This is a genomic window from Bradyrhizobium sp. SZCCHNRI3052 (assembly GCF_032484895.1).
In the GTDB taxonomy this organism is placed as follows: Bacteria; Pseudomonadota; Alphaproteobacteria; order Rhizobiales; family Xanthobacteraceae; genus Bradyrhizobium.
The window spans coordinates 396,353-452,187 of the sequence record NZ_JAUETW010000004.1; the positions used below are offsets into that span (position 1 = coordinate 396,353).

Annotated in this window: 50 protein-coding genes, 2 tRNA genes, 2 pseudogenes and 1 riboswitch (1 of these 55 cut by a window edge); of the genes and pseudogenes, 18 read left to right on the plus strand and 36 right to left on the minus strand. The window is 66.1% G+C overall.

The features are described from left to right. Positions 1–386 precede the first annotated feature (386 nt). Positions 387–965 (plus strand): hypothetical protein, encoded by a 579-nt coding sequence (locus QW887_RS15455; protein ID WP_315716722.1) that lies wholly within the window; start codon positions 387–389, stop codon positions 963–965. 17 nt (positions 966–982) lie between these two features. Here the strand turns inward: QW887_RS15455 and QW887_RS15460 are convergent, their stop codons facing one another. The 6 genes and pseudogenes from QW887_RS15460 to QW887_RS15485 all read right to left on the minus strand — a co-directional run bounded on the left by QW887_RS15460 (position 983) and on the right by QW887_RS15485 (position 6,350). Beyond that, positions 983–2,386 (minus strand): GSCFA domain-containing protein, encoded by a 1,404-nt coding sequence (locus tag QW887_RS15460; protein ID WP_315716721.1) that lies wholly within the window; start codon positions 2,384–2,386, stop codon positions 983–985. Positions 2,387–2,970: 584 nt separating this feature from the next. Beyond that, positions 2,971–3,180 carry a hypothetical protein gene (locus QW887_RS15465; RefSeq protein ID WP_316172924.1) on the minus strand — a complete coding sequence of 70 codons (210 nt, stop codon included), beginning with the start codon at positions 3,178–3,180 and terminating at the stop codon, positions 2,971–2,973. Between the two features lie 94 nt (positions 3,181–3,274). Then, positions 3,275–3,529, minus strand: a pseudogene (locus QW887_RS15470) (IS110 family transposase); the annotation flags it as partial. 237 nt (positions 3,530–3,766) lie between these two features. Next, positions 3,767–4,159 (minus strand): SecDF P1 head subdomain-containing protein, encoded by a 393-nt coding sequence (locus QW887_RS15475; protein WP_172114802.1) that lies wholly within the window; start codon positions 4,157–4,159, stop codon positions 3,767–3,769. A gap of 178 nt (positions 4,160–4,337) precedes the next feature. Next, the gene (locus tag QW887_RS15480; protein ID WP_316159106.1) at positions 4,338–5,042 is read right to left on the minus strand and encodes a hypothetical protein; all 705 of its coding nucleotides are present in this window, start codon (positions 5,040–5,042) and stop codon (positions 4,338–4,340) included. Between the two features lie 414 nt (positions 5,043–5,456). Further along, on the minus strand, positions 5,457–6,350 hold the full coding sequence (locus QW887_RS15485) for a LysR substrate-binding domain-containing protein (RefSeq protein ID WP_316173105.1): 894 nt from the start codon (positions 6,348–6,350) through the stop codon (positions 5,457–5,459). 130 nt (positions 6,351–6,480) lie between these two features. Here QW887_RS15485 and QW887_RS15490 point away from each other — a divergent pair, with 130 nt between their 5' ends. After that, positions 6,481–7,887, plus strand: a complete 1,407-nt coding sequence (locus tag QW887_RS15490) for an MFS transporter (RefSeq protein ID WP_316173104.1) — start codon at positions 6,481–6,483, stop codon at positions 7,885–7,887. 68 nt (positions 7,888–7,955) lie between these two features. On the opposite strand, the gene QW887_RS15495 is transcribed toward QW887_RS15490, so the two are convergent. Continuing rightward, on the minus strand, positions 7,956–8,231 hold the full coding sequence (locus QW887_RS15495) for a conjugal transfer protein TraD (protein ID WP_316173103.1): 276 nt from the start codon (positions 8,229–8,231) through the stop codon (positions 7,956–7,958). A gap of 1 nt (position 8,232) precedes the next feature. Beyond that, positions 8,233–8,560, minus strand: a pseudogene (locus QW887_RS15500) (conjugal transfer protein TraD). Between the two features lie 171 nt (positions 8,561–8,731). Between QW887_RS15500 and traA the strand changes: the two are divergent. Together traA and QW887_RS15510 are read left to right on the plus strand one after the other, a co-directional pair. Then, on the plus strand, positions 8,732–11,743 hold the full coding sequence (gene traA, locus QW887_RS15505) for a Ti-type conjugative transfer relaxase TraA (RefSeq protein ID WP_316173102.1): 3,012 nt from the start codon (positions 8,732–8,734) through the stop codon (positions 11,741–11,743). Positions 11,744–11,872: 129 nt separating this feature from the next. Continuing rightward, the gene (locus QW887_RS15510) at positions 11,873–12,076 is read left to right on the plus strand and encodes a helix-turn-helix transcriptional regulator (RefSeq protein ID WP_316173101.1); all 204 of its coding nucleotides are present in this window, start codon (positions 11,873–11,875) and stop codon (positions 12,074–12,076) included. Positions 12,077–12,097: 21 nt separating this feature from the next. On the opposite strand, the gene QW887_RS15515 is transcribed toward QW887_RS15510, so the two are convergent. From QW887_RS15515 to QW887_RS15535, 5 genes are all read right to left on the minus strand, one after another. Then, positions 12,098–13,345, minus strand: a complete 1,248-nt coding sequence (locus QW887_RS15515; protein ID WP_316173100.1) for a tyrosine-type recombinase/integrase — start codon at positions 13,343–13,345, stop codon at positions 12,098–12,100. Positions 13,346–13,530: 185 nt separating this feature from the next. Then, positions 13,531–13,606, minus strand: a tRNA-Thr gene (locus QW887_RS15520). Positions 13,607–13,756: 150 nt separating this feature from the next. Continuing rightward, complete coding sequence (locus QW887_RS15525) at positions 13,757–15,634, minus strand: heme biosynthesis protein HemY (protein WP_316169977.1); 1,878 nt, start codon at positions 15,632–15,634, stop codon at positions 13,757–13,759. Between the two features lie 17 nt (positions 15,635–15,651). Next, positions 15,652–16,956 (minus strand): hypothetical protein, encoded by a 1,305-nt coding sequence (locus QW887_RS15530; RefSeq protein WP_316173422.1) that lies wholly within the window; start codon positions 16,954–16,956, stop codon positions 15,652–15,654. Between the two features lie 50 nt (positions 16,957–17,006). After that, positions 17,007–17,735 (minus strand): uroporphyrinogen-III synthase, encoded by a 729-nt coding sequence (locus QW887_RS15535; protein ID WP_315715841.1) that lies wholly within the window; start codon positions 17,733–17,735, stop codon positions 17,007–17,009. A 140-nt stretch (positions 17,736–17,875) separates the two neighbouring features. On the opposite strand from QW887_RS15535, the gene tsaD reads away from it, so the two are divergent. The 4 genes from tsaD (at position 17,876) to QW887_RS15555 (ending at position 21,111) form a co-directional block, all read left to right on the plus strand. Continuing rightward, positions 17,876–18,943: a tRNA (adenosine(37)-N6)-threonylcarbamoyltransferase complex transferase subunit TsaD gene (gene tsaD, locus QW887_RS15540; protein WP_316173421.1), complete on the plus strand. Its 1,068-nt coding sequence runs from the start codon at positions 17,876–17,878 to the stop codon at positions 18,941–18,943. A 214-nt stretch (positions 18,944–19,157) separates the two neighbouring features. Further along, positions 19,158–20,138 (plus strand): NAD(P)H-dependent glycerol-3-phosphate dehydrogenase, encoded by a 981-nt coding sequence (locus tag QW887_RS15545; protein WP_315750570.1) that lies wholly within the window; start codon positions 19,158–19,160, stop codon positions 20,136–20,138. Positions 20,139–20,313: 175 nt separating this feature from the next. Next, the gene (locus tag QW887_RS15550) at positions 20,314–20,727 is read left to right on the plus strand and encodes an EVE domain-containing protein (RefSeq protein ID WP_316173654.1); all 414 of its coding nucleotides are present in this window, start codon (positions 20,314–20,316) and stop codon (positions 20,725–20,727) included. Between the two features lie 168 nt (positions 20,728–20,895). Continuing rightward, the gene (locus QW887_RS15555) at positions 20,896–21,111 is read left to right on the plus strand and encodes a dodecin family protein (protein ID WP_042340486.1); all 216 of its coding nucleotides are present in this window, start codon (positions 20,896–20,898) and stop codon (positions 21,109–21,111) included. Between the two features lie 227 nt (positions 21,112–21,338). Here QW887_RS15555 and QW887_RS15560 read toward each other — a convergent pair whose 3' ends face one another. From QW887_RS15560 to QW887_RS15580, 5 genes are all read right to left on the minus strand, one after another. Beyond that, on the minus strand, positions 21,339–21,842 hold the full coding sequence (locus QW887_RS15560; RefSeq protein ID WP_315729398.1) for a DUF2059 domain-containing protein: 504 nt from the start codon (positions 21,840–21,842) through the stop codon (positions 21,339–21,341). 1,027 nt (positions 21,843–22,869) lie between these two features. After that, the gene (locus QW887_RS15565; protein WP_315715845.1) at positions 22,870–24,372 is read right to left on the minus strand and encodes an ammonium transporter; all 1,503 of its coding nucleotides are present in this window, start codon (positions 24,370–24,372) and stop codon (positions 22,870–22,872) included. Positions 24,373–24,411: 39 nt separating this feature from the next. After that, the gene (locus QW887_RS15570; RefSeq protein WP_006611147.1) at positions 24,412–24,750 is read right to left on the minus strand and encodes a P-II family nitrogen regulator; all 339 of its coding nucleotides are present in this window, start codon (positions 24,748–24,750) and stop codon (positions 24,412–24,414) included. Between the two features lie 332 nt (positions 24,751–25,082). Next, the gene (locus tag QW887_RS15575; protein WP_315715846.1) at positions 25,083–26,393 is read right to left on the minus strand and encodes an ammonium transporter; all 1,311 of its coding nucleotides are present in this window, start codon (positions 26,391–26,393) and stop codon (positions 25,083–25,085) included. Between the two features lie 90 nt (positions 26,394–26,483). Further along, a complete protein-coding gene (locus QW887_RS15580) occupies positions 26,484–26,822 on the minus strand; it encodes a P-II family nitrogen regulator (RefSeq protein WP_172112996.1) in 339 nt (112 codons plus the stop codon). A gap of 208 nt (positions 26,823–27,030) precedes the next feature. Here QW887_RS15580 and QW887_RS15585 point away from each other — a divergent pair, with 208 nt between their 5' ends. Beyond that, positions 27,031–27,906, plus strand: a complete 876-nt coding sequence (locus tag QW887_RS15585; protein WP_315715847.1) for a DUF4339 domain-containing protein — start codon at positions 27,031–27,033, stop codon at positions 27,904–27,906. Between the two features lie 5 nt (positions 27,907–27,911). Here the strand turns inward: QW887_RS15585 and tesB are convergent, their stop codons facing one another. Then, positions 27,912–28,787 (minus strand): acyl-CoA thioesterase II, encoded by an 876-nt coding sequence (tesB, locus tag QW887_RS15590; protein WP_315715848.1) that lies wholly within the window; start codon positions 28,785–28,787, stop codon positions 27,912–27,914. 155 nt (positions 28,788–28,942) lie between these two features. Between tesB and QW887_RS15595 the strand changes: the two genes are divergently transcribed. Next, entirely contained in the window at positions 28,943–30,163 is a 1,221-nt protein-coding gene (locus QW887_RS15595) for a ubiquinone biosynthesis hydroxylase (RefSeq protein WP_315715849.1), read from the plus strand. 58 nt (positions 30,164–30,221) lie between these two features. Here QW887_RS15595 and QW887_RS15600 read toward each other — a convergent pair whose 3' ends face one another. Genes QW887_RS15600 through QW887_RS15610 form a run of 3 tightly spaced genes read right to left on the minus strand, consistent with a single transcriptional unit; the run spans position 30,222 to position 31,951 of the window. Continuing rightward, positions 30,222–31,151: an alpha/beta hydrolase gene (locus tag QW887_RS15600; protein ID WP_315715850.1), complete on the minus strand. Its 930-nt coding sequence runs from the start codon at positions 31,149–31,151 to the stop codon at positions 30,222–30,224. A 3-nt stretch (positions 31,152–31,154) separates the two neighbouring features. Further along, positions 31,155–31,352: a Trm112 family protein gene (locus QW887_RS15605; RefSeq protein ID WP_006613415.1), complete on the minus strand. Its 198-nt coding sequence runs from the start codon at positions 31,350–31,352 to the stop codon at positions 31,155–31,157. A 56-nt stretch (positions 31,353–31,408) separates the two neighbouring features. Further along, positions 31,409–31,951 (minus strand): TetR/AcrR family transcriptional regulator, encoded by a 543-nt coding sequence (locus tag QW887_RS15610; protein ID WP_315715851.1) that lies wholly within the window; start codon positions 31,949–31,951, stop codon positions 31,409–31,411. Between the two features lie 89 nt (positions 31,952–32,040). Here QW887_RS15610 and QW887_RS15615 point away from each other — a divergent pair, with 89 nt between their 5' ends. From QW887_RS15615 to QW887_RS15625, 3 genes are all read left to right on the plus strand, one after another. After that, the gene (locus tag QW887_RS15615; RefSeq protein WP_315715852.1) at positions 32,041–32,391 is read left to right on the plus strand and encodes a hypothetical protein; all 351 of its coding nucleotides are present in this window, start codon (positions 32,041–32,043) and stop codon (positions 32,389–32,391) included. Positions 32,392–32,739: 348 nt separating this feature from the next. Then, complete coding sequence (locus QW887_RS15620; protein WP_315715853.1) at positions 32,740–33,036, plus strand: cupredoxin domain-containing protein; 297 nt, start codon at positions 32,740–32,742, stop codon at positions 33,034–33,036. A gap of 11 nt (positions 33,037–33,047) precedes the next feature. After that, positions 33,048–33,878, plus strand: a complete 831-nt coding sequence (locus tag QW887_RS15625) for an FTR1 family protein (RefSeq protein ID WP_315715854.1) — start codon at positions 33,048–33,050, stop codon at positions 33,876–33,878. On the opposite strand, the gene QW887_RS15630 is transcribed toward QW887_RS15625, so the two are convergent. After that, positions 33,879–34,553: an LON peptidase substrate-binding domain-containing protein gene (locus QW887_RS15630; RefSeq protein ID WP_315715855.1), complete on the minus strand. Its 675-nt coding sequence runs from the start codon at positions 34,551–34,553 to the stop codon at positions 33,879–33,881. Positions 34,554–34,601: 48 nt separating this feature from the next. Continuing rightward, a complete protein-coding gene (trxA, locus tag QW887_RS15635; protein ID WP_316169969.1) occupies positions 34,602–35,522 on the minus strand; it encodes a thioredoxin in 921 nt (306 codons plus the stop codon). 288 nt (positions 35,523–35,810) lie between these two features. Here trxA and QW887_RS15640 point away from each other — a divergent pair. After that, positions 35,811–35,885, plus strand: a tRNA-Gly gene (locus QW887_RS15640). A gap of 37 nt (positions 35,886–35,922) precedes the next feature. Here QW887_RS15640 and QW887_RS15645 read toward each other — a convergent pair. The 3 genes from QW887_RS15645 to QW887_RS15655 all read right to left on the minus strand — a co-directional run bounded on the left by QW887_RS15645 (position 35,923) and on the right by QW887_RS15655 (position 40,217). Further along, entirely contained in the window at positions 35,923–37,356 is a 1,434-nt protein-coding gene (locus tag QW887_RS15645) for a caspase domain-containing protein (RefSeq protein ID WP_316173415.1), read from the minus strand. Positions 37,357–37,469: 113 nt separating this feature from the next. Further along, positions 37,470–38,774, minus strand: a complete 1,305-nt coding sequence (gene pncB, locus QW887_RS15650) for a nicotinate phosphoribosyltransferase (protein WP_316173414.1) — start codon at positions 38,772–38,774, stop codon at positions 37,470–37,472. Between the two features lie 99 nt (positions 38,775–38,873). Next, complete coding sequence (locus QW887_RS15655; RefSeq protein ID WP_316194677.1) at positions 38,874–40,217, minus strand: amidase; 1,344 nt, start codon at positions 40,215–40,217, stop codon at positions 38,874–38,876. 384 nt (positions 40,218–40,601) lie between these two features. Between QW887_RS15655 and QW887_RS15660 the strand changes: the two genes are divergently transcribed. Next, positions 40,602–41,879: a PQQ-dependent sugar dehydrogenase gene (locus QW887_RS15660; RefSeq protein WP_315750582.1), complete on the plus strand. Its 1,278-nt coding sequence runs from the start codon at positions 40,602–40,604 to the stop codon at positions 41,877–41,879. 172 nt (positions 41,880–42,051) lie between these two features. Further along, positions 42,052–42,633, plus strand: coding sequence for a c-type cytochrome (locus tag QW887_RS15665; RefSeq protein ID WP_409998629.1), 582 nt, complete (start codon positions 42,052–42,054; stop codon positions 42,631–42,633). Positions 42,634–42,839: 206 nt separating this feature from the next. Here the strand turns inward: QW887_RS15665 and panE are convergent, their stop codons facing one another. From panE to QW887_RS15690, 5 genes are all read right to left on the minus strand, one after another. Then, positions 42,840–43,763 carry a 2-dehydropantoate 2-reductase gene (panE, locus tag QW887_RS15670; RefSeq protein WP_315715862.1) on the minus strand — a complete coding sequence of 308 codons (924 nt, stop codon included), beginning with the start codon at positions 43,761–43,763 and terminating at the stop codon, positions 42,840–42,842. Between the two features lie 105 nt (positions 43,764–43,868). Continuing rightward, the gene (locus QW887_RS15675) at positions 43,869–44,606 is read right to left on the minus strand and encodes an SDR family NAD(P)-dependent oxidoreductase (protein ID WP_315750583.1); all 738 of its coding nucleotides are present in this window, start codon (positions 44,604–44,606) and stop codon (positions 43,869–43,871) included. 103 nt (positions 44,607–44,709) lie between these two features. Further along, positions 44,710–45,318 (minus strand): 2-hydroxychromene-2-carboxylate isomerase, encoded by a 609-nt coding sequence (locus QW887_RS15680; RefSeq protein ID WP_315715864.1) that lies wholly within the window; start codon positions 45,316–45,318, stop codon positions 44,710–44,712. Positions 45,319–45,422: 104 nt separating this feature from the next. After that, positions 45,423–46,736 carry an MATE family efflux transporter gene (locus QW887_RS15685; protein WP_316170087.1) on the minus strand — a complete coding sequence of 438 codons (1,314 nt, stop codon included), beginning with the start codon at positions 46,734–46,736 and terminating at the stop codon, positions 45,423–45,425. Positions 46,737–46,887: 151 nt separating this feature from the next. Continuing rightward, a complete protein-coding gene (locus tag QW887_RS15690) occupies positions 46,888–47,460 on the minus strand; it encodes a DUF2239 family protein (RefSeq protein ID WP_316194678.1) in 573 nt (190 codons plus the stop codon). A 162-nt stretch (positions 47,461–47,622) separates the two neighbouring features. Between QW887_RS15690 and QW887_RS15695 the strand changes: the two genes are divergently transcribed. Beyond that, on the plus strand, positions 47,623–48,288 hold the full coding sequence (locus tag QW887_RS15695) for a glutathione S-transferase (RefSeq protein WP_316169963.1): 666 nt from the start codon (positions 47,623–47,625) through the stop codon (positions 48,286–48,288). 3 nt (positions 48,289–48,291) lie between these two features. On the opposite strand, the gene QW887_RS15700 is transcribed toward QW887_RS15695, so the two are convergent. Together QW887_RS15700 and ggt are read right to left on the minus strand one after the other, a co-directional pair. Next, positions 48,292–49,698: a serine hydrolase gene (locus QW887_RS15700; protein ID WP_316169962.1), complete on the minus strand. Its 1,407-nt coding sequence runs from the start codon at positions 49,696–49,698 to the stop codon at positions 48,292–48,294. 167 nt (positions 49,699–49,865) lie between these two features. Beyond that, complete coding sequence (gene ggt, locus QW887_RS15705; protein WP_410051834.1) at positions 49,866–51,617, minus strand: gamma-glutamyltransferase; 1,752 nt, start codon at positions 51,615–51,617, stop codon at positions 49,866–49,868. Between the two features lie 124 nt (positions 51,618–51,741). On the opposite strand from ggt, the gene QW887_RS15710 reads away from it, so the two are divergent. Continuing rightward, the gene (locus QW887_RS15710; protein WP_316194679.1) at positions 51,742–53,151 is read left to right on the plus strand and encodes an MFS transporter; all 1,410 of its coding nucleotides are present in this window, start codon (positions 51,742–51,744) and stop codon (positions 53,149–53,151) included. A 130-nt stretch (positions 53,152–53,281) separates the two neighbouring features. Here the strand turns inward: QW887_RS15710 and purH are convergent, their stop codons facing one another. Next, on the minus strand, positions 53,282–54,874 hold the full coding sequence (gene purH, locus QW887_RS15715) for a bifunctional phosphoribosylaminoimidazolecarboxamide formyltransferase/IMP cyclohydrolase (protein ID WP_316194680.1): 1,593 nt from the start codon (positions 54,872–54,874) through the stop codon (positions 53,282–53,284). A 23-nt stretch (positions 54,875–54,897) separates the two neighbouring features. Further along, a riboswitch (ZMP/ZTP riboswitch) is annotated at positions 54,898–54,978 on the minus strand. A 173-nt stretch (positions 54,979–55,151) separates the two neighbouring features. Next, positions 55,152–55,835 carry the end of a heparinase II/III family protein gene (locus tag QW887_RS15720; RefSeq protein ID WP_315825829.1) on the minus strand. It continues 1,032 nt past the right edge of the window, so the window shows 684 of its 1,716 coding nt (coding positions 1,033–1,716); its start codon lies beyond the right edge, outside the window — the gene reads right to left on this strand; it ends in the stop codon at positions 55,152–55,154.

Here is a 55,835-nt window from a genome sequence, read left to right on the forward strand (position 1 = left end):
CGCCGGCGCGACCGTCCGATGTGACCCCCGTCACGCTCCGCATGGCAAGCGCGAATGAAGCCGGATGCCGGCACACGGCACTGCGGATCGGTGCGCCATCTTTCTCGAAACCTTTCCGGCGCCGCGGGGACGTCCGCTCAGGACGAGGGGAGTTCTGGACGAGCCCATCCGGAAATCCACCGGCGGCAGCACGTGGGCGGTGGGCGACACGATCCGGCACACCCGACTGTTGCTACCAAATTACCGTCAAGGCGCGGTGTTCCATGCTGCCGGTGAGATCCGGGGTTGAGGTATGATCGTATGTACGTGTACTGTTCGTTGGTGCTGTTCAGAAGCTTCGCCGAATCCGATAGGGAGACCGATCGATTCGGGGGAAGGATGCGCGCATGCGCCGGGTGATCGTTGCAGTGTTCTTGGCGGCCGTGACGCTGCTGGCCGCCAGCGGGCCGGGCCGGGCGCAGTCCGGCGACGACAACGTCGAAGAGATCTACATTGCGCGGAGCGTGCGCCAGGGCCGCGTCGTGCCGTCGGATTTCTGCGCGCCGACCAAGACCGGCTTCGCGCCGGCGCTGGAGGATCAGCTCTCGATCCACTCCGTCGGGGTCCGGCCGGCTGACGGCCGCATGACCGAGACCGGCGACAAGAGCATCGGCGAGATGCGGGTCTGCGTCGGCCAGGCGATGGATCCGACCCTGCTCGGCACCTACACCGAGGGCCAGCTCAACGGCATCGCATTCACCGGCATCGGCGATTGCCGGCTGGTGCGTGGCAATCTGCCGGAGGACGGCCTGCTCACGCACCGCTGCTTCCTGGCGCTGTCGGGCCTGCCTGAGCCGTATGTCGGCGGCTTCCTGGTTTCGAGCTCGCTGTATTCGAAGACGCCGTTCGGCACTGAAAGTTCGCCGCCGGGCTACGCCCAGGCCGGCATCCTGGTCATCCGCCTCTGGAAGAAGCGGCTGCCCTGAGGCAGCCGTTCGCGCGCTCAGGCCGGCGAGAAGGTCTGCACGAAGGCGCGCACCGTCGCGGACACCTTGTCCTCCGAGACGTGCCAGGCGGCGCCGTCATCGGCGGCGAAGAAGCTGGAGGCGTTGGAGCCGGCCCAGCGGAACACCTCGAACGACGGCCAGTACCAGATGTCCTCGAGGTTCGAATTGTTGACGACCTCATGCGCGACCAGCCGCATCGTGCTCTTCGACAGGCAGTCGGCCTGCACCACCGATTCATATTCGAACGAGGTGAGCAGCGGCACCGGCGACACGGTGACGATCACCTTGATGCCAGGCCGGATGCTGCGGATGAACTCGATCAGATAGAGCACGTTGTCGACGTTCTCCTGCACGCTGGCGGTGCGGAACTTGTACTTCTCGGCCAGCGCCCGCGAGTTCAGCGCGGTCGGCCGCGGCAGCACGAAGGCGCCGGTCTCGCGGTCGAAGAACGCCGCGGCGACGCCGAGCGTCAGGATGAAGACGTCGGCCTGCTTGATGACGGCGAGCGTATTCTCCTTGCTCGATCCCGGCGGCAGCAACTCGACGATGCGCTCGCGGATCTCGGGATCGATCTGGGCGTCGCGCAGCCAGTCGACGAACACGCGGTTGGCGAAGGTCGTGTTGATGTACTCCGAGATCTCCATGTGGTGGCTGGCATAGCCGCTGTCGGTGAGGCTCTTGGAGAGGTTGCGCGCGAAGCACGAGCCCATGGTGAAGAAGCGGGTGCTCTTGTCGAGGAATTTCGGCGCGGCGGCGAGGTTCACCGCGATGTGGCTGGTGATCAGCGTCTGCAGGTCGCCGAGGAAGTCCTTGGTCTCCGGATAGCGTCCGACCTTGGCGCGGCCCTTGGCTTCCTTGGCCTTGCCCTTCTTGGCGTTCGACCGCGCGAGCTCCAGCGTCTCGCGGTTGATCGGGTTGTCATAGGCCGGGTTGAGCTTGATCGCCTTTTCCAGCGCCGCGACCGCTTCCTCGAATTCGTTGCCCTGGGTCAGGATCTCGCTGAGCGAGAAATAGTCGGCGGCCTGGTTGGAGGCTGCCGCGAGCTTGCGGAACAGCTCCATCGAGCGCGTGAACGGGCCGACATGGCTGCAGCGCACGGCGGCGCTGCGGATCAGGTGCAGATTGCCTTCGGTGGCCTGCTCAAAGATCTCAGGGTTCTCGTCGAGGATCGCCAGCATCATGTCGCGCGCTTCGGCGCGCTTCTTGTGTGAGCCGTCGTCGATCAGCTGCGCATAGATGAAGCGCGCGTTGATGTCCTTGGGGTCGAGCTCGAGCAGCTTCTGGAACGCGAGCTGGGCGCTGACGAAGTCCTTGTCCTCGATGTATTTGTAGGCGAGCGTCCGGATCTGGCCGACGATGGATTGAAACTGGGTGTGGCTGTCGAGGGCAGTCGTGCTCATGTCGCGGGTTCGCCTTTGTCTCGCGTTGCGTCTTCGGCCGTTGGTCCGGCGCCGCTGCCGGCAGCCGGTGCATCGCCAGTGCCGGTCGAATCGTCACGTGCACAGGCGCCATGCCCTTGCGAGAGACGTCCCACCATGACCTCTGGATACTGATCGCCACCGGCTTGGCCGCTGGCGTACGCCCGAGCGCAACCGGCACCTGCGGGATTCGAACGCGACGGACGCGCTCGTCCGGATCGCCGCCAGCCGCCAGTGCGGGCATTCATCCCGCCGCTCGCGCCGAACGATGGCGCGATTTGGGTTAAGCAATTCTTAACCGGCAAATGGAGCGCGGCGAGCGGGCGCGTCAGGAAAGGAGAGACGGGGACGGAAGGAGAGGCTGGTGCCGCAAGAGGGCGCCTCGCTATAGGCGCATCCTACTGACTTAGCTTATGTATTTTTGTGCGATTTCAACGAAAGCCAACGAAAAGGCCAACATTTTTCGCGGCCTTGGCCGAACGATCCCGACCGCCGCGCAGATTTGTCGCTGCGCGTGCGTGTGGCGGATTGAACACCGATGCCGGGTGCCGCTCCGAAGGCGAAGGTCAGACGTTCGAGAAGGCCAGACGTTCGAATCGTGTCGCGTGCGCCACTTCGGTACCAAACTGGGCCGTCTTTGCGCCCGAGGCACCGACCAGCGTGCGCAGGAGCGCGCTTTTCGATCCCATGATGCGAAGCTCTTTCACGTCCACTTCCACGCGTTGGGCGAGCGCGCGGAGGTAGTCGCGGCGGTAGCTGTTCGAGTCAGTCCTCATGCGTCTGCGGGCCTGGCTGGCGAAAGTTTTGATTGCCTGGGGTGTGATGCTCGGCCCAGCCCGATTCAGCGCACCCTCAGCCTGCTCCGCGCCAGCGCGGGCTCTTTTTGCGCTGCGCCTTCAGCGCCGCCCGCACATGCTGGGTCTCCAGGCAGATCGCCGGCAGGCCAAGCTTGAGCAACTCGGGATGCAGCCACGGCGACAGCGCGCCGGCCTCGTGACCGACCCGCCTCAGCCGGCCAAGATACGCTGACAGTGCTCCCTTGACCGCATTCGGGTCGGTCATCACCGCGACCTCCATCAGCACTTCGCCCTTGTCGTCGACCATGCAAATCGCGGTCCGATCCATGCCGACATCCAATCCAGCCCGCACAAGAACTCCCTTGCGGGCCTCCTGTGTGGTCGAGAGCGCTCATTCTGCATGGCCGCCGCAGTCGCGTCAGCTGACGGACGGTGAGGCCGATTACGGACGGCAGTCCTAATCGGTCGAGATCCACACCCAGCTCTCGGTCGGTAAGGTCGGCTATTGTCGATAGCGGACCAGAAGGCGGACATGGCAATGCCGACGCGAATGACCCGAAACAGACTACTTCGGCGGTTGCGCCGTTCGAAACTCGATCTCGCCTTTTGGAGCATTGTTAAGTTGCTCCGCCAGACCATTCACTTCTTGATCGGTCCAATCGCGGTCACTGATCTGCCAAGTCGCACCTCCTATTGGCTCTCGAAGTACCGGGGTCAGAAACGTACGTCCCGCAACACGAATCTCGAGCGGCCGACCAAGATTGCTGTTGCTAATAATGCGTAATGTTTCCTTGGATTTCTCCGCGAAGATCAAGTTCAGGATTGGCCTTCCTGTTCTCTCGTCGCGACCTACTGTCGCGCCGGTGAGCACAACCACGTGGTCACCCGCAATGCATCCTGACATAAACAAAAGGCTGGTGACCACAATCAGTAGCGAGCGGCATCTCAGCAACATCATGGACCGGCTCCAAGCTCAACCGGATTTAACGTCAGCGTCATTGTAGACGAGAGCACCCAAGTCGCCTACTGACCCCAGAGCGGATATTAGCGAACGAGCTACTGGGTTGCGCCTTCTACCAAAAGAGAAAAGAGAATCCATCCGCGTTGATATACGATCTCAAGTCCAGATGATGCTGCTATCTTTGTTTACGTTCGACACGTCGCTGAAGCTTTTTCGCTCCGAGCGGCACAGTTGCGGAGAAAGGGGGCGGTTGCGGGTCCGGAACGAGATTGTTGAAGTCGGCGAGGCAGATCGCTTCCCGTGTCTTTGTAGCCGCGCAGATGAGCTTGCCATCAGCCGCGTAGATTAATCTGCCGCGTTGATCTCGACCGGTCCACTCAGCTCCCTCAATTTCCTGGGTCGACTGATGTAAGGGAGCAAGATCGTATTTTCTCTCAAAACTCGTGTCGAAGGCAATGAAGCTGACATTGAGCCCAGCTCCCGGGTGATCTGGATGTGCTGCTACCGGATAAAATCTGAGGACGGCGCTTCGATCGTCTGTAAAGCGTCCGCCTCCGCCATACGTCGTACCCTGGGGCCACAGCCCAAGGGCATGAAGCCAGGGACTCCGGCTGATAGCGCTCCACGCCGACCTGTAGTCAGTTTTCAGTTTGCGTCCTTGATGGATGAACGACAGAAGCAATTTGCCGTCAGGCGACAAATCGCATTTCTCAGGATAGATGCGTCCTTTCAGCCAGGCGCCCGGATGGAACTTATCGTTCTTGGTGTCCCAGCGAACGATATGAAACCAGTCCGACGGACCCCGACGGAAGATGACGGCTTCATGTGCTTCACGCGCAAATATCACAAAAAGACGAGGGGCGACTTTCTTCTGAACCACATTTGCACCCGCAGGCAGAGAACGAAGTCAAATCCCTATGGAGTTGCTCAATGCCGCGAGGAGTATCAAAGTGGCACTATCTTGTGAATACGCCCAATCGGCGCTGGTCGTTACGGGCTTAAGAGACTGTGAATGTCTGCTGGTGGCCCATCACGTCGATCCTGCGATTGATCGAAAGGGCCGCTATCGAGGGGTAACCGGACCACCAGCGGAATCGGGAAGACAGCCGCCCATGAGGCGTAGCGTAAGATCGTAGTCCGTCGCTGGTTATCCGGCCGGATCGCTTTGGCGGCCGCTGCATCATAGGGGTATAGCGAAGCAGTAGTGCCCATCTTCATCGGCCGTGGTGCGCCATCTCGATTGGGTGCACCGTAGTTGCGGAGCAATTCAGAGGTCTGCGTTCTGCGCATCGTGTCAGAGCCGAGGGGCAGTTGCCGTAACCGATGTTTCTCGAGAAAGCCAATTGACCAAAGTCCGGATAGCTCGATCACCAGTGAGTTCTGGACGCCAACGTGCCACGTGGACTTTGCTCGAGGACACGTGAGGCGTCGCCAACAACGCCGGTACGAGACGGCCATCGGCGACGGCGTCGGCGATCAGAAGCGAGCGCCCAAGCGCGACCCCACCGCCTTCGACGGCAGAGGTGAGGCAAAGCCCGATATCACGCAGAACCGGCCCGCGCGAGACGGCCTGGTTCACGCCAAGTGTCTTGAACCAGAATTCCCAACTCCACTCACCGGCCGGATCGCTCCCCTTCCGGATCAGCGGAAGCTCAATCAGACCGGCCGGATTCGCCAGCGGCTTGCCTTCAGGCAGCACACGAGGTGCGCACACCGGAACCACGCGCTCCTGAAACAATGGCGCTTGGGTCGAACTGGGCCGTGCTTCGGCAAGCGACGTCCAGACGATACGAAGATCGACTGAACTCGCCGCCTCCTGCTCCGCTTGGATTGGCTCGAACTCGACATCGATGTCGGGATGCTCCGACTGAAACGATGGAAGTCGCCTGACGAGCCACCACGCGGCGAATGCCGGGCCCGAACCCAATCTGACGGTTTGGCGGCTGGCGCGGCGGCGCAGACGAGGCTCCAGTCCGGCCATGGTGTCGAGCAACATCGCAAGTTCGGCTCGCAGCAGACTTCCTTCGGCGCTCAGCTCGACCCCGGGATTGAGTCTGCGCAGCAGAGTCGTCCCGTAAAAGGTCTCGAGCTGCCGAATTCGATGACTGACCGCGCTCTGGGTCACGCCAAGTTCTTCGGCCGCGCGAGTGAATGAGCGGTGGCGCGCGACGGCGTCGAACGCGACCAATGGAGCAAACGGTGGAAGGCGACGGACCATCGGAGCAAAAAGTGATCAATGAGAACCCCATGATACAGTTTCATGAGATTTTGAGAATGCTTCATTCGCTGCCAAGCCGCTTTTCCGCCAGCCTAAGGCGATGGCAGAACATCTCGAAATTGCGCTCGTTGACGATCCGACGATCCCGGATAACGGTTCTTCTTCACGATTGCCGCGGTTTGCGCTTCTCGCGGCGAGTGTCAGCGGATTCCTGTTCCAGGTCGATCTCACGGGCCTGGCCGCCGCGCTACCCGACATCGCCAGCAGCGTAGGGATCCCGGTACAAGACCAAGCCTGGATCATCGACATCTACAGCCTCGCTCTCATCTTCGCGCTTCCGGTTGCCGGTCCGTTTGCAGACCGACAGGGCCGGCGAAGAGTATTCATGGGCGGCGGAGTCTTGTTTGCTCTCTCCTCGGCACTGTGTGCGGCGTCGACCACGTTCGAGAGCCTGCTGGCGTGGCGCGTGCTGCAAGGCGTCGCAGGAGCTGCGATCACGTCGGCGGCGGCGGCGCTACTCGCGGCAGCTTATCCGGGTAAGCGACGCGCCTGGGCCTTCGGCATCTGGGGTACGGTCATCGGTGGCTCAATGGTCGTCGGACCACCGCTCGGAGCAATCATTGCCTCCTATGCCGGCTGGCCGTGGATCTTTTGGATCAATCTTCCGCTCTGTATGGCACTCGTGGTCTTCGCCTCGCCGCTGGCGGAATCGGAACATGTCGGCTCTCTACCGCCAATGGATTGGCTCGGACCGAACCTGCTAGCGCTCATCGTCGGTTCCTCGGCGTACGCGCTCCTCTCATCAGGCGGATTTCGTGGGATAGCGTTGGCTACAACCGTGCTCGCTTCTTGTGCGTTCTGGGTCGCAGAGCGCAGGCACCCGCGGCCGGCCTTTGATTTCGGACTGTTTGCGTCGGCTCCGTTCCTTGCCCTTTGTATCACCGCTGTTGCAAGTTCGATCGGTTACTGGTCCTTGCTTGTCCATCTGCCGCAGATGATGCGCGGGCCGATGGGGCTCGATGCAAGTCGGTCCGGCCTGCTGTTAACCGCGCTCACAATACCAATGCTCCTGCTGCCTAGTCTGGGCGCGCGCTTGTCGCAGTCCATGCCGGCACGGTTCTACTTCGGCGGGGGACTGACTGTGGTTGGCGTCGCGGCATTGTTCCTGGGAGCCATCTCAATGGATCTATCCAGCCCGGCAGCGACGTGGGCCGTGGGCGCAATGCTGCTCCTGGGCGGAGCGGGGTGCGCACTGTTCAACGCTCAGATCACGGCCTTCTCGGTTTCCTCCGTTCCAGCCGATCGAGCGGCGACGGCTGCCGCCATGTGTGTCACAATGCGCCAGGTGGGCTTTGCTTTCGGCATCGCACTGATAGGAGCCGTCCTGAATCTGGGCGGAAGCGGCCTGTATCCACCCGCGTTTCTTCTCGTCGGTGTGATCACGCTTGTGCTTGGTGCAATTGTGTTTGCCTTGCTCTCAATCCCTGTCGCAATGGAGCTGCAGTGAAGCGGCAAACCAACTTTGCAGTTGATATTTGGATCGTGCAATTCATCAAGAGGGCTGCGGTGGAAGCGCTAATCGGCCAACGTGCGATTATCGCGCATTCTACGCATTGTGCGGGTTTCCATTGCAGGGTCCATTTCGAACGCTTGCTTTCCCTTCGCGGTCCAAAGCTCACGTGTCCGTTCGCCCTCACCGCCTTTAAGTTTGTCAGCCATCCAAAGTAGCGCGCCCAAGATCGTGGAGCGGTCGTCACCGGTCAGGTCTACGATGCCGGCTTTGACCACGAGGCCGCCGAGTTCGATGAGGTGCCGGGTGCGCTTGCGGCGTTCGACCTGCCACGCGCGCATGTCATGTCGCGCTTTTGCGGCTTGATGCCGGTTGCGCGCCGCCCGATTGCGCAGGAGCGCCGTTCGTGTTGCGGTCAGCTGGTGGTGCATTTCGCCGCGACCGACTTTGAAAGAACGCGGCCCCGCGCTTGGCCCATGCCTCCCTCTTTCCGGCCTCTTTCGTCTCGGCCAGCACGATCAGCGCGCCGGCCAGTTCTTCCGCGGTGAGCGTGTTAGCTCCGGTGGCGATGACCCAGTTCCCCGAGCTGGCGCATTTTGCGAGTTTTCAGTCCGCGAGCTTTGTCTTCGAGAGCCTTCAGGTCCGCATCAAAGTCCCTTGGTTTGCGCATCACCGTCTCCGTGAGGGTCGATGCAGAAATGGTAGCTGGGCAACGCGCGCAATGCTGTAGAATCATCAGGACAGCCTGGGACGCGGTAATCCCTCCCGAGAATTTTTCGAGGGAGGGCGCGCTTATACGTCGTTCCGACGTACGCTTCGCTGTGCCAGTGATCTGGTCGCGATGGCGATCTATCATCTTCACGTCAAGGTCATTGGCCGAAAGGCCGGGAGCAGCGCGGTGGCATCAGCGGCCTACCGCTCAGCATCGCGGCTGCGCGACGAGCGCCTCGGTCTAAATCAGGATTTCTCCGCCAAGCGCGGCGTCGTCCATTCCGAGGTGATGCTGCCAGAGAATGCACCGCAGGCATGGAGCGAGCGCGAGCGGCTTTGGAATGACGTCGAAGCGCACGAAATCCGGAAAGATGCCCAGCTGGCCCGCGAGCTGGAGTTTGCGCTTCCGCGCGAGATGAGTGAGGCGCAGGGCATCGAGCTAGCCCGCGATTTCGTTCGGAGCGAGTTCGTGGGGCTCGGCATGGTCGCCGACCTCAATGTGCATTGGGACAGGGCCGAGGACGGACTGCCGAAACCTCATGCTCATGTCATGCTGACCATGCGCGCGGTCGATCAGAACGGCTTTGGCAAAAAGGTACGAGACTGGAATCGCACCGAGATGGTCGAGCGCTGGCGCGAACGCTGGGCGGAGCTCGCCAATGAGCGGCTGGCTGAGCTCGACATCGACGCAGGGATCGACCATCGCAGTCTGGAAGCCCAGGGCATCGCGCTGGAGCCGCAAAGCCAGATCGGCGCGCCGGCGAAACGGATCGAGGTTCGAGGCGTCGCTGGAGAAGTCGGTGAGGCCGACCGGGCCGAGATGCACCGCGAGATCGCTCGCGGCAACGGCGCGCGGATCGTCGCCGATCCCTCGCTTGGACTGGACGCAATTACCCAGCAGCAATCGACTCTCACACGCCGCGACCTGGCAAAATTCGCGCACCGGCACAGTGACGGGCTCGACCAGTTCAATGCGGTCATGGGCGCGATGCAGGGAGCGCCGGATCTGGTCGAACTGGGCAAAGACTCTCGTGGCGAGGATCGATTCACAACGCGCGCGATGATCGAGGCGGAACAGCGCCTGCACCGTGCCGCCGAACTCATGGCGGACAGGGAGCGCCATGAGGTGCGCGACGCGGACCGCCAAGCCGCTTTGGCGCGTGCGGAAGCGTGCGGCTTGGTGCTCTCTGGCGAGCAGGCTGAGGCGTTGGCCCAAGTCACGGGCGGGCGCGGTCTAAGCGTCGTGGTCGGCCATGCCGGGACGGGAAAGAGTGCGATGCTGGGGGTGGCGCGGGAAGCGTGGGAAGCGGCGGGCTTCGAGGTCCGGGGCGTGGCGCTGTCAGGCATTGCGGCGGAAAACCTCGAAAGCGGATCGGGCATTGCGTCGCGCACGATCGCCAGCCTGGAGCATGGCTGGGAACAAGGCCGTGATCTGCTCAAATCGGGCGATGTGCTGGTGATCGATGAGGCCGGCATGGTCGGTACGCGGCAGCTTGAGCGCGTAATGTCACATGCTGCCGAGGCGGGAGCCAAGGTGGTGCTGGTCGGTGATCCGCAACAGTTGCAGGCGATCGAGGCGGGCGCTGCGTTCCGATCGATTCATGAGCGTCACGGCGGCGCTGAGATCGGCGAAGTGCGCCGTCAGCTGGAGGACTGGCAGCGCGACGCCACGCGCGATCTGGCGACCGGCAAAGTGGGCCACGCGCTCGGAGCTTACCGCGCCCACGGCCTGGTGCACGAGGCCCAGACCCGCGAGCAGGCGCGCGGCGATCTGATCGAGCGTTGGGACCGCGACCGGCAGGCATCGCCGGATCGGAGCCGGATCATCCTCACCCATACTAATGAGGAAGTCGGGACCCTGAACGAAGCAGCGCGGGGGCGGATGCGGGCCGCCGGCGATCTGGGCGACGAGGTGCGTGTGACGGTCGAGCGCGGGGCGAGAACCTTCGCCAGCGGGGATCGCATCATGTTCCTGCAGAACGAGCGCGGCCTCGGCGTGAAGAACGGCACGCTCGGGACCATCGAGCAGGTCAGCGCGCAATCCATGGCCGTGCAGACCGACGATGGCCGATCCGTGCAGTTCGACCTCAAGGACTACAACCGGATCGACCATGGCTATGCGGCGACGATTCACAAGGCGCAGGGAATGACGGTGGACCGCGTCCATGTCCTGGCAACGCCCGGCATGGACGCCCACAGCAGCTATGTCGCGCTGTCGCGGCACCGCGACTGCGTCGACCTGCAATATGGCCATGACGACTTTGCCAATGAGGATCGGCTGGTCCGCACCCTATCGCGCGATCGCGCCAAGGACATGGCTTCCGACTACGACCGTGCCAATCCGATCCAGAGCTACGCCGAGCGGCGTGGGATCACGTTCCGCGAACGCGTGGCCGAGATCGTGCGCAAGGTCGTACCGAACAAGCTGCGCGACATGTTCGACGGCCTTCGCGTTTCTGGCGAGGTGTCCGACCGGTATGGCGGACAAAGGCCCGAGCGCGGGTCGCCGGAAAGGGAAAGGAGCGGTACGGCAGCCGACCGGCGCGGAGCCGAAGTACCGGCAAGGAACGTGGCGCAAGATCCCGAGGTGGAAGCACGTCGCGTCCGGACCCGGGCGCTCGTGCGCCATGCCCGCGCCGTGGATGCGATCTTCGCGGAGCGGGAGATAGGCAGGCAGGCAAGTCCGGAGCAGGTGAAAGAACTACAGACGGCCCGCCAGGCCTTTGAGGCGGTGCGGCCTTATGGCTCGCGTGACGCCGAAGCCGCCTACCGAAATAGCCCGGAGCTCGCCCGCGAGGCGGCTGGCGGCCAAGTGGGCCGCGCCGTTCGCGCGCTCCAGCTCGAAACCGAACTTCGCACCGATCCAAGCCGACGCGCCGATCGCTTTGTGGAGCGCTGGCACAAGCTCGACCACACCAGCCAGCGCCTATACCAAGCTGGCGATATGTCCGGCCACAAGGCTGCGCGCTCGGCAATGGGCGACATGGTCAAAAGCCTCCAACGGGATCCGCAATTGGAATCCATCCTCGCCAGCCGCAAGAAAGACCTCGGCATCGCGTTTGAATCCGGCCGCCGGCTCGCGCACGACCTCGCCATCGCTCACGGGATCGACCTGGGCAGAGGCCGGAGCATCGGAGTTTGACTCCTCCCGTTTGCCGCCGGCTCTACGCCACAGTCGGCACTGCCCGAGATCCTATTGCTCGCTTCTAACTGCTTGGCCTGCTTGGTCACACAAACCTTCAGAAGCAGCCAGCAAGAGGCATCACGGCCCATGCGCGAACCAGACCGCATCATCAGGTTGAAAACCTTCCTCGCCAGGACTGGGCTGTCCCGGTCCACCATCTACCGCAATATCGCCGAGAGCACGTTCTCGACCCAGCTCAAGATCAGCGGCTGGCATGAATCCGAAATCAACCGGTGGATCGCAGATCCTGTCTCGTGGCGACCGAGGGGCGCGGCCGGTCAAGTCCGGTGACGAGAAGATGAACATCCATTGTCACGCTGACGCTTCCTTGAATTGCAATATGCGCGCGCCCTGGCGCAGCGTATCGAGATAGTCGGCCCACCACGTCATCAGTTTCACACGCTCATCCCAATAGTCGCCGCGGGCGTAGGCCCGGCGCACAGCGTTCGGCTCAACATGGGCCAGCGCAGCCTCGATGGCGTTGATGCTCCACTTTCCGCTTTCGTTGGCCAGGGTCGAAAAGGTCGAGCGGAAACCGTGAGCGACCATCTCATCGTTAGAATAGCCAAGACGGCGCAGCGCCGCGCATAGCGTGTTTTCGCTGATCGGCCGCGTCACCGAGCGCAGGCCCGGGAAGACAAGCCCCGCCACGCCTCGCCCTGTGATCGGATGCAGGTCCCGCAAGATGGCGGCGGCCTGCGCTGGAAGCGGGACGCGGTGAGGTCTGCGCATCTTCGTCCGCTCGGCGGGGATGTTCCACACGGCAGCGTCCAGATCAAATTCAGTCCATGTCGCGTGGCGCAGCTCGCCCGGCCGCGGCGCTAGCATGGCGATCAGCTGCAGCGCGGCCTTCGTCGTTGGCTGGCCCTGAAAGCCGTCAATCGCCCGCAGCAAGCCGCCGAACGCAACAGGCTCGATAATCGCCGCCCGGTGCTTCGGTTTCGGAGCTGCGATTGCGCCGCGCAGCGCTTGGGTCGGGTCCGCATTGGCACGGGCGGTGGTGACAGCGTATCGAAATACGGCACCAATGACCGCCCGCAGGCGCTTTGCCGTTTCGAGCTTGCCGGCCGCTTCCAGTGGTTGCAGCACCCGCAAGACTTCGCCAGCGGAGACGTCGCCGATCGGCAGCGGTCCCAGATCGGCCTTGGCCAGGCCGAGCAGCCATTCCAGCTTGCCAGCGGTTGTAGTCGCAACGCCCTCCCGCTTCTTCTTGGCAAGCAGCTCATCGGCCAGAACACTGAACGTGTTGGCCTGAGCCTCGGCGCGCGCCGCCTTCACCTGGCGCTTCCGGATGGCGGGATCGATGCCGTCCCGCAAGAGGCCCGCAGCTTCGTCCCTTAGCCTTCTGGCAGCTTCCAGTGGCACACCGGCCGGGGCCTTGCCGTATTCGCCAAGGGCAAGCTTCTTCTGCTTGCTGCCAAATCGATACGCGAAATTCCAGAGTTTGCCACCGCTTGGCGTAAGCCACAGTTGCAGGCCGCCCCCGTCCGAGAGCTTCACTAGCCGCCCACTAGCCTTGGCGTTCCTAACGGCAGCGTCCGTAAGTTTTCCACTCGCCATGCCCCGCACCAACTGTTGGCCTTTTCAAAGCTGCATCGCCCGAAAGGCCAACAAGGAGGCCAACAATTTCATCGGCTGTCAACGAACGAGAACAAACCGTGACGGCCACGAATGACCGAAAATGTTTTGTTTTCAGTACCTTGTCGGCGAGAAACGAACGAGGGAGGACGGCTGCGGAAGGGGGGTGGTGCCGCAAGAGGGACTCGAACCCCCGACCCCGTCATTACGAATGACGTGCTCTACCAGCTGAGCTATTGCGGCGAACCATAGCGGCGAGCGCCCGGCACGAGGCCGGACGACGCGGACGCGCTCCTGATATCGGGCGGACGGCCCGTTGGCAAGGACAACGCGCGCGGCCGCGGCTCCGAAACGAACCGTTGTGACCGGGACGGCGGGAGGGCCTGACGGTCCTCAGCCGCCGAACCGCGACCAGAACCCGCGCCAGCCGCCGGCCTGGGCCTTGGGCGCGATCTGCTCGGCGAACTCGTCGCGGGGCTGGTCATCGTCATCGACACCGGGATCGTCCGGCGGCCGCATGATCGGCACGATCGCCTGGATCGGCGTCTCCGCCGGCCGGGCGAGATCGTTGCGGGTGCGGAACAGCGGCGTCGGCGCGGCTGCCGCCGTCTCGGCCGGCTTGGCGGCGACCGCGTTCGGCTCGGCCTCCGTCTCCGGCTCCGATTCGGCCTCGACGGGACCCGCGGCCTGCAACGGCGGCGCCGGCTCGGCGGCGACGGCCTCGATCAACCGGCTATCCTCAGCCATGTCCACAGGGATATCCACCGGCTTGTCGACAGGCTTGTCCACGGCCTCGGCCGGTTGTTCGGCCTGCTCGGGATCGGCCGCGACCACCGGCCGCGGCGGCTCGTTGTCCTGCAGCGCCGGAGTGATCACCACGGCCTCGCGCGGCGGCTCGACCGCGGCTTCGGCCACGGTGGGCCGGGCCGGCGGCGCCAGCACGGCTTCGGCGAAGGCCGAGCTTTCGATCACGCTGCTGCGCTCCGAGGGCAGGCTCGCCACCGGCGTCTGCCATTGGAAGGCGTCGAGCCGGCCGGTGACCGGCGAGATCGGCTGCCAGCGATCGCTGACATAGCCGTCCGCGGTCCAGGCCGGGTCGTGGCGGGCGCGCACCGCGCGCAGCGCCCATTCGCGCGCCTTGCCGGCGTCGCCATGCTCGGTGCGCTCCAGCTCGGCCATCAGCATCGCCACGCGCTGGGTCGGATCCTCCGTGAACGGCGCCAGCGCCTCGCGGGCGCGGCCGAATTCGGCGGCGTCGATCGCCGCGCGCGCCACCGCCAGCGCGCCTTCGACATGGCCGGGCGTCCGCGCGGCCAGGTTCTCCACCCGCGCCAGCCGCTGCGTGGCCGAATCGCCGAGCCGCACATGGGCGTAGGCATCGGCGAGATCCGGATGCGGACACGCCGCCCAGGCCGCCTCGATGATCTTCATCGCGCGCCGCACCTGGTGCGCCTCGCTCTCGAACTTCGCCGCCAGCACCGCGGCCGGCACCAGTGTCGGCGCCAGCTTCACCGCCTCCATCGCGCTCGAGCGCGACAGGTCGCGATCCCCGGTCTCCAGCGCCAGCGCGCGCGCCGTCAGCAGCACGCCGCGCTGACGGCGGTAGGTCGGCTTGTCGATCATGCCGGCGGTGTAGTTGCCGTCGAGGATCGAAAGCGCTCCGTCCCAGTCGGCCTCGGCGCAGCGGAAGCCGAGCACGGCATGCGAGGCCCAGGTGGCGTTGGGCGCCAGCCTGAGCGCTTCGTCGGCGATCATCACCGCGGCATAGGCGTCGTCGGCGCGCTGCGCCTCGATGAACAGGCCGCGCAAGCCGAGCAGGCGGGTGTCGTGGCGCTCGGCCATGGCGCGGAAGGCGCGCCGGGCGCCGTCGCGGTCGCCTTCGAGCTGCGCCGCCTGGGCGTGCAGGAGCAGCGTCAGCGGATCATCGCCGGCCAGCCGCTTGGCGGTGTCGGCGTGCTGCCGCGCCGCCGTCGAATCGCCCTGGCCGATCGCCAGCAGGCCGTGGGTGATGGCGTGGCGGCCGCGCTGATGCCGGCGGGCGCGATGCGCCTTGCGGATGCGGCCGGGCGCCCGCAGCAGTGCGCTGATCAGGTTCCAGACCAGCACGCAGGCCGCGATGGTCAGGCCGAGCGCGAGCACGAACACCGGCAAGGTCATGGCGATCCGCCACGGGCCCCAATTCAAGACGACGTCGCCGGTCTGCTCGGCGACCCAGGCCGAGCCCGCAGCGGCGAGCCCGACCAGGATGAGGAAAATGACGATCCGGAACATGTGCGTCCTTGGGCGTCCTATTGCGCGGGTTTGGCGAGCGCGGTCATCGCGTCGTCGGCGAATTTGCGGGCGGTCGACAGCGCGGCGTCGCGGGCATCGGCGCGTGCGAGCCAATCATTGGCGGGGGCGCGATCCTCCGGCGAGAGACCCTTCAGCTCGCGGCGGGCCTCGGCGAAATCGTTGCGCAGCGCCGCCGCGGTGATCCGTGCCACGACCGCGCCGCGATCGGTGCCGGCGCCGTCGGTACGTTCGACCTTGACCAGGCTCGAGGCGCCGGCCGAGAGCTTGCTGAGGATCGAAGTCCCCGTGGTGCTCTCGGGCGCCGGCGGCGAGAGCTTCGGCACGATGGTGAGCAGCTCGCGGCTCAGTGCCGCGGGGCTCGGCACGCCGGTCGTGGCGAATGCCTCCAGCGGCTTCAGCGCGGCCGCGTCGGGCGCCAGCGATCTGGCGGTGGTCAGCGCCGCTCCATAGGGATCGCCGTGACGCACGGCGACGTCGAGCAGGGTCGCGGCGACCACGCGGCGCAGCGGCGCATCGTCGGCCGGCTTGGCCGCCTCTGAGAGCTTGGCGCGCTCCTGTGCCAGCGCCGCGCTCTGGCTCTTGCTCGCCCGCTCCAGCGCGTCGATGCGCGCCGTCAGGCCGGAGAGATCGATCGGCTCGGGTGCGGGCGCCGGCGCGGAGCCGTCGCGCGGCTGCGCCCGGACATCGTTGAGGGCTGCCACGGTCTTGTCGGCCTGCGCGCGCAGGCCGGCGACGTCGTTGCGCAGCGCTGCAATCGTCTTGTCGGCGGCATCGAGCCGGCCGGTCACGGCGCCGTCCGGCTTGCCGACGCGCTGCTCCAGCCCGGCGACGCGGGAGGTGAGCTCGTCGATAGCGGCGGACTGCGGCGAGATCGCCGAGGGCGGCTGCACGGGCGGCCAGCCGAGCATCCAGCCGACGCCGATCACCAGCGCGGCCGCGGCCGCGCCGGAGAACGGTGCGATGATCCAGGGCGACACCGGACGCGGCGGCGGGGGTGGAGGAAGCTCGGCGTGCGGCGGCTCGGCCGCGGCGACCGTCTCCTCGGGCGTCTCGCTGGCGGCCGATTCCGGTTCGGCGTCACCGGCGCCATGCGGATGCGACTGGCTCGCCGCGCCCGACGACCCCTCGGCCAAGGCTTCGGCCGGGGCCGACCAGGGCGACGTGGTCGGCCGCTCGGCCGCGCTCTCGCTGGCCGACGGGCGCTCCTCGCGCGAGGTCGGCTCCAAATCGATGGTCGGCGGTGGCCGTTTCGGCCGCCCGGTGTCGGAGGCCGGTGCAGCGGTGTCGGGTTCATCGACCATGGTGGAAGTTCCCTGGCTGAGGCAAGATTGAGCAGGCCCTCTTACGCCATTCACGACCGTAGCGCACGGGTCAGGCCCTCCAGCATGTCGTTTTCATCCGGATGCGCCGCGATTGTGACCTGGGTGGCGCCGGCCTCGCGCAGCACCTCGGCGACATTGGCCGACAGGCAGCCATGCGGCACCGCCAGCGCCGAGATTTCGACGCCGTCGGCGCGGATGGCCGCCACGAACGCAACCGCGCTCCGCCGCGAATAATGCAGCACCGCCTCGATCCGGTTGGCTGCGAAGGCGTCGCAGACTTCGCGCGGCAGGGTGGTCACCTGCGCCATGCGATAGACGGTCTGGGTGATCACATCGAAGCCGCGCTCGGCGAGCTCGGAGGCGAGGTCGCGCGAGATGTCGGCGCCGGCGAGATAGAGCAGGGTGGCCCCGGCCTCGATGACGCCGCTGTCTGCGATCAGGTCGCGCAACGCGGTCGCATCGGCCGCGGCCGAGATCACCTGCGTGAAGCCGGCCTCGCGTGCGGCTGCGGCCGTCCGGTCGCCGACCGCGAACAGCGGCAGGCGCAGCAAGGCGGACGCCCTGAGCTGCGGCGCCGCCGCGCGCAGCGCGTTCGATGACGTTACGATGAGTCCGGCGGCATCGCCGCCGACGTCCGGCGGCAGCGCGACCGGCTCGAAGCGCAGCATCGGCGCCAGCAGCACCTCGAAGCCACGCGCGCGCAGGGCGCTCGCGGTGCGTTCATTGTCAGGGGCGGGACGGGTCACCAGCACGGCCATGTGCTATGCTCCCGTCGAACACGGATCGGCCGGGCTGCAACGGACGGACGATTGCACCTGGCGACCTCGTGGTGTTAGGCGGTTCTGCGCACTCATAATGACCAAAAGGGTTGAGATTGGGTAACGAATCGCAAACGCTCGTGCTGGGCATCGAAACCACCTGCGACGAGACCGCCGCGGCGGTGGTGGCGCGTGATTCGGGCGGCAAGGGGCAGATCCTTTCCAATGTTGTGCGCTCGCAGACCGACGAGCATGCCATCTATGGCGGCGTGGTTCCCGAGATCGCCGCGCGCGCCCATGTCGACATGCTCGACCATCTCATCGACGCGGCGATGCGCGAGGCCGGCATCGACTATGCCGCGCTCGGCGGCGTCGCGGCGGCGGCCGGGCCGGGCCTGATCGGCGGCGTCATCGTCGGCCTCACCACCGCCAAGGCGATCGCGATGGTGCACGACACGCCGCTGATCGCGGTCAACCATCTCGAGGCGCATGCGCTGACGCCGCGCCTCACCGATGCAATCGACTTCCCCTATTGCCTGTTCCTGGCCTCCGGCGGCCACACCCAGATCGTCGCGGTCGCCGGCGTCGGCGATTATGTCAGGCTCGGCACCACCGTCGACGACGCGATGGGCGAGGCGTTCGACAAGGTCGCGAAGATGCTGGGTCTGCCCTATCCGGGCGGACCACAGGTCGAGCAGGCCGCGCGCAACGGCGACGGTCAGCGCTTTGCCTTCCCGCGTCCGATGCAGGGCCGCAGCGATGCCAATTTCTCGCTGTCCGGGCTGAAGACCGCCGTGCGTAACGAGATCGGCCGGCTCGGCAAGGTGAGCGAGCAGGACATCGCCGACCTCTGCGCCAGCTTCCAGGCCGCGGTGCTGGACTCGACCGCCGACCGCCTGCGCGTTGGCCTCGATCTGTTCAAGCAGCGTTTCGGCGCGCCGACCGCGCTGGTGGCCGCCGGCGGTGTCGCCGCCAACCAGGCGATCCGCGGCGCACTCGACGATGTCGCGCAGCAGGCCGGCACCCGCCTGATCATGCCGCCGCCGGCGCTGTGCACCGACAATGGCGCGATGATCGCCTGGGCCGGGCTGGAGCGGTTGGCGCTAGGGATGGTGGACGGCATGGACGCCGCGCCGCGCGCGCGCTGGCTGCTGGATGCCAATGCCAGCGTGCCGGGCAAGTTCGCGAATACGCGGGCGGGGTTTTGAGGGTGATGGAATTGCTTTTTCATCCTGCACGAAGCGGCTGGATCGCCCTCGGCAGTGATGTGGCAAGCTCCTGCACCATACGCGGTGCGCTCCCCTCCCCCTTGCGGGGAGGGGTCGGGGGTGGGGGTGGCTCCATAAAAATTCTCGCTCGTGGCACCCCCCTCCCCAACCCTCCCCCGCAAGGGGGGAGGGAGCGCAGCCGAATCCGCGGCGAATGACTCGTTTCCAAACGATCTCCATCGTCGGCGCCGGTGCGTGGGGCACGGCGCTCGCCGCCGTCGCCGCGCGTGCCGGCCGTGAGGTCACGCTCTACGCGCGCGACAGCCACCACGCCGCGCGCATCTCTGCTGCCCGCGAAAACCCGCGACTGCCCGGCATTCCGCTCGCCCCCAGCATCGCCGTGACTGCCGATCTCGCCGAGGCCGCCCGCGCCGACGCCGTTCTCATCGTTGTCCCCGCCCAGCATCTGCGCGGTGCGGTCATGCATCTCGCCCCGCTGCTCCGTCCGGGCACGCCGCTCGTCGCCTGCGCCAAGGGCATCGAGCACGGCACCCATAAATTCATGACCGAGGTGATCGCGGAGGCCGCGCCGAACGCGATCCCGGTGATCCTGTCCGGCCCGAGCTTCGCCGACGACGTCGCGCGAGGGCTGCCGACCGCGGTGACGCTCGCCGCGCCCGACGAGGCGCTCGCGGCCGACCTCGTCCATGCGCTGGGTTCGCCGACCTTCCGGCCCTATCATTCGACCGACGTGCGCGGCGTCGAGATCGGCGGCGCCGCCAAGAACGTGCTGGCGATCGCCGCCGGCATCGTTGCCGGCCGCAATCTCGGCGCCTCGGCGCTGGCGGCGCTGACCACGCGCGGCTTCGCCGAGTTGGTGCGGCTCGGCCGCGCCTATGGCGCGCGCAGCGAGACCTTGACCGGCCTGTCCGGCCTCGGCGACCTGATCCTCACCTGCGCCGGTCCGCAATCGCGCAACTTCGCCGCCGGCCTCGCGCTCGGCCGCGGCGAGCCGCTGCCCGCAGGCAAGCTCGCCGAGGGACAATACACCGCGCCCGTGCTGGTCGAACTCGCCACCTCGCGCGGCGTCGAGATGCCGGTGGCGCAGGCGGTCGCCGCCATTCTCGCCGGCACCGTGACGATCGATGCCGCGATCGAGGCGCTGATGATGCGCCCATTCAAGGCGGAGGAGTGAGGGCCGCCGCGCGACCGACGTCATCCAGCACGACGCTCTCTCCGCCGTCATGCCCGCGCTTGTCGCGGGCATCCATGTCTTGGATAATGCGCCGAGCAGTGCGACGTGGATGGCCGGGACCTCCCAGCGCTTCGCGCTTTTGCCTGGCCAGGACGAGTGGAAAGAGACGACCATCATGAACTACTGGCTGGTGAAATCCGAACCCTCGGTATGGTCGTGGGACCAGCAGGTGGCGAAGGGCGCGAACGGGGAGGCCTGGACCGGCGTGCGCAACTACACGGCGCGGCAGAACCTGGTGGCGATGAAGAAGGGCGACCTCGCCTTCTATTATCATTCCAACGAGGGCAAGGAGATCGTCGGCATCGCCGAGATCATCAAGGAAGCCTATCCTGATCCGACCGACAAGACCGGCAAGTTCGTCTGCGTCGACATCAAGGCGCACAAGCCCTTCAAGACCCCGGTGACGCTCGCCGCGATCAAGGCCGACAAGATGCTGAGCGAGATGGCGCTGGTGAAGCAGTCGCGGCTGTCGGTGCAGCCGGTCACGCCTGCGGAATGGAAGCACGTCTGCAAGCTGGGCGGCGTGTAGGGGCGCAAGGGCTTGTGAGACGCGCAAGGCGTTAGCGCTACTCGTGGTAGCTCCGGACCTGCGGCTGCCATGGGTAGGCTGCGTCCTTTCAGGCGCCGCGCGATGATGCTACGTTCAGTTGTGGCAGGGAGCACCTGCTTCCTGCTCCATACCGAACAGGAGACCGACATGTCTGACAGCGTCTACAAAGTCATCGAGCTGATCGGTACCAGCAGCGAATCTTGGGAAAGGGCAGCTACCAACGCTGTCGAGCAGGCGGCGAAGACACTCCGAGACCTGCGTGTCGCAGAAGTGGTCCAGCTCGATATGCAGCTCGACGCGAAGGGGAAGGTGGAAGCCTATCGAGCCAAGCTCAACGTGTCGTTCAAGTTCGAAGGCGCATGAGCTGACCATCGACTTGCGTTGTCGTTCGCCGGACTATCGGCCCGCGGCAAGGTTTGAGCCTGCAATCCGGTGTCGTGCCCGGCATCGGGGGCATGACCGTGGACGTCTCGGTTCGGCTTCCCGGGGATGGCGAGGCGGGACGGACCACAAGCCTGTCATACGGAAATTGCCCGTCGCGCCGGTTATGTCGCAGGGCAGCGCCGCTGCATGACGATCGGGAGTTCGGATCAAAGATCGAGACCTTTCTTCCTCAGTTCATCGACCATCTGCTTCCTGATCTCTTCGCCGAGAGCTTGACCAAATTTCTGCCCGGCAATGCTCGACTCCTGGGTGACGGACGGCAGCTTCTGCAGGACTCGTTGACCTGTCGGGGTCCTGTAGAACTCAGCCATGGTCCTGAGGTCGTCCGCCGAGAAGTTCCTGGCATAGACGACCGCGATCGCATCCGAGAATTCGGAAACCCTGCCCTGAAAGGCCTGGGTGAACTTCGGGATCAACGCATCATATTGCAGAGCGACCTCGGCGCGCCCCTGGACGATCGTCGGTCTCAGGTTCTTCAGAATGATCGGCAACAGGGCTGTCGCCTGGTCATTCATATGCATCACGGAGACCAGCTCTTTCGCGGCCGCCAAGGACTCCTGTGATGTCGCTTGGGCTCTTGCCGATGGCGGCGTTGCGGCGGTGAGCCAAATGGCGGAGGCGACGACTACGTACCGACAGCGATGCTTCATCCTGATCCCCCATGTGCCGGCTGCAGCGGCGATCGCTGTTACGGCCGGGTTCCAATTCTTAAGATCAGCCGGAGCCAGCGAACAGTACCGCTAAGCTGTGTTTTCTGCCGCTGCAACCGGATTGGCATCCCCGCGCTATTATTGTGCGGATCAAAGCCTGCTCTGTTGCCCGTCGGGCAGTTTCCGCATTCCCGACATGCGCGAATTGCCCGTCGTGTTAGTTTGTCGCACGCTGTCGGCATTGCACCGTCGGGCAAATCACCTGCACATTTCCGCACGTCCCTGCTGCCGCATGAGGGACGTTTCGCGACCGTCACGGATCGTTGGCAGTGGGATGCGATGGGCGTGGGTCGACGCAGCGTGAGCTGATCGCGCGGACGAACGGCGATGCACGCACGGTCAAGTCGCGCGGTCCTGATATCCCGACGCTGATATCAAGCGGGTGCCGATACCCTCAGCGTGTCGCGCTCGTGATGGTGGCCAGACAGCCCGGCGCACCAGGGAGAACGCGAAGCAGCCGTTAAAACCAATCGCGCAGGGAGGGCCGGGTGTGTTCGGCCAGACCTGTGGTGCCTGCCGCCAGCATTTTCTTTCGCTGGCGGGCCACGGGCGCGGCCAGCGCCCGGCCTTCCCTGCGCCCTCTGTTTGAGGGGCGACCAAATTCAGCACAACTCGGGCGCGGATGCGTCGCGGGGATGAAAACACACGTATTCAACTCTGTCTCGAAGGCAACGCTGCCAACGCCAACCTCCGCCGTCGTCCCTGCGAACGCAGGGACCCATAACCACAGGGTTCAGTTGTTTTACACGGGACTCGCCGCCTGCCTCTTACAAACATCACGCGGTATGGGTCCCTGCGTTCGCAGGGACGACATCGGCTATTTGGCGCGCGCTCGGCCCTCACGATCCAAACAAAAAGAAAGGGGCCCCAGCTTGCGCTGGAGCCCCTCAACGGTCAGGGCATTGCCGGGTATTTGCCCGAACCGAAGTTGCGGACCTGGTCGCGTACGACCAAGTCCCGGGAGAACTCAGTAGTTGTAGGCGCGCTCGCCGTGGTCGGTGATGTCGAGACCCTCGCGCTCCTGCTCCACGGTCGGGCGCAGGCCGATGATCACGTCGACGACCTTGTAGAGGATCGCCGAGCCGACACCCGACCATACCAGCGTGGCGACGACAGCCTTGATCTGCGCCAGCATCTGCGTGGCGAAGTCGTAGGTGCCGGCGTTGTTGCCGGTGATGTTGGTGTAGTCGGTGATGCCGACGCCACCCAGGGCCGGGTTGACCAGGATGCCGGTGGCCAGAGCGCCGATGATGCCGCCGATGCAGTGCACGCCGAACACGTCGAGCGCGTCGTCATAGCCCAGCGCGTTCTTCACGGTGGAGACGAAGAACAGGCAGACCGGGGAGACGATCAGGCCGAGCACCAGCGCGCCGATCGGACCGGCATAACCGGAGGCCGGGGTAACGGCGACGAGACCGGCGACCGCGCCCGAGCAGATGCCGAGCAGCGACGGCTTGCCCTTGACGGCCCATTCGCACAGCAGCCAGGACAGCGCCGCACCGGCGGTCGCGACCATGGTGTTGACGAAGGCCAGGGCGGTGACGCCGTTCGATTCCAGGTTGGAGCCGGCATTGAAGCCGAACCAGCCGACCCACAGCAGCGCGGCGCCGATCATGGTCATGGTCAGCGAGTGCGGAGCCATCAGCTCCTTGCCGTAGCCGGTGCGCTTGCCGATCAGAACCGCGCCCACCAGACCGGCAATGCCGGCGTTGATGTGAACGACGGTGCCGCCCGCGAAGTCGAGCGCGCCGGCGCCGGCGAGCCAGCCGACAGCACCGGTGACTTCGTCGAGCTTGGCCTGGGCGGCGGTCTTGGCGGCAGCGTCGCCAGCGGCAGCGAGAGCCTTGGCAGCAGCAGCGACGTCATCGGGAGCGGCGATGTACCAGACCCAGTGCGCGATCGGGAAGTAGATGAAGGTCACCCAGAGCAGGATGAACAGCATCACCGCCGAGAACTTGATGCGTTCGGCGAAGGCGCCGACGATCAGGGCCGGGGTGATCATCGCGAAGGTCATCTGGAACACGAAGTAGGCCAGCTCCGGGATCACCACGCCGTTCGAGAAGGTCGGAACGGTCGAGTTGGCGTCGACGCCGTGCAGGAAGGCCTTGGAGAAGCCGCCCACCCACGAGGTCATGCTGCCGCCGTCGGTGAAGGCGAGCGAGTAGCCGTAGAGCGTCCAGACCACGCCGACCATGGCGACGATGGCGAACACCTGGGTGAGGACCGAGGCCATGTTCTTGGTGCGGACGAGGCCGCCATAGAACAGCGCGAGGCCGGGGATGGACATCATCAGGACGAGCGCGCTGGACACGAGCATCCAGGCGACGTCGCCCTTGTTGGGAACCGGGGCGGCTGCGGCAGCGGCGGCAGGCGCGTCCTCGGCGAACGCCACATCGACGAGGCCTGCGACGCAGAGCCCTGCAATTGCGAGCGTAACCCATCCCGCGCTGGTTGGACGCTTGAACGTCATTTTATTGTACTCCGTAAGTGTTCTGGTTTGAGCGCGAAATCAAAGGGCCGCAGCGTCCGCTTCGCCGGTGCGGATACGCACGGCGTGGTCGAGGCTGATGACGAAGATCTTGCCGTCGCCGATCTGGCCGGTCTTGGCGGCCGAGCTGATCGCATCGATGGTCTTGTCGACCTGGTCGGAGGGGATCGCGACCTCGATCTTGATCTTGGGCAGGAAGCTCACCGCATATTCGGCGCCGCGGTAGATTTCCGTATGACCTTTCTGACGGCCGTACCCCTTCACTTCCGTCACCGTGAGACCATGAACGCCGATGGCGGTCAGGGCGTCCCGGACTTCTTCGAGCTTGAATGGCTTAATGATCGCCATAACAATTTTCATGGGTCCTATCCCCGCTTGGGCCCGGCACGGACGTTACCGAGCGCTTCCTGTCGACTGAGGTTCACCACGCGGAGAAATCTTCACGACGCGGGCACAGCCGGGAGCGATAGAATCAAATGCCGTGCCAGACGGCTGGTCAGGGCTAACGAGCGGTGAATCCTGACCTTTTCACCCCTCGGGAGGGGCAGCAGGGGCTGCGCTATTCCGTCGCGCTCAAGGAATGGGCAGACATGCGCAAAAGTTGCGCATGTCAGGCTCAAGACACAATGCTGCTCAGCGCGCGGGCAGAATCCTGCGGCGCCGAACAGGTCAATTGGCGTCAATTGCTGCAGCTATTGCAGCGCCTCGCCATGCTGGGAGATGTCGAGTCCTTCCAGCTCGTGCTCACGCGACACCCGCAGCGGCACGAAGGCGCTGACCAGCTTCAGGAGCCCCCAGGTGACGCCGCCCGACCACACCAGGGTGACGGCGACGCCGTAGAGCTGGGCCGCAAGCTGCTTCGGGTTGCCCTCGATCAGCCCCGCCGTGCCGCCGATCGCGGCGGTCGCGAACACGCCGGCCAGCACGGTGCCGGTGAGGCCGCCGACGCCGTGGACGCCGAACACGTCGAGCGAATCGTCATAGTTGAAGCGGTGCTTCAGCGAGGTGCAGGCCCAGTAGCAGATGATACCAGCGAGCGCGCCGATCACCAGCCCATGCCAGGGGGCGACGAAGCCGGACGCGGGCGTGATGGTGCCGAGGCCGGCCACCGCGCCCGAGATCATGCCGAGCACAGACGGCTTGCGCCGCGTCGACCATTCCAGCGCGCCCCAGGTGACGGCGCCGGCGCAGGCGGCCAGATGCGTCGTCAGGATCGCCATCACCGCATGCGCATTCGCCCCGAGCGCCGAGCCGCCATTGAAGCCGAACCAGCCGACCCAGAGCAGGCCGGTGCCGACCACCGCGAGCGACAGGTCGAACGGCGAGAGGTTCTCACTGCCGTAGCCCTGGCGCCGTCCCATCACCAGCGCGGCGACCAATCCCGCGGTGCCCGCGGAGAGATGCACGACGAGACCGCCGGCGAAGTCGACCACGCCGGCCTGAGCGAGAAAGCCGCCGCCCCAGATCCAATGCGCCAGTGGCACATAGACGAAGATGAACCATGCGATGCTGAACAGGAGGTAGGCGGAGAAGCGCATGCGGTCGGCGACCGAGCCCGCCACCAGCGCCACCGTGATGATCGCGAACGTCATCTGGTACAGCATGAACAGCGACTCGGGGATCGTCTTGGCGCCGGGATGGACGCTGTCCATGCCCATGCCGGCGAGGAAGGCGCGGTCGAGCGAGCCGATCCAGGTGCCGTCGCCGACGAAGGCCAGCGAGTAGCCGAATGCGACCCACAGGATCGAGATCAGCATCACGGCTGCGAGGCTCTGCGCCATCGTCGCCAGTACGTTCTTCTTGCGCACCATGCCCGAGTAGAACAGCGCCAGACCCGGAATGGTCATCATCAGCACCAAAGCGGTGGCGACGATCATCCAGGCGGTGTCGGCCGGTTCGATCGTGGACGGCGCTGCGGCCGCTGCTGGCGTGGTGAAGGCAATCGCTCCCGCTGCAGCCAATGCTGCAGACGCGCGCAGGCTACGAGACGCGCTGGTCTCCATGACAGTCCCCCCGGCATGTCAGATGTTAGGATTTTGCAGTCCGCCGCGCCGTTGCGGCGGGCGTGCAGCCGTTGCGGCTGCTTGACGGGCTTAGAGTGCGTCGGTGTCGGTTTCGCCGGTGCGGATGCGGCGGGCATGATCGATCGGCGTCACGAAGATCTTGCCGTCGCCGATCTGGCCGGTGCGCGCGTGCGTCGTGATCACCTCGACCGCCTTCTCGGCGATGTCCGAGTTGACCGCGATCTCGATGCGCAGCTTGGGCAGGAAGTTCACGATATATTCGGCGCCCCGGTAGATCTCGGTATGGCCCTTCTGGCGACCGTAGCCCTTGACCTCGGTGACGGTCATGCCGTGGACGCCGATCGCGGTGAGGGCTTGGCGCACCTCGTCGAGCTTGAAGGGTTTGATGATCGCGACGACGAGCTTCATGGGCGGGCCCTGGTTTCCTCAGGTAGGAGCAGCCTGTTTCGGAGGCAGGCTTGGGATGGCCATTTTGGCCTGTTCCTAGGCAAATGGCACAAAATCAGCGCAGCGTTAAGCGAAAACGTCAAGGAGTGACGGATATCACTGAACGGAACGCGACATCGCCCGACAGACTGAAGACGTTTTCCTGCCATCCTCCATTCAAGGACATCCCATGTCGAATCGTTCCTGGTATTACGCGGCGCAAGGCCAGCAACAGGGCCCCATTTCGGAAGACGAACTGCGCGACCTGATCGCCCGGGGTGTCGTCACGGCCGAGACGCTGCTGTGGAGCGACGGCATGGCCGGCTGGGAGAAGGCCGGGCGCATTCCCGGCCTGATGTCGGGCGTGCCGAGCATCTCCCCCGGCGTCCCGCCCGCGTTCGAGGCCGGCGTGCCTGCGTCGGGCGGCGCGCTCTCGGTCAAGCTCGACACCTGGTCCTATCTCGGCTGGACGCTGCTGTATGTCGTCGGCCAGTTCCTGGTGGTGATCACGCCCTGGACCGCTGTCTATCTCTACCGCTACGTGATCGAGCGGATGCGGGTGCCCGGCCGGCCGAACCTCACCTTCACCGGCCAGCCGCTCGACATCTGGTACGTCTTCATCGCGATGGGCGTGCTGGCCTATGTCGGCCTCAGCGACCGGCCGATCCTCAACCTGATCTCGCTGGTTGCCCCGGCGTTCCTGGGCTGGCTGGTGCTGCGCTGGCTGCTGAGCAACCTCGCTTCGAATGGCGAGCGGTTGCCGATCCATTTCGAAGGCAGCCCCGTCGTCTATGCCGGCTGGTACCTGCTGATGATCGTGTCGGGTATCACCGTCATCGGCTGGGCCTGGGTGCTGACCGCCTGGATGCGCTGGGTCTGCCGCAACATCCAGGGGACGCGGCGCGAGGTCGTGTTCACCGGCTCGGGCCTGCAGGTGTTGTGGCGCACCTTCGCGTTCGTGCTCGGCTGCTCGGTGATCATTCCGATCCCGTGGCTGCTGCGCTGGTACAGCGCCTGGTACGTGTCGCAATTCGCGGTCGTCCCGCGGACGGCACAGCCGATGTGATGCGGCTAGGCGCGGCGCTCGCGGATCGAGCCCTCCTGCGCGACGGAGGCGACCAGCGTGCCGTCGGGCTTGAAGATCGAGCCGCGGGTGAGCCCGCGGCCGCCCTGCGCGCTCGGCGAATCCTGCGCATAGAGCAGCCATTCGTCGGCGCGGAACGGCCGGTGAAACCACATCGCATGATCCAGCGAGGCCGGCATCATGCGCTTGTCGAACAAGGTGCGGCCATAGCGCGCCATGACCGCGTCGAGCAGTGAGAAGTCCGACGCATAGGCCAGCGCGCACATGTGCAGCGCCGGATCATCGGGCAGCTTCGCCGCCGTCTTGATCCAGACGTTGATGCGGCCATCCTCGATCTTCTGGCCGAAGTACCGGTTCAGTTCGACGGGGCGCAGCTCGATCGGCCGGTCGGATTCGTAGTAGCGGCGGATGAAGTCCGGCATCCTTTGGAAGACCTCCTGAAACATCGGCTGCTTGGAGATCTCCTCCGCCGTCAGCTTCTCCGGCGGCGGCACGTCCGGCATCTTGTCCTGGTGGTTGAACGCGCTCTCCTCGTCGCTGTGGAACGACACCATGATCGAGAAGATCGCATTGCCGTGCTGGATCGCGGTGACGCGCCGCGTCGCATAGCTCTTGCCGTCGCGCAGACGCTCGACCTGGTAGATGATCGGCACCTGCGGGTCGCCGGGCAGGATGAAGTAGCAGTGCAGCGAATGCGGCAGCCGGCCCTCGACGGTGCGGCACGCCGCCATCATTGCCTGGCCGATCACCTGGCCGCCGAACACGCGCTGCCAGCTCGTCTTCGGGCTGTTGCCGCGGAACAGGTTCACCTCGATCGGCTCGAGATCGAGGATCGAGATCAGGTCGATCAGTCCCTTGGACATGGCGCGGTGCTTTCGCTGGCTCGGCCGGCCGCTCCGGTCCCGTTCTCGCGGGATCAGGCATCCGGAATTGATGGCCTCGGGTGGCAGCCCTTGGTTCACGCCCCTGTTTCGCCCAGCTATAATCCTCCCGCAAGAGTAACTGTGAGCAGGGTGGCATGACGACACAGCGAAGCATTGTCATTTGTGGCGGGGCCTTTGCCGGCCTGGCGCTCGCGCTCGCGCTTCGGCAGGGGCTCGGTCCCGAAGTGCCGGTGATCGTGGCCGATCCGGCGCTCGCCAACCGGCCGAGCCGCGATCCACGCGCCAGCGCCATCGTCGCGGCGTGCCGCAAGCTGTTCGATGCGATCGGGGTCTGGGCGGACGTGGCGCCGCAGGCGCAGCCGATCCTCGACATGGTCATTACCGATTCCAAGCTCGAGGACGCGACCCGCCCGTCGTTCCTGACGTTTGCGGGCCAGGTCGAGGCCGGCGAGCCGTTCGCGCACATGGTCGAGAACCGGCTCTTGATCGATGCGCTGGTGCGGCATGCGGAGGCCGCAGGCGTCGAGCTCAAGGCGATGCCGGTGACCGGCTTCGTGACGCGGGCCGACGGCATCGCGGTGACTCTGGGCGACGGCAGCCAGCTCGAGGCGAGCCTGCTGGTGGCCGCTGACGGCGCGCGTTCGAAGCTGCGCGAGCGCGCGGGCATCCAGACCCATGGCTGGGACTATGACCAGTCCGGCATCGTCGCGACCATCGGTCATGAGCGCGACCATGGCGGCCGCGCCGAGGAGCATTTTCTTCCGCCCGGACCATTCGCGATCTTGCCGCTGACCGGCAAGCGCTCCTCGCTGGTTTGGACCGAGCGGCGCGCCGAGGCGAAGCGCCTCGTCGCGCTCAGCGCGGATGAATTCCATGCCGAGCTGGAGAAGCGGGCCGGTCTGCATCTCGGCGAGTTGAAGGTGCTCGACCAGCCGCGCGCTTTTCCGCTGTCCTACTTCGTCGCCCGCTCGTTCATCGCGCCGCGGCTGGCGCTGGTCGGCGACGCCGCCCATGTGATCCATCCCATCGCGGGGCAGGGGCTCAACATGGGGCTGAAGGACGTCGCCGCACTGGCCGAGGTCGTGGTCGATGCGGCAAGAATGGGGATCGATCCGGGGCAGGTCGATGTCCTCGAACGCTACCAGCGCTGGCGCCGCTTCGACACGATGGCGATGGGCGTTGCCACCAATTCGCTGAACTTCCTGTTCTCGAACAAGTCGACGCTGCTGCGGGCCGTGCGCGACATCGGCCTTGGCATCGTCGATCGCGCGCCGCCGTTGAAGGAGCTGTTCATCAAGCAGGCCGCGGGCCTCACCGGAGAGATGCCACGGCTGCTGAAGGGTGAGGCGCTGTAGAGCATGATCCGGAAACTGGAGACCGGTTTTCCGAAAAGATCATGCTCGAACAAAGAGCTCAGCGCGGGCCTGCGGCGGCGATGAAGCCGGCGACGGCCTCGACCATGTCGGGGTCGAGCGGACGGTCGGGGTCGTTGTAGGAGGCGAGGTTCTCGTCCTCGTTGGCGACGTCGACCAGGACGTGGTTCATCTCCGGCAGCCACAGCGACTTGGCGGCCGGTGCGGCGGCGGCGAGCGCGACCATGTCGAGGCGTGCGATCTGGTGGTCGCGGGCGCCGCCGACGATCAGAATCGGGATCGTGAGCTGCTTCAGTGGATCGATCGGGTCCTCGGCAAAGGCGGAGCCGATGCTGGGCTGCATGCTCGGTGCGACCGGCAGCTCGGGCGGTGGCGGGTCCACGACCTGCCCGGCCATGATGGCGTCGATCGCGTTGGCGACCGGCTCCATCTTCGCGGCCGGCAGCTTCTTCTCGAGCTGCGCCTTCAACAGGTCGCCCTGCCGCCGCGCCGATGTGGTGAGCAGCACGAGGCGGTCGACCGGGGTGCGGCGGGCGGTGAGGATGGCGACCAGGCCGCCCTCGCTGTGGCCGACGAGAACGATGCGGGCGAACTTGCCGCGCAGGAAGTCGACCAGCGCGGCGGCGTCGTCGACGTAGTCCTTGAAGCGGAAGTCCTCCGGCTTGCCGAACTCCGCCTTCCAGCCGCGTGCGCCGCGCTTGTCGTAGCGCAGGCTGGCGATGCCTTGGGTGGCGAGCTGCTCGGCGAGCTTCTTCAAGGTCGCCGGCTTGAGCTGCGGCCCATTGCCATCCCGGTCCGTCGACCCGGAGCCGGCGATCAGCAGCGCCACCGGCGGGCGCTCGACACCCGCTGGCGTCGTCAGGACGGCGTCGAGTGCGCCAATGCGGACGGCGCTCTCCTCGGCCGAGACCCCCGAAGCGAGGGCCATCAGCGCCACGGCGAGCGCACAGCGGATCACGACGGGCCGCATCGGTCAGTCGATCTTCCGCGCTTCCTCGGGCAGCATGATCGGGATGCCATCGCGGATCGGGTAGGCGAGCTTCGCCGACCGCGAGACCAGCTCCTGTTTCGCCGCGTCGTATTCCAGCGGGCCCTTGGTCATCGGGCAGACCAGGATCTCGAGCAGCTTGGGATCGACGGAATTGGCGGGGCGTTCGAGCGGGGCGTTCATGGCAAGGGTCTCCGGCGGGCGCCTCTGTAGCATAACGTCCGCTCGCTTGTCGTGCTTCAAGGCATGTGCCGGGCGATCCGGATCAGCTCGTCGATGACCGCGTCCAGTTGCTCGGCCGGCAACGGCCGATCCGACAGCGCGTGGCCGAGGAAGGTCCAGTACAGCACCTGGGCGCGTGCGCGCGCGATCGCCGGCACTAGTCCCTCGGCTGCAAGCAGGCTCTCGACATAGCCCAGCCGGCGCCTGTCGATGGCTTGGACAGCCTGCCGCGCGGCGGGGTCGGATCCGGCCCAGTTGCGCACGGCGCGCTCCAGGGTGAGCTTGACGTTGAACGCGCGGCGGAGGAGCACGGCAATGGCCGGCTGGTCGCCGGCGTTCGCCTCCACCCCGGTGATGATCTGCTCGGCCGCAATCTCCCGCCACTTCTTGAGGAGGGCCGCGTGAAACCCGGCCACATCGGCGAAATGCCAGTAGAAGCTGCCGCGCGACACGCCCAAGGCTTTCGCCAGCGGCTCCGCCTTCAGCGCGGTGAAGCCCCGGCTGGCCAGCACCTTCAATCCCTGTGTCAGCCAATCGTCGGCCGAGAGCTGATCGGTCATGTCGTCACCATGAGACGACCATACACAGCTGTATTGACGACCGCCAGGGCTTCGTGCATTGTCCATACATAACTGTATGGAGGCGTGCCATGCGCGATGCGCTGCTCGTGACCGCGGGGCTGATGGCGATCACCGTCGCCGTGATCCACGGCGTGCTCGGCGAGACGACGGTTTTCGCGCGTGCCACCATCTCGCCGGAGCGGCTGCGAACCCTGCTGCGGCTGGTCTGGCAGACTGGCACGGTGGCGTGGATCGGCTGTGGCGTGCTGCTCGCCGTCGCCCCGCAAATGGCGTCGGAGTCGGCGCGGCATTGGACGGTGACCACGGTCATCGTCGTGTTCGCTTTCGCCGCAGGCGCCAATGCGCTCGCGACGCGCGGGCGGCATTTCGGCTGGGTCATGCTCGCCGGCGTAGTCAGTCTCGCCATCGCCGGCTACTGACGCGGCGAATCCCGGTCCACCGCAGCGCCGCCACGTACCCGGCGAGAGGAAGGCATCGCGACGCTCCGTAACCGCCGCGTCGCCTCAACTGCTGTTCGGCCGCACTCCGTTCACCGCGAGGCCACTGCCACGACACATTCGCCAAGAATGGTTCCAACTTAGAAGGAGTCTCTTTGCAGACACGGCGACGAGCCGCTTAGCTGTTCGTCGTCGCGAACGGGTGCCCGGCGTCGACATCGATCCGGGCGCACAACCGTTCTCCGATTTGCTTGTCTGGATAGGAGAGGGGACGGATCGATGTTGGTCGACGTGGTGCGGAAGTTGGTCGTCGTAGGTGGAAGCGTCGGCATGCTGTTGATGGCAGCGCAGGCGCACGCCGGGGGATCGAGCGAGATCTGCCTCACCTATGCCAACGGTCAATTCGAGCCCAAGGAGCCGACCGTTCCCGCGGACGCGCCGCTGACCATCCGCGTCCGGAACATGGAGGGCAAGGCCATCGAGTTCGAGAGCGAGACCTTGAAGGTCGAGAAGGTGATCGCGGCCAACAGCGAGGCGGTGCTCAACGTCCGCGCCATGAAGTCCGGGCGCTACGAGTTCTATAACGACTTCAACGAAAAGGCCCGCGGCTTCGTCAACGTCCAATAGGTCCAGATCCCATGCTCGCCGCCCTGATCATCGTCTTCCGCGAAGTGTTCGAAGCCGGCCTGATCGTCGGTATCGTGCTTGCCGTCACCAGCGCGGTTCCGCATCGCCTGCGCTGGATCGGCGCAGGGCTGTTTGCCGGCCTGGTCGGCGCATGCATCGTCGCGGCGTTCGCGGGAACGTTGACGCAGCTATTTGAAGGCATGGGGCAGGAATTGTTCAATGCGGGGATCCTGTCGGCTGCCGTGATCATGCTGACCTGGCACAATGTCTGGATGGCCCGGCACGGCCGCGAGATGAGCACCGAGCTGCGGACGATGGGCCAAGCGGTGGCCGAAGGCGCCAAGCCGCTGGTCGCGCTGGCGACCGTGATCGCCATCGCCGTGTTGCGCGAGGGCAGCGAGGTCGCGCTGTTTCTCTATGGGGTGGCGGCCTCCGGCGACGGCAGCGGGCGGGCGTTACTCGGTGGCGGCGTCCTTGGCCTGCTGCTCGGCGTTGCCGTCTGTCTCGCGACCTATCTCGGCCTGATGCGCATCCCGCCGCGCGCGCTGTTCAAGACCACCACCGTGCTGATCACCCTGCTGTCGGCGGGAATGGCCGCGCAGGCGGTGTTCTTTCTCGCCCGCGCCAACTGGCTGACAACGTTCGACCATGTGGTGTGGGATTCGAGCGCGGTTCTGCCCGAGCGTGGCGTCGCCGGGCGGACGCTCAAGGCTCTGATCGGCTATACGGATCAGCCTACCGCGATGCAGCTCGCAGTCTACATCGGGGTGATCGTCACCACCATCGCACTGATGCGCCTGACGGCGGCCCCGCCAGCGCCGCGCGCGGCTCCCGCCGAGTGATCATTGCAGCGGCGGATCGCCCGAGGTCCGCTTCTTGGCGAGATCCATCTCGGTCACGGCGATGAGGATTTCGGCGCGGGTCTTCAGGTCCGGCGCCTCGAGCATCGCCTGCTTCTCCGCCGGACCATAGGGCGACATCATCGCCAGCGCGTTCACGAGCGCTTCGTTCGGCGCCGCTTCGATGCCGGCCCAGTCGACCTTGAGATTGTTCGCCTTGAGGAAGTCGGTGAGAACCGCGAGCAGCGCTTCGCGGTCCACCGCGTCTTCACCCTTGCGCGCCGTGAAATCATCGACGAACGGGAAATAATCGACCTTGCACTGCCGATAGGGCGTGAGCACCGTCATTTCCTCGACCACCTTGAAACGGGACACGCCGGTGAGCTCAAGGATGTAGCGGCCATCGCCGGACTCGGCGAGCTGCGTGATCCGGCCGACGCAGCCGACCTTGAATAGCACCGGGCGCTCCTCGCTGGAGGAGTGCGTGACGTCGGGCTGGATCATACCGATGAGCCGATGGCCGTCACGAAGCGCATCGTCGACCATCGCGAGATAACGCGGCTCGAAGATGTTGAGCGGCATTTGGCCGCGCGGCAGCAGCAAGGCTCCCGCCAACGGAAACACCGGAACGATCTCCGGCAGCTCGGCGGGACCGCGATATTCGGCATTGATCGGCATGCGATACCTCGTGTCCGCTGGAACGAGCGCGCGTCCCGTCCAGCCGGGTTACGAAAACAGGATCGTCGACAGCCGCTTGCGGCCCTCGATGGTGGCCTCGTCGGCGCCGCCCCAGGCTTCGAAGAACTGCACGAGCTGCTTGCGCGCGCCGTCTTCGTTCCATTTGCGGTCACGCTTCACGATCTCGAGCAACTGGTCGGTGGCTTCCTTCCGCTTGCCCGCGGCGTTCAGTGCGGTCGCCAGGTCAAAACGTGCCTGGTGGTCGAGCGGATTGGCGGCGACCTTCTGTTCGAGTTCGCCGACCGGCCCGAGCGACTGGGCCTGCTCTGCCAGATCGATCGCGGCCTGCACGGCGGAGACCGCGGAATCGCTACGCTTGGCGTCCGGGACCATCGCAAGCGTCTGCTTGGCCTCGTCGATCGCGCCGAGCTCGACCTGGCACTTCGCAAGCCCGGCGATCGCGGGGATGTTGGCGGCATCGATCGCGAGCACCTCGGCATAGATCTCGGCCGCGCCGGCCGCATCGCCTTCAGCGAGAACCGCTTCGGCTTCCTTGAGGATTTCGGCGATGTCGGGCTCGCCGGCGCCGGGAACGCCCTTGGTGATCTTTTCGATGAAAGCGGCGACCTGGCTCTCGGGCACGGCACCCATGAACCCATCGGCGGGCCGTCCGCCGACGAACGCGATCACAGCCGGAATCGACTGGATGCCCATCTGGCCAGGGATGGCCGGATGCTCGTCGATGTTCATCTTGACCAGCTTGACCTTGCCCTTGGCGGCCTTGACGGCTTTTTCCAGGATGGGCGTCAGCTGCTTGCACGGTCCGCACCACGGCGCCCAGAAGTCGATGAGGACCGGCTGCCGCTTCGATTCCTCGATGACGTCCTTCACGAAGCTCTGCGTCGTGGTGTCCTTGATCAGATCCGGCACCTGCGGCGCCGGTCCGCCGCCCTGCTCAACAATGGTCACGGGGTCCCTCGTCCGAAAAATTCCGATGAACGGCGACCGGGAACCGGCCGCCGCCGCGCCTCAATACACGTTTTCTTTCACTTTAAGTGGCGGTCCAGCTGGAAATTTCAATCAGCGCCCATCGCGGTCCGGTGATGGGCAGGTCTCAGCCCGGTTCGGCCGGTCCCGGCCGCTAAAATTTGAACGTCGCCGGCGTACGAAACCTGTCGCAGACCTGTTGCATTCGTCCGCGGCATTTGGCATAGGTCTGCCCGTCGCTGGCGGCCACGCCGCCAAGGCGTCACGGATGCGGGTGTAGCTCAGTGGTAGAGCACGACCTTGCCAAGGTCGGGGTCGAGGGTTCGAACCCCTTCGCCCGCTCCAAAAATTTCGCTCCGTTGTTCCTTCGTCTCGTGCCTCATCATTTTGTCGGCGGGGATTTGTCCCAGGCCGCGAGCACGTCGGCGAATACCCGATCTCCACTGGGACCTTTGCCGATTGCGAGGATGCCCCGGCGCTGGTTCGCATAGACGACCGGGATGTCGAACCATTCGCGCCGTGCGAGAAGCTCCTCGTTGCGCGCGCGATCGGCCTCGACGTTGGACAAGCCCACCAGGAACGAACCTTCGGTGATCTTGACGGAAAGCCCGGCAAGCGGCGTCCCGCGCGACTTCTCATCCGTCTTCATCAGCATTCCTGGGACGCTGCGGATGCCGCCACCGACGAAATCGGCAGCGGGCCTGAATGTGAGCTCGGCGACATGGCTGGCCGGCAGGCTGGGATCGTCGTTGCGGCGCAACTGCAGGCTGACCTTCAGTTTGCGCTCGGGAATGTCGATCTCGCCACGGATCACCGGCGTGGGCCGTCCCGATTGTGCGTTCTTGACCGTCTCCGTCCGCCAGGTGACCGAGCCGGAATAGCGCTTACCCTTGGGGTCGGAGAGATCCTCATCATACAGCACGGCAAGTCCGGGCGTCCGCGCATCTGCCGCGTCGGACGATGCGGTCGGGCTCGAAACGGGAGCGCTGCTCCGGGCGGCGGCGGGGCCAGCGGGCTGCGCTGGCTTCGCCGCAGCGGCGCTCAGTTGAGCGCCGCCGTCGATCGACGTGAACATCACGAGCGGCTGCTGCGCTCCGCCCGTGGCACGCTCCACCGCCGCATTGGTCTGGTTGAAGGTCTCGATCAGGCGTTGGCCTGGCTGCTGCAGCGCCTCTGCAAGGGCGGCGGCGAACACGCCGTGACCGTCCGGGCCGCGCTGTCCCGCCGTCCCGGCCTGTGCGGCAAAGGAGATCACGGTCCGTGCGGAAACGTCGACCGGGACGAGGCCGGCGGCAAGACCGGCGATGCCGCGCCCGGCGAACGGATTGGAGCGGAAGGCGTCGAGAATGATCACGTTCTGCCGGGGGCTCGATCCGCCCAGCTCGCGCAAAATCGCAGTCAGGTCGCGCAGCTCGGTCTTGAGATCCGCAGCTGTCGCCGGCGCCGCGTCGACCGGGACGAGATAATCGGCGCCGCCCAGGTTGAGCCCATAGCCGGCATAATAGATGAGCGCGACGTCGGCGTCGGCGATCCGGCCCTTGAACTCGGCAAGCGCGCGATCGAAGCTTCGCCTGTCGAGGTCGATCTGCGCGGCACCGCCGCTCAGGGTGAAGCCGAGCCGCGACAGGCTGTCGGCGATCAGCCGGGCATCCGCCGCCGGCTCGTCCAGCAGCGGTGCGTGCTCGTGGATGGCGTTGCCGATCACCAGCGCCACCCGCTTGTCGGCGGCAGCGGGCCCGGTCGAGATCAGGATCGCGCCGACGACAAGGATGGTTGCAGACAGCAGCTGTCCAACTCGGCCGATCACCCGACGCATGCCAACGATCTCCTGTCACCCGATCTGCTCGTGCGACGATTTTACCGCATTTCGAACAAAGCAGGAACAAGAATCGTGGCAGGAAAGAGAAATTGCCGTGGGCTGTCGGCGGCCTAAACGACCACCGGCGTGCGCACCCGGCCGGCATCGCCGAACACGCGGAGATAACGGGCGATCTCGGCGGGATCGCCGGTCGCCTTCTCCGGGTTGTCGGACAGCTTCACGGCGGGGTGCCCGTCTGCCGACGTCACCTTGCAGACCAGCGAGATCGGATCGAGGTCGACCGAGCCGTCCGGCGAGCAGCCGACGAAATCGTTGGTCAGGTTGGTGCCCCAGCCGAACGACAGCCGCACCTGGTCGGAGAAGCGGTGATGGATCTGCTCGATCGATTCGACGTCCATCGCGTCGGAGAACACGAGCAGCTTCTGCTTGGGATCGCGCCCCTTCGATTTCCACCAGGCGATGATCTCCTCGCCGGCCTGGATCGGCGGCGCGCTGTCGGGACGGAAGCCGGTCCAGTCGGCGACCCAGTCGGGTGCGTCGCGCAGGAAGGCCTTGGTGCCGAATGCGTCGGGCAGCGCGATCAGCAGGTTGCCTGCGTAGGTCTGCCGCCACTGGTCGAGAATGCGATAGGGCGCGAAGCGCAGCTCGTCATCGTCCTTGGCAAGCGCGGCGGCGACCATCGGCAGCTCATGCGCGTTGGTGCCGATGGCTTCGAGATCATTGTCCATCGCCAGCAGCACGTTGGAGGTGCCGGTGAACGACGAGCCGAGACCTTCCTTGACGGCCTCGACGCACCAGCGCTGCCACAGGAAGCCGTGGCGGCGGCGGGTGCCGAAATCCGACAGCCGCAGCCCCTCCAGCTTGCGCAGCCGCTCCACCTTGGCCCACAGCTTGGCTTTGGCGCGGGCGAATAGCACGTCGAGCGCGAACCGGCCCTGTCCCTTCATGGCCTGGCGCGAGCGCAGCTCGTTGACGATCGCGAGCGCCGGGATCTCCCACATCGTGGTGTGGGTCCAGGGCCCGTGGAAATGCAGCTCGTACTGGCCGTCGGACTTGCGCAGCTCGTATTCGGGCAGGCGGAAGGTGGCGAGCCAGGCGATGAACTCCGGCGAGAACATGTGGGTCTTGCCGTAGAAGGTGTTGCCGGCCAGCCAGATCAGCTCCTTCTTGGCGAAGCGGATGGTGCGGGCGTGATCGAGCTGGGCGCGCAATTCGCCCTCGTCGATGACGTCGCCGAGCCGCACCCGCCGGGTCCGGTTGATGACCGAGAAGGTCACCTGCTGAGTCGGGTAGAACTCCCGAATCATCTGCAGCATCAACAGCTTGTAAAAATCGGTGTCGAGCAGGCTGCGCACGATCGGATCGAGGCGCCAACCGTGATTATAGGTTCTGCTCGCGATGTCTGTGATTGTCATGTGACCGTTTTACAGTGCTGGCCGCAAACCCGCCACTGGGCTTGTCGCAGGAGGCCCTCGTGGCGCGGCGGTATCCTTGCTCGGGGCTCGTGGCGGCGATTAGCGCGCCAGGAGCGGCACGCCGGGATCGAACGCCAGCACCGCTTCGGCCCATTTCGCGACGCGGAGCACGTGGAGGTCGTTGCGATAGGGGCCGGCGATCTGCACGCCCAGCGGCAGGCCGTTGTTGCCGAACCCCGCCGGCAGCGAGATGGCCGGCGCTCCGATGAAGGTCCAGGGCGCGCAATATTCGGCGTCACCGGTCCAATCCAGGCCGCGCGGCGCTTCGCCGAAGGCCGGCAGGGTGAGCACTGCGTCGAAGCCGTCGAGCTCGGTTGCGAGCGCCTTCTGCCGATGCGCCTGCGCGGCCTTCGCGGCGAGATATTCCATGGCCGTCTTGCTTCGCCCGCTCTCGACGTGGCCCTTCATGACCTCGCTGACCCGGTCGGGATAGCGCGCGATCAGATCGGCGAAGATCGTGGTCGCCTCGCTGAGCATGATCGTGGTGATCGCATCCCAGTTCACCGCGTCGAGCTCTCTCAGCTCGATCTCGTTGATCATCGCGCCAGCGCTGCGCAGCTTGTCGATGACGGATTCGAACACGGCCTTTTGCGCGGCCTCGGCGCGCTCCCATTTGGCGAAGCGCACCACTGCAAGCCGTGGCGTGCGGAGCGGCGGGATGCCCCCTTTGACGTCGACGGTGAAGCCCGGCAGAGGCCAGCCGTGGCGATCATCGGCGCTGGTGCCGGCCAGCAGAGAGAGGGCCAAGGCCACGTCGTCGACGCGGCGGGCGAAGAAGCCGACATGGTCGAGCGACGGGCTGAGCGGATGCACGCCGACGCGGGGAAGCGCGCCGAAGCTCGGCTTGAAGCCGACAACGCCGTTGAACGCCGCCGGTCGGATCACCGAGCCGAGCGTCTGTGTGCCCAGCGCCAGCGGCACCAGGCCGGCCGCAACGGCCGCGGCCGATCCGGACGACGAGCCGCCCGGCGTGTGCTCGGAATTCCATGGATTGACCGTCGGACCGGGATGACGCCAGGCGAATTCGGTGGAGACTGTCTTGCCGAAGATGGTTGCGCCGAGATTGCGCAGTCGCTCGACCACCCAGGCGTCCGCATCCGGCACGTGATCGCGGTAGATCGGCGAGCCGTTGGTGGTCGGCATGTCCGAGGTGGCGATGATATCCTTGATGGCGACGGGAATTCCACCGAGCGGGCCGGTCTTTGGAGCGACATCCCGCGGCAGATATTCGAATGCTTTCAGCCGCGGTTCGATTGCCTGCGTCTTCTTCAGGCAATCTTCACCATAGGCGGTGGCCGCTGTCGGATCGGCTGCAAATCGTCGCAGCAGCTCCAGAACGCCGGCACCGGCCTTTGGCGTGGACACAGGGAAACGCTCGGGCATTCATCGATCCTGTCGACTTGATCTCATTGCCGCGCGGTGAACGGTCGCAGCCGGTTGTTCCGATCCTATCGGGTGCTCAAGCGCGCGCCAATCGTCCGGCCGATCGGAGCATATGAATACAGCGCATGGCGGCAGGCTCGTGCCGCGTGGCGGACAATCGCCGATGCGGCGCAGGTGCGAGCGTGAGCATGCGGATCCAGTATGAGATGAGTGGAACGGCATCTCTTGAGCCTCGCGCGACCCTGGCAGCAATCCGCTTCTCACCCGCTCAGGATGTGCTACCATTTTCGCGCAGGACCACTGGTGTGGTCGGCCAAAGGACGTCTTCAGATACGTTCCGATAAGTAGACGCAGCCACATGAGCTGCCTCATGGGAGTGAAGCGATGACATCGGCTTTTCACCGAAGCATTCTTGCGCTTGCAACAATCAGTCTTCTCGCCGGCACCAGCATCGCCGGCGCGCAGCAGCAATCCGATCAGGGCAAGGGCCTGAAGAAATACGAATCAGGCACCAAGGAGTTCTGGACACATCCGCCGGACGACTGGTTCCTCGGTGACGAGACCGAGGCGCAGAAGGGACTGGCGCCGCCATCGGGCCCGCCGACCGGCGCCTCCGATGCGGAGCTTGCGAAGATCGTCAAGCAAGTGAAGCTGCCCGACGGCTTCAAGATGGAAGTCTGGGCGTCGGGCGTGCTCGCCGCGCGGCAGATGGCGTGGGGTGACAAGGGCACGCTGTTCGTCGGCTCGTTCGGGCTCGGCAACGTCTATGCGATCAGCGACAAGGGCGGCAAGCGCGAGGTCAAGACGGTCCTCAAGGGCTTGAACATGCCGACCGGCCTCGCCTTCCAGGACGGCAATCTCTACGTCATCGCCGTCGACAAGCTGATCAAATACGAGAATGCCGAGGCCAATCTCGACAATCTTGGCCAGGGCAAGGTCGTCTATGACGACATGCCGTCCTATGCGGCGCATGGCTGGAAATACATCGCGGTCGACAAGGAAGGCTGGTTCTATATTCCGTTCGGGCCGCCCTTCAACATCGGCATTCCGCCGACATCGGTGTCGCAGATCCGCCGCGTCGATCCACGCACCGGCAATGCCGAGATCTGGGCGCTCGGCGTCCGCAACAGCGTCGGCGGCGACGTCGATCCGCGCACCGGCCGCTACTGGTTCACCGAGAACGCGCGCGACTGGGTCAGCGACGATCTGCCGAGCGACAAGCTCAACATGATCTCCCGCATCGGCGAGCATTTCGGCTATCCCTATTGTCACCAGGGTGACATGCCGGATCCGAAATTCGCGATGGGCCACAAGTGCTCGGAGTTCACACCGCCGGTGCTGAACCTCGGTGCGCACGTGGCGCCGCTCGGCATGAAGTTCTACACCGGTGACCAGTTCCCGGCGGAGTACAAGAACAACATTCTGATCGCCGAGCACGGCTCCTGGAACCGGCACAAGTACCAGGGTGCGCGGATCATGCGCGTCATCGTCGGTCCCGACGGCAAGGACGCCAAGCAGGAGGTGTTCGCCTCCGGCTGGCTCGAAGGCGACCAGGGCTATCTCGGCCGCCCCGACGACATCATCCTCGCCAAGGATGGCTCGATCCTGGTGGCGGACGACTGGGCCGGCGCGATCTATCGCATCAGCTACGAGAAGAAATGAGCTCGTCGTGAAAGCGGGGCTGCGCGCTGCCTTACGGCGGCCGCAGCCCCAACTATTTTGACCGTCGCGCGTTGACCGGGGGCGAGGTACCGCTCATCGACCGAAGGCCGGTCCGCGCGCCAAAGCAATGATGGGAGCGAGAACCCCCGCGATGACTCCAGGGACCTCCAGAATGTGCCAGGCCGCAGCGGCCGCGCTGACGCTCATGCTCGTGCTTGCGGCGCGTCCGGCCGACGCCGCCGATCTCGAGGCGGGCAAGGCCAAGGCCGAGCTCTGCGCCGGCTGTCACGGCGAGAACGGCATCTCGCAGACCGAGAACATTCCTTCGCTCGCCGGCCAGCAGGATCAGTTCATCCAGTGGCAGCTCGTGTTCTTCCGCGCCGGCACACGCAAGAACGAGGCGATGAAGCCGATCGTCGATCAGCTTACCAACGAGGACATCCGCAATCTCGGCGCCTATTTCGCCTCGCTGCAGCCGGCCAAGGCGCCGCCCGACAATGATCCGGATCTGTCGGCCAAAGGCGCGCAAGCCGCCGCCGGCCGCCGCTGCGCCTCGTGCCATCTCGACAGCTATGCCGGCACCAAGGGCGTGGCGCGGCTCGCCGGCCAGCGCGAGGAATATCTCGTCAAGGCGCTGCACGACTACAAGAGCGGCCAGCGCGTCGGCGGCAGCCAGGCGGCGATGACGGATGTTGCCTATCCGCTGAGCGACGAGGAGATCACGGCGCTCGCGCATTATCTGGCGCATCTGTAGCTGGGACGCCGCCCAGATCACAACTGTCGTCCCGGCCTCGCGCCGGGACCCATACCGCGGAGGCTATCGAGGGACGTCGGTGAGAGTGACCTGCTTCACTACGGGCGGTGGCTATGGGTCCCGGCGCGAGGCCGGGACGACATCGGAGTCTGTGGCGCCGTCGTGCCTGACCAACGGTTCGGCGAACACCGAGGCGACACCAAGAGCTACTTGTCCCGCTGTGCCTCATAGACCTTGAGCTGGGTATAGGCGATGCGCAGCCGTGGCACCGGGACCTTGGCGGCATCGGCGCGGGCGACGAGATCGCCGATGACGTGATCGGCCTCGACCGGCAGGCCGGCGCGGAGATCGCGGAACATCGAGGCGGTCATCGGTGATCCCTCCGCCGTGAGCATGCCGGAGACACGCTGGAAGAAGGCGCCAGCCGGAGGGTAGCCGGCGGCCGCAGCGGTGGCGCTGCATTCGTCGAGCATGCCGAGCAGGAAATCCTTGCCGCCCGGCGCGGTCAGGATCACGCCGACCGGCCCGCGCATCAAGGTGGTCGACGCGGCGAGCGAGGACAGGAACACCCACTTCTCCCACATGTCCTGCATGATGTTCTCGCTGGCCGACGCATTGAAATTGCCGCGCTGGAAGATCTCGAAGATCGCGCGGACGCGCTCCGACGATCCGCCGTCGCGCTCGCCGAAGCTCAGCGACTGCATCGGCTGCAGCTGCACCACCTCGCGCTGCTCGTTCAATGTCGCGGCGATGGCGCAGAGCCCGCCGAGCACGCGCGCGCGCCCGAACCTGGCGTCGAGCACGTCGAGGTGCTTCATGCCGTTGAGCATCGGAATGATCGCGGTGTCAGGTCCCACCGCCGGTGCAAACGAGCCGATCGCGTCGTCGAGATCGAAGGCCTTGCAGCTCAGCAGGACGACGTCGAAGTGCTGCTTCAAACCATCCGCCTGCACCGTCCGCGGATTGGGCAACGTGACGTCACCGGTCGGACTGCGGATCACGAGGCCGGCGCTGGCGAGTTCAGCCGCGCGCCGCGGGCGGACCAGGAACGTGACATCGGCTCCGGACTGCAGCAGCCGGCCGCCGAAATAGCCGCCGATGGCGCCGGCGCCGACGACGAGGATACGCATGGGGGTCTCTCCGTTAGCAAGGCTGCATCATGACGAAGCGCGTGGCGAATGACGAGTGGCGAATAGGGATGGCCACCATTCGCTACTCGCCACTCCCTATCGCCCCTACCACTTCTCGCCAAACGGCCGGATCTCCATTTCGAAGGTCCAGGCGCTCTTCGGCTGCTGGTAGAGCTGCCAATAGGCGCCGGCAACTGAGGACGGCGGCATCAGCAGGTCCGGATTGTCCAGCGCCTCCTCGCCCCAGAGCTGGGCGCGGCGCTCGCGCACCCAGGCGGTGTCGACGCCGGAATCGATGATCAGATGAGCGACATGGATGTTCTGCGGCATCAGTTCGCGCGCCATCGCCTGCGCCACCGCGCGCAGGCCGAACTTGGCGGAGGCGAAGGCCGCGAAGCCGGCGCCGCCGCGCAGCGACGCGGTCGCGCCGGTGAAGAAGATCTTGCCGCCGCCGCGCGGCAGCATCAGCCGGGCGGCCTCGCGGCCGGTGACGAAGCCGGCCCAGCACGCCATCTCCCAGACCTTGCGGAACACGCGGTCGGTGGTCTCCAGGATCGGGAAATTGACGTTGGCGCCGACATTGAAGATCACGACCTCCAGCGGCGCATGCTTGTCGGCGTCGTTGAGGAAGGCGGTGGTCTCGTCCTCCTTGCGGGCATCGAGCGAGCGCGCCACGATCCGCCCGCCGGCGCTCTCGACCTCCGCGACCAGCGGCGCGAGCTTGTCGCCATTGCGGCGGCCGGCGAACACCGTGAAGCCTTCGGACGCGAACTTCTTGACGATCTCGGCGCCGATGTAGTCGCCGGCCCCGACGACCGCGACGGTGGCGTTGCGCTGCTGCATGCTTGGTCTCCGTTCTCCCGAGGCGTCATTGCGAGGAGCGAAGCGACGAAGCCATCCAGTCCTTCGTCGTGGCTCTGGATCGCTTCGCTCGCGATGACGGCGATTACCTGCCTAGGATGTAGTCCTCGACGTCGCGCAGCTGTTCCTTGCCGAAGAACATCTCGTTGCCGACGAAAAAGGTCGGCGAACCGAATGCGCCGCGCTCGACGGCGCGCTGGGTGTTCTCCACGAGCTTCGCCTTGACCTCGGGCTCCTGGGCGCGGGCGAACAGCCTGGCCCCGTCGAGCCCGGACGATGTGATCGCGGCGATCGCGATCTCGGGATCGTCCATCTTCTTCGGCTCGCGCCACATGTGGTGGAACGCCGCGTCGACATAGGCCTCGAACACGCCCTCGAGCTGGGCGGCGATGGCCGCGCGCATCAAGTTCAGCGTATTCACCGGGAAGTACGGATTCCAGACCCAGGGCTGCACGTGGTAGCGCTTGAGGAAGCGCTGCGTCTCGACCTCGTGGAACTCACGCTTGTTCTTGATGCCGGCGAGCGACTCGGCGGGCGACTTGTTGTTGGTCGCCTTGAAGATGCCGCCGAGCAGCACCGGGACATAGTAGAACTGGACGCCGATCCGCTTCACGATCGCCGGGATCGCCTCGTGGCTCAGATAGGCGTTGGGACTGCCGAAGTCGAACATGAATTCTGGCGCTGGACGGCTCATGGGCGGTCTCCTCGGTTTTTCGCATTGTGGTCCAGCGCAGCAGCCCCGTCCAGGGTTTTATGACGGTCATCATATTCCAGCGGCCGGAAGACGCCGGTGGTGCGTCAGATCATCCGGCGCACCGTCCGCTTGCGCCATACCAGGAGATAATAGCTCATCTGCAGCAGCATCATCGCGGCGAACGTGATGGGATAGGCGAGCCAGACGCCGTCGAGCCCGATGCTGCGGCTGAGCCAGGTGGCGGCGGGCACCTCGATCGCGGCGATCGCAAACGCCGAGATCGCCAGCGGCATCCACACCGTCCCGGAGGCGCGCATCGCCGACGAGAACGTGATGGACATGCCGAACAGCACGGAGCTCCACAGCACGATATGCAGCGAATGCTGCGCCACCTCGATGACGGCAGGGTCGGTGATGAAGAAACCCATCAGCACCCGTGAGAACAGATAGCCGATCGCGACCAGGCCGCCGGTCAGCACCACGTTCATCTCGATGCCCGTCCGCACGATGTCGCCGATCTGCTCGGCCTGGCCGCGGCCGATCGCCTGGGCGCCGAAGATCGAGACCGAGATCGCGATCGACAGCGCCGGAAACTGCACATAGCCCAGCACCTGGTTGACCGCGCCATAGGCCGCCGTCGCGTCCGAGCCGAAGCCGTTGACGAGGCCGATCAGCACCATCTCGGCCAAGGACATCACGATCATGCCGATCGCGGCGGGGATGCCGAGCCGCAGCACCGCCCGCAGCAGCTTCGGATCAGGCAGCATGCCCTGCAGGAAGGCCGCATCGATCGCCAGCGGATGCTTGCGCCGGCGCAGATGAACGTGGAGCCAGGCCAGCGTGGTCAGGGTCGAGATCGTCGACGCCCAGGCGGCGCTGGCGACGCCGAGGACGGGCGCGCCGAGCCAGCCGCGGATGAACACCGGGGTGAGCACCAGCCCGAGCGTCGTCGATGCGGCGAGCGAGGCCAGCGGCGTCACGGTGTCGCCGACGCCGCGCATCTGCGACGACAGCAGGATGTAGGCGAAGGTCAGCGGCATCGTGATCATCATGATGCGGGCATAGCCCGCGGCCGCATCGAGGATGTTGGCGGGCGTGGCGAGCGCGGTCAGCAATTCGCGGCTGAACAGGCCGCCGAGCACCGCGATCAGGCAGCCGAGCAGCAGCGCAATGGTCAGCGTCGTGCCGGCGACCTGCTTCACCTTGGCGGGCTCGCCGGCGCCCCAGGCCTGTCCGATCAGAACGCCGGCGCCCGAGCCGAGGCCCATGACGAAGGAGACGAAGAAGAACATCGCCGGGAAGAACACCGAGACCGCGGCGAGCGCATCGACGCCGATCATCTGGCCGAGATAGACATTGTTGATGGTGCCAAACAGCGATTGCAGGGTGTTGCTCAGCATCATCGGGACGACGAACATCAGGAACGGCTTGCGCAGCGAGGCGGTTGGCGACGACACGGCATGGTTCTCCGTCGACCGCTCTTCATTCGGAGTACGGTCGCGTTGCGAGGAATTGGAATGAGAGCCGCCGCGAACGGCCGCTCTCGCTGGCTGTTGAAATCAGCCGATCTCAATCGGCCCTGTGGCGATGCGCGAGCGCCACCGCATGGTCGCGGATGTCGGCCGGCCAGTTCGCGATCAGCGCGGCGAAGCGGCCGAGATCGCCGGCGAACAGCGCCCGGGAGGCCTCCTCGAATTGCGGCAGGTTGCTGCCGATCCCCGACATGAAGTGATAGGCCGCGTCACGCGCCTCGCGGGCGCGGTCGGTGTCGCCGCTGACGCGGCGGGCGTCGTGGACCAGCTTACGCAGTGCCACCGAGGCGCCGCCCGGCTGCGCGTTCAGCCAGTCCCAGTGCTGCGGCAGCAAGGTGACCTCGCGGGCGACGACCCCGAGCTTCGGCCGGCCGCGGCCGCGCGGCCCGCTCGTCGGCTGGTCTGCGACCGCGCCGGCGTCGACCGGCAGGCGCGCCAGGATCTCCCGGTCGCTGCCGCGCAGATCGATGTCGATCGGCTGCCCGGTGCGGTCGTTGAAGATCACGATCGGCTCGGTGTTCGGCGCGGCGTGTTTCAGCACCAGCGCCACCTTGGGCAGGGGCCCGGCGGCGACCCGGGTCTGGCCGGCAAACGCGGTGAAAGTGTCCATGGCTTGGTCCCTGTGATGCGCCTAATAAGACCCGGGTGAAATTAAAGTCAATATTACCCGGATAATTATTGTGGCCGCCTCCAGTGCCGAGGACGCCTCGCCGAACCCATCCTGTCCTGCTACGGAACGGCGCCCGCCACCCGATCCGTCCCTGGGAACCCCATGCTGACCGTTCACCACCTCAACAATTCCCGCTCGCAACGCGTGCTCTGGCTGCTCGAGGAGCTCGGCGTGCCCTACGAGATCATTCGCTACGAGCGCCAGCCGGACATGCGCGCGCCCAAGGAGCTGCGCGCCATCCATCCGCTCGGCAAGTCGCCCGTCATCACCGACGACGGCAACACGGTCGCGGAGTCCGGCGCGATCGTCGAATATCTGATCGAGACCTATGGCGAGGGACGGCTGGTCCCGCCGCCGAAGACGCCGGAGCGGCTGCGCTATTCGTACTGGCTGCACTACGCCGAGGGCTCGGCGATGCCGCTGCTGCTGCTGAAGCTGCTGTTCAACATCATGCCGAAGCGCGCGCCGGCGCTGCTGCGCCCGATCGTGCGCAAGGTGTCGAACCAGGCCTTGAGCACGCTGGTCAATCCGCAGTTGAAGCAGCACATGGCGTTCTGGGAAAGCGAGCTGCAGAAGAGCGAGTGGTTTGCGGGCGATTCGTTCACCGCGGCCGACATCCAGATGAGCTTCCCGCTGCAGGCGGCGGCATCGCGCGGCGGCCTGGAGCAGGGCCATCCGCGGGCGATGGATTTCCTCGCCCGCATCGAGGCACGGCCGGCCTACAAGATCGCGCTGGAGAAGGGCGGGCCCTACGAGGTCGGCCGCTGAGCGCTATTTGGCGGCCGTCGCCGGCGCCGCGGTCGCCGCAATCACCTCGCGCACCAGCCGGGCGACGCCTTTGATGTCGCCGTCTGGATCCACGGAATCGCCGAGCCGGACCACCACTATGCGCTGGCTCGGCATGATCACGAGCCGCTGGCCGAGCAGGCCGAAGGCGAAGAACGCGTCGGCCGGGATGCCGGCGCGCGCCCGTCCCAGCGCGTGAAAATGCTGGCTGCGGTTCGTCCACAGTCCCGCGCCATAGTCGGTGTCCAGCGTTGCGGTCGCCGACATCGCCACCCAGCCCTCGGGCAGGATGCGCTTGTCCCCGGCGACGCCGTCACCGAGATAGAGCAGCCCCAGCTTCGCCCAGTCGCGCGCGCTCGCCAGCATGTTGCCGTAACCTTGCAGCGTGCCGGTGCCGTCGAACTGCAGCGTCGCGCTGCGCATGCCGAGCGGATGGAACAGCTCGCGCCACGCGAGTTCGATCGCCTGCTCGGGACCGCCGGCGGCATCGCGGATGATGCGTGCCAGGATCTGGGTGCTCGCGCTCGAATAGGCCCAGCGCTGGCCGGGCGGCGCGATCAGCGGCGCATGCACCGCGAACGCCGCCATGTCGCGGTGGATGTCCATCTGGCTCGACGGGTCGAAGCCGGAATTGGTCTCGTCCAGCGCCAGGCCTGATGTCATGCGCATCAGCTGCTCGATGGTGATGTCGTGGCGCGGATCTCCGGCTTCGCGCCATTCCGCGACCGGCGCCGGGACCGACGGGCTCAGTCTGCCCTGCCGGGTGAGGATGCCCAGCAGCGCATTGGTGACCGTCTTGGTCATCGAGAAGCCTAAGAGCGGCGTATCGACGCTGATGTTCGGCGCATAGCGCTCCGCGATCAGGCGACCGTCCTTGACAACGACGACCGCCTTGGTGCGGCGGAACGGCGGGTTGGCCGGCTCCTCGAAGGCGTGATCGAGCGCCGCCTTCAGCGCGGGATCGCCGGGCTCCACTGCAGCGCCTTCCGCCAAGTCGGGCAACGCGGGAGCGGGCGCCGCGGCACGCAGCGCAGCGACGTCGGTGTGAGGCACGTAAGGCGGCTTCTGGCCCTGGAGCGTCACGCAACCGAGACCGTCATGATACGTGGCCCGGGTGGCGTGCAGGCCGAGCAGCGACGCCTCCACCATGCGCATGTCGGGCTCCACCCGGTAGCGCATCACGGCCCGCAGCCGGCGCAGACCGGGCCGTTCCATGGTCTCCGCAAACACCGTTTGCGGATCGAAGCCGGAGACGTAGGTCTTGGCGCAGATCATCTCGGCGACCGCGCTGGTCGCGACGCGCAGCGCCCGGTCAGGCCGATAGGTGAGCCACCCCGCCACCAGCAGGGCCGCAAACACCAGCAGACCGACCACGAATCTTCGCAAATGCACCAGAACGTCCGACACCGTCTCGCGGGCGAGCCTCGCTGCGCCCTGGTATGCTTCTAACGCGCCTCGGTCACCACGCCAACGGAGGGAAGCGCGTGCAGGGCCCCGCCGGGCGGCGGCAAATCGTCATCCGGGGCCGCGATGTCCGACATCGCCTGGGAACCGGCGCCTCAGCGCCCGGCTGCGGTGGAGCCCTTGCTGCGCGGATCCGGCGCGCCGACGAATCCATCCGACGTCACCAGGATGGAGTTGGCCGAGGTCCGTCCCATCGGCTCCTCGAGCTTGTGACCTCGGGCGCGCAGACCGGCGAGCACGTCCTCGGCAAAACCCTTCTCGATTCGGACCTCGTCGGGCATCCATTGGTGATGCAGGCGAGGCGCGGTGACGGCCTGGCGGACGTCTATCCGATAGTCGAGCACGTTGACGATCACCTGCAGCACGGTCGAGATGATGCGGCTGCCGCCCGGCGAGCCGGTGACGAGCACGGGCTTGCCGTCCTTCAGCACGATGGTCGGCGACATCGACGACAGCGGCCGCTTGCCGGGGCCTGGCAGATTGGCCTCGAAGCCGACCAGGCCGAAGGCATTCGAGGCGCCGGGCGCGGCGGTGAAATCGTCGAGCTCGTTGTTGAGCAGCACGCCGGTGCCCTCGGCGACGAGGCCGACGCCATAGGGGAAGTTCAGCGTGTAGGTGTTGCTGACGGCATTTCCGTCATTGTCGACGACCGAAAAATGCGTGGTGTTGCTGCCCTCCCGCAGCGGCGTGGTGTTGAGCACGTCGCCGGCGCTGGTGGCGTGCGCGGGATCGATCCCGGCGCGCTGGCGCGCGGCATAGTCCTTCGACAGCATCGCGCGCACCGGCGCGTCGACGAAGGCGGGGTCGCCGAGATAGCGCGCGCGGTCGGCATAGGCGCGCTTCATCGCCTCGATCAGCAGATGCAGCGAGGCGGGCGAGCCCTGCTTCAGCTCAGCGAGCGGAAAGCCCTCGAGGATGTTCAGCATCTCGACCAGCACGGTGCCGCCCGAGGACGGCAGCGGCATCGACACGATGTCATAGCCGCGATAGGTGCCGCGCACCGGCGTGCGCAGCACCGGCTGGTAGGCCTTGAGATCGTCCGCTGTCATGATGCCGCCGGCATCCTGGATCGCCTTGGCGAGCTGGTCGGCGACCGGCCCTTCATAAAATCCGCGCGGGCCCTGCTCGGCAATGGCGGTGAGCGTCGCCGCCAGATCGCGCTGGATCAGCCGGTCTCCTTCCCTCAGCACCGTGCCATCGGGACGGATGAAGATCGCGGCCGATGATTTCCATTTTGCCAGCCGCGGCGCCATCATCGGCAGGGTGACGGCAACGTCGTCGGCGACGGGGATGCCGTCGCGCGCCAGCACGATCGCCGGATGCAGCACCTGCGCCAGCGTGAACTTGCCCGAGCCGTATTTCTCCAGCGCCAGCGCGAGACCTGCCACCGATCCGGGGACGCCGATCGACAGCGCCGAATCGCGCGACTTGACGTTGTCGGGCTTGCCATCGGCGCCGAGGAAGATGTCGCGCGTGATCGCGGCGGGACCGGTCTCGCGATAGTCGATCGCCACGTCCTCGTTGGTCCTGGCGATGTGGATGACCATGAAGCCGCCGCCGCCGATGTTGCCGGCAACGGGATAGGTGACGGCCATCGCAAAGCCGGTGGCAACGGCGGCATCGACCGCGTTGCCGCCCAGCGCAAGGATGCGCTGGCCGACTTCGGCCGCGATCCGCTCCTGCGCCACCACCATGCCATGTGCGGGCGGCTGCGCCGGCGCGGTGATACCGGGGGGCTGCGGGATATCGAAGGTTTGCGAATCCAGCGCCCGCGCGGGCAGGCAGCCGGCCAGCAACAGCATGAAACCCGCAAGGAGCCGTCGTCGATCAATCGTGAACGTGGTCATCGCAATTCTGCCGTTGCTGACATCCGCCTGGGATCGTCAGATGTTATAGGGCCGCGTCGCCGGCGTAAAACGCAACGCCGTGATCGTCGCGAGATGCGACGCTGTGATTGCAGAGGATTTTCGAATGGCCGTCATCACGATCGAGACCTCTGGTCCTGCCGACGGCCGAATCTATCCCGGGCGCGCGGCCGTCGTCAGCTGGATCTTCTTCGATTGGGCGGCGCAGCCCTACTTCACGCTGATCACGACCTTCGTCTTCGCGCCCTATTTCGCGGCGCATGTCGCGCCGGACGCGGCGAGCGGCCAGGCGCTGTGGGGCTTTGCGACCGCCGCGGCCGGCATCGTCATCGCGCTGCTGTCACCGGTGTTCGGCGCCATCGCCGATGCCACCGGGCGCCGCAAGCCGTGGATCGCGGCGTTCGGCGCGATGCTGGTGATCGGCGCCTCGCTGATGTGGATCGGGCGTCCCGGCGCGCCCGAGCTGATCCCGCCGCTGCTCGCGGCCTATGTGATCGCCACCATCGGTGTCGAGTTCGCCACCGTGTTCAACAACGCGATGATGCCGACCCTGGTGCCGCCGGAACGCATCGGCCGGCTGTCCGGCACCGGATGGGCCACCGGCTATGTCGGCGGCATCCTCTCGCTCGTCATCGTGCTCGGCTTTCTCGCCGCCAATCCCGACAGCGGCCGCACGCTGTTTGGATTCAAGCCGCTGTTCGGGCTCGATCCCGTGAGCCATGAAGGCGACCGCATCTCCGGTCCGCTCACCGGGCTCTGGTTCATCGTGTTCGTATTGCCGATGTTCCTGTTCACACCGGACTTTCCGGCGCGGCACCGGCTGCGCGCGGCCGTGGGCGAGGGGCTTGGTCAACTGAAGCAGACGCTGCGCAGCCTGCCGCAGCAGCGCGACGTTGCGCTCTTTCTCCTCGCCAACATGATCTACACCGATGGGCTGGTGTCGCTGTTCGCTTTCGGCGGCATCTATGCCGCCGGCACGTTCGGCTGGAACACGATCCAGATCGGCACCTTCGGCATCATCCTCGCCGCCGCCGGCACGTTCGGCGGCTGGCTCGGCGGCAAGCTGGATGACTTTCTCGGGCCGAAGCGCGTGATCGCCGGCAGCATGACGCTGCTGCTGCTCGCGATCATCGCGATTCTCATGGTGAGCCGTGATTCGGTTCTGTTCATTTCGGTTACGCCGGCCGTGCCGGGCGGCCCGCTGTTCGCCTCGCTGCCGGAGCGCGCCTATCTCTTGCTCGGCTGCGTCATCGGCGCCTGCGGCGCGCCGCTGCAGGCGGCCTCGCGCTCGCTGCTGATCCGCATGGTGCCGAAGGAGCGCGTCGCGCAGTATTTCGGTCTGTTCGCGCTCACCGGCAAGGTGACGTCGTTCATCGGCCCGCTGCTGATCGGCACCATCACCGCGGTCACTGCGAGTCAGAAGGCCGGCATGGCCGTGCTGGTGCTGTTCTTTGCGGTGGGGCTAGTGTTGCTGGCGCGGGTGAATGCAGGTGGTCGTGCGGGGCAGGGCGCCTGAAACTTGCTCCGCCGTCATTCCGGGGCGCCCGCAGGGCGAGCCCGGAATCCATACTCACGATCGTGGTTATGGATTCCGGGCCTGCGCCTTGCGGCGCATCCCGGAATGACGGCGGAGATTGTGGGCGCAATCAGTGCCGGAAGTGCCGCACGCCGGTCAGCACCATGGCGATGCCGTGCTCGTCAGCCGCCTTGATGACCTCGTCGTCCTTCACGGAGCCGCCGGGCTGAATGACCGCGGTGGCGCCGGCCTCGATGCAGGCGAGCATGCCGTCGGCGAACGGGAAGAACGCGTCGGAGGCGACCACCGATCCCTTGGTCAGCGGCTCGGCGAGCTTGAGCGCGCTGGCCGCATCCAGCGCCTTGCGCGCGGCGATGCGCGCCGAATCGACCCGGCTCATCTGTCCCGCGCCGATGCCGACTGTCGCCGACTCCTTGGCGTAGACGATGGTGTTCGACTTGACATGCTTGGCGACGCGGAAGGCGAAGCGCAGGTCGCGCAGCTCGGCTTCGGTGGGGGCGCGCTTGGTCACCACCTTCAGCTCCATGTCATCGACGACAGCATTGTCGCGGCTCTGCACCAGCAGGCCGCCGGCCACGGTCTTGGCGGTGAGGCCGGCTTCGCGCGGATCGGGCAGGGCGCCGGCGAGCAGCAGCCGCAGGTTCTTGCGCGCTGCGATCACCGCGATCGCCTCCTCGGTCGCGTCGGGCGCGATGATCACCTCGGTGAAGATGCCGGTGATCGCGTGCGCCGTGGCGGCATCGAGCTTGCGGTTCATCGCGATGATCCCGCCGAACGCCGAGGTCGAGTCACAGGCCAGCGCCTTCTGGTAGGCGGTGACGAGATCGGGCCCTTCGGCGACACCGCAGGGATTGGCGTGCTTGACGATGACACAGGCGGCGGTGCGCGCCGGGTCGAACTCGGCGATGCACTCATAGGCCGCGTCGGTGTCGTTGATGTTGTTGTAGGACAGCTCCTTGCCTTGCAGCTGGCGCGCGGTGGCGACGCCGGGACGGCGGCCGGGCAGCGCGTAGAAAGCGGCGTGCTGGTGCGGGTTCTCGCCATAGCGCAGCGACTGGATCAGCTTGCCACCGAAGGCGCGGTAATCGGGCGCGTCGTTCTGGATGGTGGCGGCGAACCAGTTGGAGATCGCGGCATCATAGGCGGCGGTGCGCGCATAGGCCTTGGCGGCAAGCCGGCGGCGCAGCAGCAGCGTGGTCGAACCCTCATGCCGCGCCAGGTCGTCCAGCACGGCGTGATAGTCGTTGACGTCGACGACGACGGCGACGTCCTCGTGGTTCTTCGACGCCGCGCGGATCATCGCCGGGCCGCCGATGTCGATGTTCTCGATGCAGTCGTTGAACGGGGCGCCGCGTTCGACCGTGGCCTCGAACGGGTAGAGATTGACGACGAGCAGATCGATCGGCGCGATGCCGTGGGTCTTCATCGCCTCGGCATGCTCATCATTGCCGCGGATCGCGAGCAGTCCGCCATGCACCTTCGGATGCAGCGTCTTGACGCGGCCGTCCATCATCTCGGGAAAGCCGGTGAGGTCGGAGACGTCCTTCACCTTGAGGCCGGCATCGGCAATCGCCTTGGCGGTGCCGCCGGTCGAGACCAGCTCGATGCCGCGCGCGGCGAGCGAGCGGGCGAAGTCGACCAGGCCGGTCTTGTCGGATACGGAAAGCAGGGCACGGTGAACGCGACGAAGCTGATTGGTCATGGGCAGAGTCCTTGTGCAGGAGTTCAAAATGCCCAGGCGCACGGCGTCAAATCCCGCGCTCCCCGATGGTGCTCCATCCAAAGTCGCCAGTCGCGCGAGAGCGGGCCTCATATCAGCTTTTGCCGCCCGCGACAACGGGTGGCCGATCGAACGATCACCTTGGCCGCACGTCTCACGATGAGCCGCCCGAACGTCGGCCGCGTTCCGAGGGCCCGCCGAAGGCGGACGTCTCGACGGACGGTGATGTGAGATGATCTGAGAAGCGAGAGCCAGGGTGTTACAGCGGCAGCTCAGGCTCTCTCCGCCCGTTGCGGCGCCCGTTGGTCTCGGTCGGGGACGTCGACGAGCGGACGAAGCTCCAGCGGATCGACGGGGCCTGCTGCGCGTCCTGCCGGATCACCAGTTGCGTGGTGCGGCGCGGACCGTCATTGCCGGCGAGAAACACGCTGTCCTCGAGGTCGACGCGATCGTCGAACGTCTCGAACGTCCAGACCTCGCGATTGGGTAGCACCAGCATGGCGCCGCGGCCGTCGCTGAGCCGGCTGGCCTTGACGGCCGGGTGCAGGTGGAAGCGCAGCGCGTAGTCCGATCCGCCGCCGCGGAGCCGCGCGCCCTGCGCCGGCGTCACGGTGTCCTCGCCGTCGAGCCGCGAGCCGTCCTCGGCCGCCACCAGCACGCGACGATGGATCAGGCCGAATTTCGCCGCGTAGCCGTTGTGCGAGGTCGACAGCACGGTGCCGTCGGGCACGATCTCGCGGAAGTTCTCGACCCGCGTCGGACCCGATACGATCGGCGCGCCGTGCAGCAGGCGCTTCATCGCCGACATCTCGACGAAGGTGCAGGACGAGGTGTTGTGGTAGGTCAGCGTCGAATGTGCCACCGTGCTGCGCGCAAAGGCGCGCCAATTATCGCGGCCGGTCGACGGCATGCCGCAATTGATCACGATGCGGCACGGTCCGGA

What these genes read in the sequence shown, in the direction of transcription:
- QW887_RS15455 (WP_315716722.1), top strand. Translation starts at nt 387, where the DNA reads ATGCGCCGGGTGATCGTTGCAGTGTTCTTGGCGGCCGTGACGCTGCTG.
- QW887_RS15460 (WP_315716721.1), bottom strand. Translation starts at nt 2,386, where the DNA reads ATGAGCACGACTGCCCTCGACAGCCACACCCAGTTTCAATCCATCGTC.
- QW887_RS15465 (WP_316172924.1), bottom strand. Translation starts at nt 3,180, where the DNA reads ATGAGGACTGACTCGAACAGCTACCGCCGCGACTACCTCCGCGCGCTC.
- QW887_RS15475 (WP_172114802.1), bottom strand. Translation starts at nt 4,159, where the DNA reads ATGATGTTGCTGAGATGCCGCTCGCTACTGATTGTGGTCACCAGCCTT.
- QW887_RS15490 (WP_316173104.1), top strand. Translation starts at nt 6,481, where the DNA reads ATGGCAGAACATCTCGAAATTGCGCTCGTTGACGATCCGACGATCCCG.
- QW887_RS15495 (WP_316173103.1), bottom strand. Translation starts at nt 8,231, where the DNA reads ATGCGCGCGTGGCAGGTCGAACGCCGCAAGCGCACCCGGCACCTCATC.
- traA (WP_316173102.1), top strand. Translation starts at nt 8,732, where the DNA reads ATGGCGATCTATCATCTTCACGTCAAGGTCATTGGCCGAAAGGCCGGG.
- QW887_RS15510 (WP_316173101.1), top strand. Translation starts at nt 11,873, where the DNA reads ATGCGCGAACCAGACCGCATCATCAGGTTGAAAACCTTCCTCGCCAGG.
- QW887_RS15515 (WP_316173100.1), bottom strand. Translation starts at nt 13,345, where the DNA reads ATGGCGAGTGGAAAACTTACGGACGCTGCCGTTAGGAACGCCAAGGCT.
- QW887_RS15525 (WP_316169977.1), bottom strand. Translation starts at nt 15,634, where the DNA reads ATGTTCCGGATCGTCATTTTCCTCATCCTGGTCGGGCTCGCCGCTGCG.
- QW887_RS15530 (WP_316173422.1), bottom strand. Translation starts at nt 16,956, where the DNA reads ATGGTCGATGAACCCGACACCGCTGCACCGGCCTCCGACACCGGGCGG.
- QW887_RS15535 (WP_315715841.1), bottom strand. Translation starts at nt 17,735, where the DNA reads ATGGCCGTGCTGGTGACCCGTCCCGCCCCTGACAATGAACGCACCGCG.
- QW887_RS15545 (WP_315750570.1), top strand. Translation starts at nt 19,158, where the DNA reads ATGACTCGTTTCCAAACGATCTCCATCGTCGGCGCCGGTGCGTGGGGC.
- QW887_RS15550 (WP_316173654.1), top strand. Translation starts at nt 20,314, where the DNA reads ATGAACTACTGGCTGGTGAAATCCGAACCCTCGGTATGGTCGTGGGAC.
- QW887_RS15555 (WP_042340486.1), top strand. Translation starts at nt 20,896, where the DNA reads ATGTCTGACAGCGTCTACAAAGTCATCGAGCTGATCGGTACCAGCAGC.
- QW887_RS15560 (WP_315729398.1), bottom strand. Translation starts at nt 21,842, where the DNA reads ATGAAGCATCGCTGTCGGTACGTAGTCGTCGCCTCCGCCATTTGGCTC.
- QW887_RS15565 (WP_315715845.1), bottom strand. Translation starts at nt 24,372, where the DNA reads ATGACGTTCAAGCGTCCAACCAGCGCGGGATGGGTTACGCTCGCAATT.
- QW887_RS15570 (WP_006611147.1), bottom strand. Translation starts at nt 24,750, where the DNA reads ATGAAAATTGTTATGGCGATCATTAAGCCATTCAAGCTCGAAGAAGTC.
- QW887_RS15575 (WP_315715846.1), bottom strand. Translation starts at nt 26,393, where the DNA reads ATGGAGACCAGCGCGTCTCGTAGCCTGCGCGCGTCTGCAGCATTGGCT.
- QW887_RS15580 (WP_172112996.1), bottom strand. Translation starts at nt 26,822, where the DNA reads ATGAAGCTCGTCGTCGCGATCATCAAACCCTTCAAGCTCGACGAGGTG.
- QW887_RS15585 (WP_315715847.1), top strand. Translation starts at nt 27,031, where the DNA reads ATGTCGAATCGTTCCTGGTATTACGCGGCGCAAGGCCAGCAACAGGGC.
- tesB (WP_315715848.1), bottom strand. Translation starts at nt 28,787, where the DNA reads ATGTCCAAGGGACTGATCGACCTGATCTCGATCCTCGATCTCGAGCCG.
- QW887_RS15595 (WP_315715849.1), top strand. Translation starts at nt 28,943, where the DNA reads ATGACGACACAGCGAAGCATTGTCATTTGTGGCGGGGCCTTTGCCGGC.
- QW887_RS15600 (WP_315715850.1), bottom strand. Translation starts at nt 31,151, where the DNA reads ATGCGGCCCGTCGTGATCCGCTGTGCGCTCGCCGTGGCGCTGATGGCC.
- QW887_RS15605 (WP_006613415.1), bottom strand. Translation starts at nt 31,352, where the DNA reads ATGAACGCCCCGCTCGAACGCCCCGCCAATTCCGTCGATCCCAAGCTG.
- QW887_RS15610 (WP_315715851.1), bottom strand. Translation starts at nt 31,951, where the DNA reads ATGACCGATCAGCTCTCGGCCGACGATTGGCTGACACAGGGATTGAAG.
- QW887_RS15615 (WP_315715852.1), top strand. Translation starts at nt 32,041, where the DNA reads ATGCGCGATGCGCTGCTCGTGACCGCGGGGCTGATGGCGATCACCGTC.
- QW887_RS15620 (WP_315715853.1), top strand. Translation starts at nt 32,740, where the DNA reads ATGCTGTTGATGGCAGCGCAGGCGCACGCCGGGGGATCGAGCGAGATC.
- QW887_RS15625 (WP_315715854.1), top strand. Translation starts at nt 33,048, where the DNA reads ATGCTCGCCGCCCTGATCATCGTCTTCCGCGAAGTGTTCGAAGCCGGC.
- QW887_RS15630 (WP_315715855.1), bottom strand. Translation starts at nt 34,553, where the DNA reads ATGCCGATCAATGCCGAATATCGCGGTCCCGCCGAGCTGCCGGAGATC.
- QW887_RS15645 (WP_316173415.1), bottom strand. Translation starts at nt 37,356, where the DNA reads ATGCGTCGGGTGATCGGCCGAGTTGGACAGCTGCTGTCTGCAACCATC.
- pncB (WP_316173414.1), bottom strand. Translation starts at nt 38,774, where the DNA reads ATGACAATCACAGACATCGCGAGCAGAACCTATAATCACGGTTGGCGC.
- QW887_RS15655 (WP_316194677.1), bottom strand. Translation starts at nt 40,217, where the DNA reads ATGCCCGAGCGTTTCCCTGTGTCCACGCCAAAGGCCGGTGCCGGCGTT.
- QW887_RS15660 (WP_315750582.1), top strand. Translation starts at nt 40,602, where the DNA reads ATGACATCGGCTTTTCACCGAAGCATTCTTGCGCTTGCAACAATCAGT.
- QW887_RS15665 (WP_409998629.1), top strand. Translation starts at nt 42,052, where the DNA reads ATGTGCCAGGCCGCAGCGGCCGCGCTGACGCTCATGCTCGTGCTTGCG.
- panE (WP_315715862.1), bottom strand. Translation starts at nt 43,763, where the DNA reads ATGCGTATCCTCGTCGTCGGCGCCGGCGCCATCGGCGGCTATTTCGGC.
- QW887_RS15675 (WP_315750583.1), bottom strand. Translation starts at nt 44,606, where the DNA reads ATGCAGCAGCGCAACGCCACCGTCGCGGTCGTCGGGGCCGGCGACTAC.
- QW887_RS15680 (WP_315715864.1), bottom strand. Translation starts at nt 45,318, where the DNA reads ATGAGCCGTCCAGCGCCAGAATTCATGTTCGACTTCGGCAGTCCCAAC.
- QW887_RS15685 (WP_316170087.1), bottom strand. Translation starts at nt 46,736, where the DNA reads ATGTTCGTCGTCCCGATGATGCTGAGCAACACCCTGCAATCGCTGTTT.
- QW887_RS15690 (WP_316194678.1), bottom strand. Translation starts at nt 47,460, where the DNA reads ATGGACACTTTCACCGCGTTTGCCGGCCAGACCCGGGTCGCCGCCGGG.
- QW887_RS15695 (WP_316169963.1), top strand. Translation starts at nt 47,623, where the DNA reads ATGCTGACCGTTCACCACCTCAACAATTCCCGCTCGCAACGCGTGCTC.
- ggt (WP_410051834.1), bottom strand. Translation starts at nt 51,617, where the DNA reads ATGACCACGTTCACGATTGATCGACGACGGCTCCTTGCGGGTTTCATG.
- QW887_RS15710 (WP_316194679.1), top strand. Translation starts at nt 51,742, where the DNA reads ATGGCCGTCATCACGATCGAGACCTCTGGTCCTGCCGACGGCCGAATC.
- purH (WP_316194680.1), bottom strand. Translation starts at nt 54,874, where the DNA reads ATGACCAATCAGCTTCGTCGCGTTCACCGTGCCCTGCTTTCCGTATCC.